Source organism: Micromonospora sp. NPDC004551, from assembly GCF_040609975.1.
Classification (GTDB): Bacteria; Actinomycetota; Actinomycetes; order Mycobacteriales; family Micromonosporaceae; genus Micromonospora.
Window position 1 is genome coordinate 229,827 of the sequence record NZ_JBEXLM010000004.1, and the last position, 57,671, is coordinate 287,497.

The following is a 57,671-nucleotide window of genomic DNA, read 5'->3' on the forward strand; positions in this document are numbered from 1 at the left end:
CCCAGCCCAACACCACCGGGACGGCCTCGTTCTTCAACGGCTCCATCGCCGAAGTGGCGATGTTCAACAACGCCGTGACCACGAGCACCGTGACCGCGATGTGGAACAGCGGCCGCACCGCCGCCCCGTCGCTGTCGAAAATCACCAGCGAGGCCGGCCGCGTGCAGGCGCAGGTCACCTACGACCCGGTCTCCGGCCGGGTCGCCGAGGTCACCGACGAAAACGGCGGCACCTGGAAGATCGGCATGCCGCAGGCCATCTCATCCAGCCAGGGGTACGTCTCCGCGGTTCTCGGCACCCGCCCGCGCGACTACTTCCGGCTCGGTGACATCGACGCCCCGGCCGACGCGGTCAACGAGGTCGTCGGCGGATCCATGCAGTACCACAACGTCACGTTCGACACCACGCAGCCGAATACCACCAGTCCGTTCCCGGACCGGTTCGGCGCGGTGTTCAACGGCACCTCCTCATATCTCAGCGGCACCGATAGGACCGCGGTCGGCACCACTGACAATCCGGCGTCGGTGGAGATGTGGTTCCGGATCCCGGCCGGCACCGCCAAGAGCGGCGTGCTGTACAGCGTCGGAAGCACCCCCACCGGCTCGTCGAACGTGCCCGCGCTGTATGTCGGCTCCGACGGCATCCTGCGTGGCGGCCTGGAGCAGACCGGCGCCGCCATCACGATGACCTCCGGCACCACGAAGGTCAACGACGGCAAATGGCACCACGTCGTGCTGGGCAAGAGCTGGCCCTACGCTCAGGCGCTCTACCTGGACAACAAACTCGTGGCGAGTACGACCCAAACGTCTCAGGGCGGCGCGAAGCCGGCCTACATCGGTGCCGGCTACACCTCGGGGCTGGCCGGGTCGTCCGGCACGACCAGCTACTTCACGGGTGACATCGCCGAGTTCGCGTTCTACGACAAGCTGCTCACCGCCGCCCAGGTCGATGCTCATTACGAGGCGTCGAAGGCGGTGGGGTCGCCGACGGCCGACACCACCGGCCCGACCCTGACACCGGTCTCCAAGGTCACCGTCACCGACCCGGCCGGCAAGGTCTCCACCCGATACTTCGACCTGGTCAACGGCAACCGGCTCATCGCCGACACCGACGTGCTGGGCAACACCACCAGCTACGGCTACGACGTGGGTGGGTTCGCCTCCGTCGAGTACGACCCGCTGGGCCAGCTCACCGAATCCGGCAAGGATGTGCGGGGCAACACCATCCGCTCGACCACCTGCGCCCGTCCGCACAATGACGAGCTCAGCGAGTGCGACACCACGTACTACAGCTACTGGCCGGATGCCACGACGACCCAGCTCACCCCGGATGCGCGCAACGATCAGATCACCGACATTCGGGATCCGCGCTCACGCAATGACAAGGACGAGCGCTACCGCACGCGGTTCACCTACGACACCGCCGGCAACCGCACCTCGATGGTGTCGCCGCCGGTGGCCGACTTCCCGGCCGGCCGCACCGTGTCGATGACCTACACGACGGCGACCACGCCAGCCGTGGGTGGCGGAGTCACCCCACCCGGGCTGCCAGCCACCACCACCTCGGCCGCAGGAGCGGTCCAGCGGACCGAGTACAACTCCGCCGGCGACACGGTGCGGATCACCGACGCAGCCGGGCTGATCACCGAGTTCACCCACGACGGTCTCGGACGCGCCATCAGCCGCAAGGTCATCTCGGACGCCTACCCGGCCGGGCTGGTCACGACATTCCGCTACGACGCCGACGGGCAGGTCACCGAGTCCACCGAGCCACCGGTCACCAACCGCGTCACCGGCGCCGTGCACACGCTGCGCACCGTCGACACCTTCGACGCCGACGGCAACGTTCTTACCCGCACCCAGCAGGACCTGACCGGCGGCGACGCCGACCGCACCGTGACCAACAGCTACGACGAGCACGGCCGGCTCGTGAAGGTGATCGACCCGGTTGGCACCGTCACGCTGCAGGAGTACGACGCCTACGGCAACCAGGTCACCGAGACGACCTGCGACAGCAACCCCGCCCCGGCCGCATCGTGCCCCTCCGGAGATGTGCTGCGTCAGCTCCGCAGCACCTACGACGGCGAGGGCCAGGTCCTCACCGCCACGCTCACCGGTAAGGACGGCAGCACCACCCAGATCATGTCCCGGGCCTACTACGCCAACGGCGACCTAGCGTCCGAGACAGACGCGATGAACTGGACCACGAAGTACGACTACTACAGCGACGGCAAGCTGAAGAAGGTCAGCCGCACCGACGGCGTCACCACCCAGGTGCTGGAGGAGAACACCTACGACGAGGCCGGCAACCTCGCCGTCAAGAAGGAAAACAACGGCGCGACCACCACCAGCTACCTGTACGACCCGGCCAGCCGGCTGGTCGCGTCCACGGTCAGCCCGGGCGGTGCCGACCGGATCAGCACCTACGCCTACGACGGGGACGACCACGTCACCGCCACCCGCACGCTGTCCGGGGCGAAGCGGTCGGTGCTGGCCACCACCCGCACCGGCTACGACCCGATGGGCCGGCCCACGTGGAACAGCGTCGGCAAGAGCGCTGACAACGGCCCGGTCGGCTGGTGGAAGCTCGACGAGACCAGCTACGACGACAACGCCGGCTTCCTCGGCGCGCGCCCGTTCATCAGCTACGACTCCTCACCGTCGCACAACGACATGGAATTCCTCGCCTCGAGCGTGTCCACCAGCGCCGGCGCGGCGACGTTCACCACCGCGGGCAACATGCAGACCCCGAACAAGGTGCTGGACACGACCGCGTCCTACTCGGTGTCGGCCTGGGTGAAGGCCGGCAACCTGACGAGCACGCAAACCGCGCTCGGCCAGGGCGGCGCCAACAACGCGGCGTTCTCCCTGCAGTACAACAGCAGCCTCGCCAAGTGGGCGTTCAGCTCCCCGGCCACGGACTCCGCGTCGCCGTCGACCACCTACTTGGCGACGTCGGCGACCGCGGTCGCCGCGAACACCTGGGTGCACATGGTGGCCGTGTTCGACGCCGCCACCAAGCGGATGTCGCTGTACGTCAACAACGTCGCCGGCACCTCAGTCACCAACCCGACGCCGTTCGCCTCCGCGACGGGCCTGACCATCGGCGGCAACACCTGGAACACCGGCAGCAGCACCTTCGTCGGCTCCGTCGACAACGTGCAGGCCTACCAGCGGGCCCTGTCCGCAGCCGAGGTATCGACCCTCTACAACAGCGGGAACGGCCGTACCACCGCGGCGCTGTGGACCAACGAGATGACGACCGTCAACACGGTAGACAAGCGTGGTCTCACCACCGCCGTGAAGGACCCGCTGAACAACGTCACCAACTACGACTACGACGAAGCCGATCAGCCGGTACAGACCGTCGCCCCAGCGGTCACCACGGAGTCGTACGGCAGCGAAACGGTCAGTGCTCGGCCGGTGAGCCGGATCGGTTATAACGCCTTCGGTGAGCAGGTCGAGGTGCAGGACCCGCTCGGCAACGTCACCCAAAGCCGCGTCGACGCCCTCGGCCGCCCCTCCCAGATGATCATGCCGGATTACACCCCGCCTGGCGGCGGCGCACCGATCCTGGGGGCGCGCACCACCACCACCTACAACAAGCTCGGCCAGGTCTCCGCCAGCACCGACCCGCTGGACAAGACCACCACCTTCGAGTACGACGCCCTCGGCAACACGACAAAGGTGACCGGACCGACCGGCCGATCCGCGACGGCCGTCTATGACAAGGTCGGCGACCTGCTCGAATCGGTAGACGCGACCGGCGCGAAGACCACCACCACCTACGACATGCTCGGCCGCACCCTGACCACCAGCGACGTGGTGCGCCAGCCCACACCGATCACGAACACCACCACCTACGACTACGGCACCGGCGCCTACGGCATCGGACCGTGGCTGCAGAAGGTCACCACCCCCGAAGGCGTAAGCACTTCCTACGGCTACAACTCCGCGGGTGAGACGATCAGCGTCAAGGACGGGGCGAACAACAACACCCTGATGGACTACGACGGCCTCGGCCGGCTGGTCAAGACCACCAACGCGGACTCCACCAAGCAGGTCATCACCTACGACGCGGCGGGCCGGCAGACCCAGGTGCAGCAGCTCGACCCGGCCAACGCGGTGCTGACCACCCAGTCGGCCGGCTACGACGACAACGGCAACCTCACCTCGACCACCGACGCCCGCAACACCACCACCACGTTTACCTACGACGCGATGGGTCGGATGACGGGCGAAACCCAGCCGACCACCGCCACTACTTCGATCCAGACCTCCTTCGGATACGACGCGGCGGGCAACCGGACCCGTTTCACCGACGGTCGCGCCGTCCATTTCTGGACCACCTACAACTCCTGGGGCAAGCCAGAATCACAGATCGAACCCCCAACCTCCGCATACCCAGATCTAGCCGAACGCACTTTCAGCCTCGTCTACGATGCGGCGGGACGGGTGACTGATCAGCTGGCGCCCGGCGGGGTGCGAGTGCACAACGACTACGACGACCTGGGCCAGTTGACCGGGCAGACCGGTACCGGCGCCGAGGTGGCCACCGCGAGCCGCAGCTTCGACTACGACGACGCCGGTCGCATCACCTCGCTGTCCGTACCCTCGGGCACCAACACCATCACCTACGACGACCGGGGCCTTCCCCTGTCCATCAGCGGCCCGCAAGACAACGTCTCCTACGCCTACAACCGCGACGGCAATCTGAGCTCCCGAACCGATGCCGCAGGGGCCACCACCTTCGGCTACGACGTCGCCGGGCGACTTCGGAGCGCCGCGAACACCACGACCGGCATCAACCTGACGGTCGGGTACAACACGATGTCGCAGGTCGCCACGCTGACCTACGGCTCGGGCAACGTGCGGTCCCTCGGCTACGACTACCTGCACCGGCTCAAGACCGACACCCTCAAGAACGCCGCGGGCACCACGACACTGGCCTCTATCGCCTACGGCTACGACAACAACGGCAACGAGACGTCAAAGGTGACCACCGGCTTCGCCGGGTCCAGCTCCAACACCTACACCTACGACCTCGCCGACCGACTCAGCTCCTGGAACAACGGCACCACCACCATCGGCTACGCCTATGACAATGCCGGCAACCGCACCCAGGCCGGGTCGAAGACCTTCACGTACGACGCCCGCAACCAGCTGGCAACCGACAGCGGCGGGATGACATACACCTACACGGCCCGCGGCACTTTGAAGCAGACGTCATCCGCGGCCGGCGCTCTCACCACAATCGCCGACGCATTCGGGCAGGTGCTGTCCCAGCAGGCCAGCAGTGGCACCAGCACCTACACCTACGACGCGCTGGGGCGGGCCATCCAGCCCGGCTTCCGCTACAGCGGACTCGGCAACGACCTGGCTCAGGACAACGGCACCACCTACACCCGCGGGCCAAACGGAGAACTCCTCGGCGAGGGCGCCGGCAACGGCGCGAACTCGGTCTACGCATGGACCGACCAGCACGACGACGTCGTCGGCCAGTTCACCGCCACCGGGACGACGCTCAGCGGCTCGCGAACCTACGACCCACTCGGCACCGTCGTCGCCACCTCCGGGCTGCTCGGCAACCTCGGATACCAGTCCGAATGGACCGACACGACCACCGGCCGAGTCAACATGCTCGCCCGCTGGTACAACCCGGACACTGGTCAGTTTGACACCCGCGACACCGCCTCGAATGACCCGACGCCGGACTCGATCAACGCGAACAGATTCCAGTACGGCGACGGGAACCCGCTGACCACCGCCGATCCGACCGGCCACTGGGGCTGGCCGAAGTGGAACTCTGTCGTGAACGTGGTGACCCACCCGGTGGCAGCGGTCCAGTCAGTCGCGACATACACCTACCAGAAGACCGTCAACACCTACCACGCAGCCGTCAACACCTACCACTACGTCGCCTCAGGCAAGGCATGGAAGGACGTCAAGAAGGGCGCCAAGAAGCTCGGCCACAAGATCAAACGAGCCTCCCGCGTCGCGTACGACACCACCAAACGCTGGGCGAAAAAGAAGGTCCAAAAGGTCGTCGACGCCTACCACGCGACAAAAACATGCCTGAACAAGGGCGCCTCCAAATGTGTGAAGGAGGCCGCCAAGAAGGCAGTCAAGAACGCCGTGAAAAGCGTCAAGTCCACGGTCGCCGCGATCAAGAAGGACCCGTGGAAGTTCGTCGCCACCGCCGCGGTCGGCCTGGCCGCCACGGTCGCGGTCGGCGCGCTCTGCGCCACCGGCGTCGGCTGCCTTATCCTGGCTGGCGCGGTCGCCGGAGCCATGTCCTCCGGCGCCGGATACATGATCGACGTCGCCCGCGGCGACGAGAAGTTCTCCTGGAGCGGCCTGGCCGGCACCATGATCGAGGGCGGCCTTGACGGCGGCCTGTCCGCCGGCATGAGCAAGTTCACTGGCGGCGCCAACAAGCTGCTCGGCGGCGCAGCCAGCCGTGCACCGGGCATCGGCTCCAAGCTGCCGTCCCTCGGACGCGGCAAGAACCTACACGGCGGGGACGAACCAAACCCGGCCGCCCGGCCGCGCTCCCGAGGCGAGGAACAGGACTCGTCGTCCGGCGGAGCCGGCGGAACTTGTCAGAGGCGACACAGCTTCGATCCGGACACCCGAGTGCTGATGGCCGACGGCTCCAGCAAGGCAATAAAGGACGTCGCCCTCGGTGACAAGGTCGCCGCGACCGACCCCCAGGCCAGACGAACCGTGGCCGAGCCGGTCACCGCCCTACACCACAACCAGGACCGCGACCTCACCAACGTCACCGTAAAGAACGAGGCCTCGGGCAAGACGACGGTACTGAAGACCACCCAGCACCACCCGGTCTGGGACGCCACCGACGGCAGCTGGGTCGACGCCGCCAAGCTGCCCGTGGGTCACCAGCTCCTCGTTCACGACGAGAAGCAGCTTGAAGGCGACGGCACCGGCGCCGGCATGGGAGGCGGTGGACCAGGAGAGCGCATCACCGTCATCGCGGTCGAGAACTTCACCGGCGATGAAGAGATGCGCGACCTGACGGTCGCCGACGTCCACACGTACTACGTAATCGCCGGCAACGAACCGGTGCTCGTACACAACAACAACCCGGTGTATGACCACTGTGAACCGATCGGCCCAGTTGAGCCCAACGGGATGCGGCCTGCCTGGCACGATCGGCCTGAGGGTCCGGCTCCCAAGTACGCCCGTCGAATGCAATACAGCAACATGTCCGAGACGGACCGTAGGGATGCACTGGCGACCAATCCGGTGTGCGCCTATTGCGGCGTGTCGCTTAGCAAGCAGGCGGATCACATCTGGCCAGTGAAGGAACATCACCAGAATGGTGGATGGGTCGACGACAAGGCGGAGAGGTCGAGCGACATCAACCAGCGCGGTAACCTGGTTGGGGCGTGTCAGCCTTGCAACGGAAGCAGCGGCAAGAGCGGCAAGGTTTTGGGTGACGGTCCTGGGCAGTGGTGGCCACCTGCCTGGCCGCAGGGATCCTGGTGGCCATTCGGAGGGGGGCCATACAATGCAGGTTAGGGATCTAGTTCGGAGCTATTACGAATCGAAGTGGGGGATGCCAAGCCGCGAAGCGCGGTTCAACGTCCTTGGCAACTCCATGGAAGTCTACAAGTGGCCAGAGGAGGCGACCGGCGAGGGCGTGGCAGTCTACGCGACCAACGGGGCTAGTGTGACGAAATCGGCCTCGTCAGGCGGGCGTCGGGTTGAGTTCTTCGTTGGCTTCAGTCCGGAGTTCGATGACATTGCGCCGTCCATGTCGCTTCTTGGAAGTTACCCCCAGCATGGGGGCGACGTTTGGCCCGAGGAAACGGTGACCCTGGGGGAGCCCCTGTGGCCTGGTGCGGCAGTTTCCACTTTCCTGGTTATTCCTCAAATAGAAGAACTTCTGCCTCCCCTCGTTCTTCCGGATTCCTCGCATGTGCACTTCTGTCAGGTTCTTCCTATCTCGGAGTCGGAGCTACAGTTGAAGCGTCTGAATGGCGCTGTTTGGCTGCTCGGCGAGTTGAACGACAAAGGCATTCCGACGTGGCGGAGTGGGCGGAGATATTTGTAGCCAGCTTCGGCGGCGTGAATGAGGCGGAGCGATAAGCGGCCGCCGCCAGCCATAACGGATTCAGGCAGTGTATAGGTCCCACTCAGGAATAGGTCGACCAAGCGAATGTGCGGCAAGAGGGTCGAGTATGTCGTTATGGGTAAGCGTGGCGGAATTGCCGAATTCCGCGAGGCGGATGTCGGTTCTGAGGTTCGTAAGACGGATGCCGCGACTCTGGCGTATCAGCTCGGAGTTGAGCAGTTGAGTCTTGTTGGGCGTCGTTTCAGTTGTTGGGTAGAGCCTGCGGGTACGGCGTTATCCGAAGCGACTTCAAGCTTATCGACAATTAGAGGGGCGTCATCCGGCAAGGTTGATCCACTTCAGGAAGTGTCGACTGAAGGTTGGCCGCGATCGTGACCGCGCTTCTAATCGAAGCCCTTAAGGCCGGTGGTCGGCTGTCAAGCTCGCGGCTCAGCCTGCATGAATAGAAAGTGGCTCAACTGCGCGTCCTTCTGACGATCGAACCGCGTCCAACCTAGAGACGCCCAAAAACCCTCGGCCTCGTCGCTGGACGCGACGAGCCGTCGTTCCGGGTACCTTGTCGCCAAGGCATGCAAGACCTTGGTTCCTATGCCTCGACGTCTCTGCGAAGCCGCTACTTCGATGAGCTGAATCTCAAGTGCTGTCCCGTCAAGGTGCGGGGTTCCCAAGTAGTGGTCGAACGTGACCTCGGTGTCAAGCTCGATCCGCGCTACCTCCAGCCCGTCACTACGTACCTCTAGCAAACTGTAACGGCTCTCGCCGTACAGCGACCGGTGGCTCCACCACGTCGGGTTGAAGTCGTCATTGTCTGCGAACGGGAACCAGAACCACTCGGCTTCCGGCCCGCGCCGCTTCTCAATGAAGTCGAAGGTCACGCCTGCATCTTATGGCGTCTTGAAACCAGATGCCTCCGCCCGCCGCCATGCCTGTTGGCTAGATTTTCCGCGCCGCCACCGACGCCCGTCCAACGGCCGTACCTGAGCGGTAACAGGTGCCTGCCGTTGCCGCAGCCGATACTGTCGCCAACGAGATCAACAGGCGGTTCATAGGTGTAACGACCGCGCCTGTACTCCTCGTTCCACACCTCCACAGCGCGACTCGTGGCGCTCACCGCATCACTCTGGCGCACCCGGGCGTCGCACGCGGCCCTGCAACCTGGCCGCAGGCGGGTGGGACCTCACAGACGGAGCTGCCGCTCAATGGTTCGCCGGGTGCCATGCGACGCCGTCAGCCAGAGGTGGGGGATGGGCCATCAGGAGATTTCGAGCCAGGTCGGGGCGAGTACAGCAGGTGACAAATGCCGCGTACTGCCAGGCGCCTGGCCTTACGCCTCGGTCTACGACCTGCCGCTACTGCTCGGTGAGGGGCGACGACCTGTTCGGGATACCGGCCGGCTGACCGGCGCGAACCGGCGGAGGTAGTACCGAGTGCCGCGCACGCTGTGGACCTCGGCTCTGCGTCGTGTGGGAGGCGCCAGAAGATTGTAAGCAGTTCAACTGCAGCGGCTACCATCCGGGCAACGAGGCGGCGAACAAAAAGGCCAAGGAGAAGGCTAAGAAACAAGCTGGGAACGGCAAATCGTGCTGGCCGGCGAAGTCGTGCACGGATTACCTGAAAAAGAAGCCGGCGAAGCCGAAGCCGAAGCCGCAGACGGCCGCTGGCGCTGGTGTCGGTCGACCGGGTGACCTTCCAAAGGGTGGAGATCGCCCTTATGAACCGCCAAAAAAGTCTTACGGCGAGCCGAAGAAGCTTCCTGGTAACCAGGGATACGAAGATCGGCACGGAAATCGCTGGGGTTGGGACAAGCTGCACAAAGATCATTGGGACGTGCAGCACAAGGACGGGACTCATACCAATGTGTTCCCTGACGGAAGAGTGCGCGGCGAAGACAATTTTCCCAACAAGAAAAAGTCGACGGACGAGGAAGGTGGCGGTAGTGCGAACAGAGATGCAGTTATCGCCGGAGTCGTGGTAGTTGGTGTGGTAGTGATTGTCGGGGCATGTGTCTTGGCCACCGCCGGGGTATGCGGGGCGGCGGCTGGAGGTCTAGTGGTGGGTGGCGCCGTGGCATCGAGCGGCTGACCACTGGCCACCGTATCGCACAAGATCGGCTAGCATGCTTCTTGCGACAATCTGGACGCTCTACGAGAGCTTCCACTTAAGATCAGGTGACCAATCGTGATAAATCTTGACTTGACGCCGGCGGATGTGGTCAACGCTCTAGAGCGGGAAACCCCCGATCGCCGTGCTGTCGTTGACGAGCTTCGACGTCAGGCTCCCGTTCGTGTCCTTGCTGCGGCGCTCAAAGCTTCCGAACGTCCTCTGACTCGCCAGCTGCTATGCGATCTGATTGGTTTCCGTGCCGCGCGATCGGCCCTGCCGGAACTGCTGGAAGCTCTTGATGATCACCATCGCGGCGTCCGCGCATCCGCAGCTGACGCGATTGCCAAGGCCCTCGCCTACGGTGGTGCGCAGCCCCCTTCATCGTCACTTACTCGACGCGTCCTCCCGACGCTCCTGGCTCACTGGGAAAAGGAGTCCACCCCTCAAGTGCGCAGTATTCTCGCCACCGCGCTTGCTTCCGTTGGTGACACGTCGGTCCAGCCCTTGCTTCAAGCTGCGCTTGGCGATCCTCACGAGCAGGTCCGGCTTGCTGCAGAATGGTCTCTTGGGCGATTAGGTGAAGCGTCTTCGAAGGCAAGTCTGCTCAATAAGCGAGGTTGAACTAGCAGTAACTGCGAATAGTCATAATCGGTTGGTGAATTTTAAGCCGGATAATCGCTACTGAAGAGGTTGGGCCTTCAACGCGGGGCCGTGCGGCAAAGGGGCGACAGCTTTGACCTGCGGCTATGCGGTTGAGCGGTGCGGCGCGACCTTGCAAAGAAGACCGAAGTGGTAAGCGTCGGCCGCTCCGAGCCTGGCTGCCGCGGATTGTCGTCCTGGGTCCGCTGACGCCAGTCACTGAGGCCGTCTTCCATCGAAGTGCGGCTTCCGATCCGCTATGGCGGAGTCGGTCAGGGTTCCGGCAGCTGAGACTCGAACCCCACCGACAGCCCTCAGGCTAGGGCTTCCGGGGCGGTGCCCCCTTTCGGGGCCTGGAAGAGCTGACCGAGCAGGAAATGATTGTCCCTACCGGATTTGGCGTGGTTATACGTGTTCGGCGCTGGACGCCTAATTCCCCGAATCTGCGGGTGACGAGAGCTGAAACGCTGGAGCTCGCGGGGCTGGGCAAGTCGATCCGAGACGTCATCCGAGGGATTGGACTGCGGTATCGGACAACCGAGAGGTGCCGCATCTGCCACCGCGTGCCCCCGCTGAGTCTGCCCGACCGACGTTCGGACCCACGGCAGCGTCCCGCCCATCGAGCGGTGCCAACGCTTCCGGAACCGTCGGCTAAAAGCGTCGCCGGCGGGGGGACTGACCGACATCGGGAGCCGTCAGATGGCTCATTGCGACAGGTCGCCACGCGCCTGGTACAGCCATCGTTGATCGGTGACTGGCTGAGAGTTGCCCTGGGGGAGCGGCTTGGGAGCTGCGGGATGCGGTGGCGCCGACGCAGCGACCGCGTCGCGGCGGAGGGTCTGACGCCGCACGTCCGGCGATCACAGGGGTACCGGACTGCGTGGTAGCAGAACGTCTCCGCCGGTCATCTGCCGGCGGTTTCGTGCCGAGATCGGGGGAGCAGGTTGGGAGCAGGCGGATGTACTGAACGGCGTTGAACAACGTCCAACGGCCCTCAACGGCATCCAACTGCACCCACCACGACGTGCGGCTTTTCGTTTTAGCAGGTCAGAGCCGGTGCAGCGTCCTGCTTCTTCGGCGTAGTGGTCGCGGTGCCGGCCAGGACGGCTCGGGCGGCGGCTTCGGCGTCGATCGGGTCGGACTCGCCGCGTTGGCGGCGCATCTTGCGGTTGGGTCGATCGACCTCGACGAGATGCACGCCTTGGGCGCGTAGGTAGCGGGCCAAGCCGACGCCGTAGCTGCCGGTGCCCTCGATCCCGACCGACCGCAGGGGCCCGTGTTCGCTCATCCAGGCCAGCAGGGCCCGGTAGCCGGCCACCGTGGTGGGGAACTGGCGGTGGCCGAGCATCCGGCCGATCTCGTCAATGACAACGGCGGTGTGGGTATCGGCGTGGGTGTCGACACCGCCGATGACGTCGTACTGGTGCTCTGTCATGGTGGGGGTGCTGTCCTTCCAGGTGGCCAACCGGGGCAGCACGCACCGTCGAACGGACGGACAGCACGGTGATGGGACCTCTTGCACAGGCTCCTGTCAGGTCACACCCGTCCGTCCGCGCGTGCACCCGGCGCGGCCGACAAATCAGACCGAAGGGCAGCCGAGGCGCCAGGTTGAAAGCGAGTCAGACCAGCGCCGGGGACATGACGATCATGGCCGACCGGGCGGGACGAAGCATCTCACCGTGGAAAACGCCCTGATCATGGCCGGATGTGCTAGCACCTCCGCGACCAGCGGTTGCGTCGACGGCTTCCTGTCTGGGCGCCGCATGGCTCCCACGTCCCGGTCCGCCCGACCGGCCGTGGCAGCTAGCGGAATGGACGGGCCAGTCTGGCGAGGTGCCGGTTACGCGGGAGAGATCTTCTTCGCTGGGCCACCACCGACCCGGCTGTGCAATGCGTCGGTCGTTCGTTGTCGCGGATCTCCACCCCTGCCGGCCCTCGTCTCTTCGATCATGACGTGAAGGGGGCGGAGGATGAGTGGCACATGCGGCCGGCGGAGTGGGGACGGGCGGGTGATGCCAGCCCGCCTAGGGGGAGTGCAGGTGGGGGCCGGTGCTGCGTCGGCCGGTCGCGCCGATGCTCGCGGCGCCGGTGGATGTGGTGCCTGAGGGGCCGGGCCTGTTACACGAGCCGAAGTGGGATGGTTCTCCGGAGATTTCGAGGTGTCTCAGGGGAGAGATGTCGCCGCGCAGTCAACCTGGCCATGCCGACCCACAAGGCTTGATCGAGACCACGGTGAGTTGCTACCGGCGGCTCTGCGATTTGGCTTGCCGTAGCTTCGGAGCCCTGGGTCGTTCACGTCAACATCAGCGCCGATGCCGTCGCCGGCGTCCTTACCCGGCAGGACCCGTCCGCCGTCACCGATCACGCTGAAGCGCCGCGCTGCGACATCTTCCTGCCTAGTCCGGCGGCATCGGTGTGGGTTCCACGCGCTGGAGTTTGGTCCAGCCGGTCCAGCCGCGCTTTTTCATCAGCTCAATCAGCCGACGGGCCGGCGGCAGAGTGTCAAACGCCAGTGTGTCCATCAGCTTGACCAGCGGCGGCTCGATGTCGGTGTCGTCGACATAGTCCTCGCCTTGTTCGTCGGCCAACTGCGTGATGTAGGCGGCTAGTTTGTCGGCCAGTTCGACCAGCCGTGTGTCGTCGGCGGTCTGGTCCATCGCGTGGCCCAGGGTGCGATAGAAGTCGATGAGTCGTCGGTCGGCGATCTGCTCCCGCTTGCGTGCCATCCACTCCGGCACTCGCTCGGGTGAGTGTGTGGCCAGCATGATCCAGCCGTCGCGTTCTGCCTGGACGATCCGTTCGTCGACCCCGAGCGTCCGCAGTTGGTCGAGATACTCGACCACCTCGGGGGGCAGTGCCATGTGGTCCCCGGAGGCGAGCCGGGCGATCTGCATCCGCTGCCGCTGCCGCTGCCGGATCTCCGCCCGCAGCCGCTTGTCGATGTCTGCGATCGCCGCGGCGAACTCCTCTTCGTCGGCCCGTAGCAGCTCCGCCACCCGCGCCAGAGGGACACCGGCCTCGGCGAGGGTGCGGATCTTGATCAGCTCGACCACGGCGCTGGCGTCGTACCTGCGGTAGCCGGAGTGGTCCCGCTCCGGTTCTGGCAGCAACCCCTTGGCGTGATAGTGCCTCACCGCACGCACGGTCACCCCGGCACACGACGCCAGCCCACCGATAGTCAGCATCAGACCAGTCTCTACAGGGTGTTCAAGGAGTCGGCCAGGCCGGCTGTGCTTTGTGCGCCGCGGATGATTCGGGCGATCTCCGCGGTGTGGGTGAATACCAACTGGTGGTCGGCGTCGAGCCAGAACATGGCGATGTGCGGCTGCTCGCGGAGAAGCCGCTCGACGCCGACACGCCAGTTCTGGTTGAACCGCAGCGCATGTTCCTCGCCGCTGTGGCCGGCCATCGAGGTCGACATGATCATGCTGATGGGACGGTCGATCGTCTTGTATCGGTCTAGGACCCGGGACCGAACCACATCGATCTCAACGTTCAGGTCGAGAATCTCTCGGGCGGTAAGCAACACCTGACGCGCGGTACCCCGCATGGCCTCCTGCTGCGCCGCCAGCTCCTCCCACATTGCGAGAAACGCCGGCACGTCGGCCTCGGTGATGAACGGTTCGGGCACCGGGTTCGCCCCGTCGATGAGAATAAGCTCGGCGACGGTGCCAGGATGCTCGGAGGCATAGTGCACGACCAGATCCGCACCCAGCGAGTAGCCCACAAGCACGGGCGCAGAGGGCAGGTCAACGCGTTCCAGCTCGGCCATCACGGCGGCGAGATCGCTGAGGAACGCCTCGAAGGAGTACCGGTCGGCGGCCGAGGCGAGGCCATGGCCCCGCAGGTCGAAGGTCACCACGTCGTGGTCGTGCCGCAGCAGCTCGGTCAGCTCCTGCAGGTCTGCCTGCGTCGAGTTCAGCCCGGGGCACAGAACGAGCGGCCGTCCCCGGCCGCCGCGAGACACCGGAATCGTGACACCGTCGTGGTGGATAGTGAAGTGCCGCGCCGCCCTGTCGCCACTCTCCGCCGGCTTCCCATCGTCACCGTGATGGCCACCCGACTTGCGCAGTCCGGCGACCTCCGTCGCACTGGTTTCTTTCGTGGTCATGCCACCCATGCTGAGAGATTGACCCTGCGTCAAGGTCAACTGCCTCGGCACAAGATCTTCCCACCAGCAACCGCCAGCCTTTCCCCCGCACCGATCGCGGCCGGCTGTCGAATGAGCCGGGGCGACTACCTGTTCCACAGGCCACCCGTGCCACGGGAAAGTCACCGGGGTCGGCCAGCGACGGGACAGACGAGGGAGGGTCACCCTGCGCTTGGGCAAGAACGGCCAGCTGGACCGGCCCGATCCCTGGCCGTATGTGCAGGTGGACCCAGTTGTGGTGGCCGAGATCGACGCCGACGTCGCGTTCGAGCACCAGCGGTGGCGCCACCGGGTCCGCGACGCGCGGGCCCGAAGGGACACGTCGGTCTATGACGTGCCGCTACTTCTCGGTGAGGGCGACGACCCCTTCGGCATAGCGGTCGGCTGACCGGCATGAGCCGGCGGAGGTCGTAACCGAGTGCCGCGCAGGTGCCTGCGGAACTCCGATCCGCGTCGCGGGGAGGGGCATCGCTCCGGCAAGGTGCTACAGGCCGGTGAAGCGAGCGACGATCGGGGCGTGATCCGGCACGATGACCGCTTCCCGGGTGCGGGTGGAGGCGCCGATGGAGGTGATGTCGTCGACGAGGGAGTCGATGCTTGCCAGCCGTAGTTGGAGGTCGCGGGTGGCTAGGATGTGGTCGATGAGTTCGCCGCGGCCTTGGTAGATGTGGGAGTAGGCGCGGGCGGGGGGGCAGGCGTCGTCCGAGGTTGTAGAGCCGGACCGCGTCGCCCTTGTCCGGGCGGTGAACGTCGCCGTCCGCGGGGCCCTCGAGCAGCACGGTGGTGACGGCGTCCGGTCCGTCGTTGAGGTCGCCGCACAGGATCGTCGGCATGTCCGGCCGCCCGTCGACGGCGGCCGCGGCAAGAACGTCGTTGAGGTGCACGCGCAGCGCGACGGCCTCGGCGGTGCGGCGCAGCAGCGCGTAGCCGGCGCCGCGGGCGCGTTCGTCTTCGCTCAGGGGGTAGCGGCGCCCGCCGGGGTAGGTGAGCAGCTTGCTTTTGAGGTGGGCGGTGAGCAGCCGTAACCCGGGGCCGCCGCAGTCGACGTGCGCCTGGACTGCCCCGCGACCCAGGTGCGTGAGGGTTGCGCCGTCAACGTCGGGGACCGCAGGCAGCCCGGCCTGTGGCAGCGCGACGATCTGCGCTTCCTCGGTCAGGGTGTGGCGGGCGAGGACAGCCACGCGGATGCCACGGCTGTCCGGGTGGGAGGACACCACCGCCTGCCAGGGCTCGCCGAGGGCTGCCCGGAGGTCCTCAGCCGCTGTCGGGGAGCCGATCTCCTGGAGGGCGACCAGGTCCGCGCCGGTGCCGGAGACGAGTCCGGCGAGCTAGGCGAGCTTCGCGGTGTACGTATCTGCCGCCGACGTGTCGCCAGCCTCGGGTCGGAACAGGTTCTCCACGTTCCACGTCATGACGATCAGGTCGTTGGCCACCGTCGCTCCCAGCGTGTGCTACCAGCCTGAAGTCGCACTCTAAGACGCCGCTGCAGCCGTGATCCCGCTGCGTCGCCATGTCGACACGCACCAACCCGCCAGCAGCAACAGCCACGCCTACCCGGCCACGGGGGCGGGGCAGGAAGGCTGGTGCGGGTCAGTATTCGCAGAAGCCTCTTTCCCTCTTCACAAAGGCGACCTTCGATGGACATGATCGGCGGAGATGGTCGCTGTTCATCGCGCTGCCGAGGAGGCCCTTCATGTCAGTCACCCGACAGTCCCCCCGAACCTCACTACGGCGACGAGCCCTCACCGCCATAGCCACCGTGGCCCTGACCGGCGCCTACCTTCTCGCCGTCGACGCTGCGCCAGCGCTCGCGACGCCTCCCGGCATCCCGTCCAAGGCAACCGCCCAATCCCAGCTCAACGCCCTCACCGTCAAAACCGAGGGCTCGACGAGCGGATACTCCCGGGACCTGTTCCCCCACTGGATCACCATCAGCGGCGCCTGCAACACCCGCGAGACCGTCCTCAAACGCGACGGCACCTCCGTTGTCACCGACAGCAGCTGCGCCGCCGTGTCGGGCCGCTGGTACAGCCCGTACGACGGGGCGACCTGGACGGCTGCCTCCGACGTCGACATCGACCACGTCGTGCCCCTGGCCGAGGCGTGGCGGTCCGGTGCCAGCAGCTGGGCCACCAGCCGCCGGCAGAGCTTCGCTAACGACCTCAGCCACCCGCAGTTGATCGCTGTCACCGACAACGTCAACCAGGCCAAGGGCGACCAGGACCCGTCCACCTGGCAGCCGCCCCTGTCGTCCTACCGGTGCACCTACAGCAAAATGTGGATCACCGTGAAGTACACCTGGGGTCTGAGCCTGCAGTCGACGGAGAAGTCCGCCCTGCAGAGCATGCTCAACACCTGCGCCTCCTGACCCTGCCCCACGGCTGATCCAGCAGCGGTGCGTGACGTGGCGCGGGCGGCCCGGCCCGTGGCGAGAGCCTGGCTGCCCCGTCGTCCCCGCATGTCCCCGGTCAGTTGCGAATCAAGGCGCGAGCGGCTCGCCCGTCTGTGACGGCTGGTCACGGTGGCGGAAGGACGTTGCCGTCGCGGGCCCACGTCTGGCTGCCGTCGAGCCAGACGACCGCCGGCTCGCCCTCGCCGTGCAACTGGCCCTGCCCATTCACCCGCAGGGACGTGGGGCGTTCGCTGATGACCGCGACGTCGGCGAATGGCCACCATGGCCCTGCGGCCAGCGCCACCTCCCTGCATCCTTCCCAGGCGGGATCGGGAGTGGTCTTGAGTAGCTGCTGGTAGGTGTCGATGGCGGCGAGGAGGAGCCAGTCGGGGTAAAAGTTCCAAGCTGGTTCGAAGAACCAGTCCCGCGGGTTCAGGCAGTAGCGGACGACGGCATGTCCCTCGTCGTCCTGGTCCACGATGCTGCTCCCGGTGTCCCAGAACCTGGCGGGCACCAGGGTGTAGCTGGCGGTGATGCTGCGGTCGATGCTCGCCCAGATCGGCGAGTGCACAAGGTCGTACACCTGCCGCACCGCGTGCAGCACCGGTGCGAGAGTAGCGCCTTCGGCTTTGGTGACGGGGTTGCAGCTGTAGGGGTGCTCCATGAGGTCGTAGCGGGCGTCGACGCCGTCGTAGCGCTGTTCGCCGTAGTAGCCCGTCCACTCCATGAACTGGTGGAAGTCCCCGTGGGCGGTGAACCGGTCGAGCTCGCTGGTCTGCTCCCAGATCGGCGCCCGCGCGGCGGCAAGGGAGCGGTTGAGGTTGTCGCGCCGCACCGACGTGACGAGCGAGGTGTGCCCGTCGCCGATGACACGGTGCAGCTGTTCCATGGCGGCGGGGGGAGAGGGGCACCAGAGGAATCGGGAGGGTTCGGGGTGCCCTGCCGCCTGGTATGCCAGACGGACGGCGGCTTCGGCACGCGCGTGGTCGGCGGGTTCGCAGGACAGCGCCGCCTGTGTCCACCTGTCGACGACGGCTTGTGCTTGTGCGGACATCGGGCTGGTGGGTGGCTTCATGATTTCCTCCGACGAGGATCGTGTGGACAGGTTGATATCGACGGTGGGCTATCGGGTCAAGTCGTGGGCGGTCCCGCATTGTTCGGGTCAGGCTCGGCTAGCTGCTGTGTACCTACGCTGACGGCTTCCGGCGGTCCGCCCCTGAGCCCTCGGTTTGATGGCTGTGAGTAGTTCGCGGGTGACGTGAATGTGATCGTCATGTTTGACTGAGGTCTATGGGTACGGGGGAGGCGCGGCTGGCGATCGACTGCGGTAGCGCCAGCACAGCCGCGGTGCTGGCGTGGCCGGACGGCACCTGGCTGCCGCTGATGTTCGACGGCGAACCAGCCCTGCCGAGTGCCGTGCTGGTCGGCGGGGACGGCGACGTGCTGACCGGCCACCAGGCATGGCAGGCCGCCGCTGCGGATCCGCAGCGGTTCATCCCCGCCCCACGGCGCTCCCCCGAGCAGCAGCTCGCCGTTGCCGGCGCGGATGTCGACACCTTGGACCTGGTCGCCGCGACGCTACGTCGGGTCGCCGCCGAGGCGCAGCGGGCCGTCGGGTCGGTGGTGGAGGACGTGCGGCTGGTGGTGCCGGCCGGATGGGGGCCGCGGCGGCGGACGTGGATGCGCCACGCCGCGCACCGGGCGGGCCTGCCTCAACCCCGCCTGATCGAAGCCCCCGTGGCCGTCGCCGGACACTTGCTGGCCACCGGGGTCCAGCTGCCGGTGGGGTCGTACATCGTGGTGTGCGACGTCGGCGCCGGCGCCGAGGTCAGCGTCCTGCGGCGCGGGCCGGCCGGGTTCGAGGTCCTCGCTACCCTCGCCGATGCCAGCGCGGGTGGGACAGCGATCGACGAAACCCTCACCGCCATGCTCGCCGACACCAGCCCGGCAGGTGGCGACGGGCAGCGGTGGGCCCTGCTGGCCTGCGTCGGCGCCGCGAAGCATGCCCTGGCCGACCGTGTCGCGGTGACGGTGCCGCTGCCCCAGGGCCAGGCCGCGGTGCTCAACACCGACCTCCTCGAGCAAGCCGCCCATCCCGTCCTGCAGCGCGTCGCTCAGCTGACGACAGAGGCGATCGCCGCCGCCGAGATCGCGGTCAACGACCTCGCCGGTGTCTACTGCGTCGGCGGTGTCGCCCGGATGCACCTGCTGGAAAAGGTCCTCACCGAGACCATCGGTGTCACCCCGACCGTGGTGGCGGACCCCGCCACGGCGGCCGTCCGGGGAGCCGCCGACGCAGGCGCCGCCGACGCCACAGCAGCCGCAGCGCTGCCGGCGGAGGACCCAGTGCCACCCCTGCGACGGGCCGCCGCGATCGCGGTACCCGGCTTCATGTCGCTCGGCCTGATCTCCCAGTTCCTGCTGACTCCCGAATGGAACGGAAGCTACCTCTACAGGTCGGCGCTGCTGAACTGGGGTGAACTGGCCGTGGCCGCCGTGTTCGCGGTGATCGCCAGCCTCGGCGCCGGTACCGTCCTCGCCTCCACGATCGCCGCCCGCACCAAGCCGGCGGTGAGCCCTGGCTCCCAGACCGGCACGGGCATCCTGGCATCGGCGTCCCTCGGCGTCGCGGTCAGCGGCATGTACGCCGTCGTCGGCAGCCTCTACATCGGCGACCCCGCCGGCGGATTCCTGCGCTGGGCGCTGCTGCCGATCGCCCCGATCGTCGCCGCGGCCGCGGTGATGGCCCTCGTCGCCGCCCGGCAGTGGCGCATCCCCCAAGGTGGCTGGTCGCAGCTACTCGCGTTCCCGACCGGCTCCGTGGTCACCGCCGGGCTGGGGATGATGCTCATCCAGTACTCCCTGACCGCGGACCGCTGGCCCAGCATGGTCCTGTGGATCGACCTCGCCAGTCGCCTGGGCGGGTTGCTCCTCGGTGTCGGAACCGTCATGGCCGTCGTCTCCCAGCCCATCCTGCGGCTGATCCTCGGCGCACCCCTCGCCGTCATCACCGCCGCGCTGGTCGGCTGGCCTGCCTCCGGAATCCTCGGGGCGATCTACGCGATCGCCGTGGCCGTGTGGTGGCTGCGCCAGCTGTGGACCCGCCTCCTTCGCCCCGCAGCGCCCCAAGTTCGATGAGCGGCGGGCCGAGGCGCGGACATCCGCGCCCAGCAGAGGTCAGCTCCTGCAGGGGGTGGGTGAGGTGAGGTGGCCGCGAAGGGTCACATCCCTCGCCTTCGCTCTGCTCCTTCTGGGTATGCCACCGTGGCTGCTGGCGAGGTTCGTCGGCCCGCCACTGCACAGCTGGCCAACCCTGCAGCAGGTCCGCCTCTGGGTCGCGCAACCCCTCACCACCCAGACGCTGACCGCCGGACTGACGGTCCTCGCATGGCTGCTCTGGCTGCTCGTGGCATACGCGGTCATCGTCACCGCCGCACGGCGTCTGCGCACCGGCGCCCGCTGGCTGCGGCGCCTGCCGCTGCCGACACCCCTGCAAGCCACCGCCACCGGCATGGCCGGCGCCGCCGCCCTGACCGCCGCGGCCAACACCACCGCGACAGCCCCGCCCGTCCAGCCCATCGCTGTCTCCGCCGGCACACTCCACCACGACGCCGTCGACGCGCACCCCGCACCCGAGGTTGCGGGGGAGGGCGTCACCATCCCGGGCGGCTGGCTGCCTCAGAAGACGGCCGACCAGGTGGCCGCCGCGGCCACACTTGTGTGGCTGAGGCGCCGACGCAGCTACCAGCCCGGCCTGCGGGAGTCTCCGGACCAGGACGACCCGGACCTGGCACCGCTGCCGGCGGCCGTCACCGCCGTCCAGGCAGCCGTCTGCGTCCCCGACCAGGACTCCAGCGGACGGTCGCCCGACGAGCAAACCCGGGCTACCGCGCCGCCGTCGATCGCCGCGTTACCTGCGACGGGCGTCGTCTTCGCCGGCGGCGGCGCGGCCGACGCCGCCAGGGGAGTGCTGGTCACCTCGCTTCTTGCGGCGTTGCGCGATCCGCCCGACGCCATCCGCGTGGTCATCACCCGGTCCGCCCTGACCACGCTGCTGCCGCCGGCCGCCACCGCAGTCTGCGACAGCATCCCCGCCCTCCGGGTCACCGAGACCGCGGCCCACGCCGTTGAGCTGATCGACTCCCTCGCATCGCGCACACCTGACACGGCTGGCCCGCCGCCGACGCACGAGGAGGCTCCGCGGCTGGTGCTGATCACCGAGCCGCCGCCGGGGCCTGCGGCCGACCGGTTGGCGGCCCTGCTCGGCGCCGGCCGAGCAACCGCGGTCGTCCTCGGCGCATGGCCGCTTGGCGCCGCGTGGAGCGTCGACCAGCACGGGCGGACCGTGGATGCGCGGCTGCCGGGGCAGGTAGGGCCCCGGCTGTGCGTCCTGGACCGGGTTGCCGCGATGGACCTGCTCACCGTCATCGCCCCGCCCACACCAAGCCACGCACCGCAGGCAGGCACCGCCCCCCGCACCGCCGTTCCCGAACAGCGACGGCAGCCGCCCGAGGTCCGGATTCCCCACCAAGCCGGCGAGGACCGCACGCCCCAGCCCACCCCGCCCGTTGCCGCGCAGCCGCCGGTCGAGCTGCGGGTCCTCGGCCAGCCCACGCTGCTCATCGACGGCCGGGCCGTGACCATCCGCCGCAGCGCCGCCGTGCAGATCCTGACCTTCCTCGCCGTCCACCGCCACGGCGCCACCACCGCACAACTCGTGCAGGCAATCTGGCCCGGCCTGGCCGCCCACACCGTCACCAACCGCCTCTACACCACCCTCAGCGTGCTACGCGCCGCCATCCGCGCCGCCTCGGATCTCCCGATCATCGACCACACCGACGACCGCTATCGCCTGCGCAGTGAGCACCTTGAGGTCGACCTGTGGCGGCTGCACACCGCCGCCCACCACGCCGCCACCACCCTCACCGACCCCACCCGCGCGTGGCAGGCCGTGATCGACGCCTACACCGGCGACCTCGCCGCCGGCCACACCTGGCCCTGGATCGACCCGCCCCGGGAAGGCACCCGCCGGCTCGTCCTGGACGCCTACGCCGCCGCCGCGTCGACCCAACACGATCCCCGCCGCGCCGTGAAGCTCCTGCAGGCCGGGATCCGCGTCGACCCCTACAACGAGAACCTCCACCAGCGGGCCATCGACATCCTCACCACGCTGGGAGACCACGCCGCCGCACAACGGCTGCGCGACGCCCACCGTCACCAGCTCAGCATCGCCGGGCTGCACCCCAGCGACACCCCCGGCCAGCCCCGCGAACACAGCAACGCCTCCGCCGGCGACTAGCGAACCCCCCCCAGACATCGAAGCGCAGCAGCGCGAGCCACCCCGTTGCGGAAGCGACCGATCGCAGGGGCCGTAACTCGTTGAGCTGCGGTTGTAAGGGCGCGTGAGGTTTTGTAAGGCGCTGTAAGCCGTCGCCCCGCCCCGCCGCCATCGCCACGGCCATAGCGTCAGATCATTCCCAGCCCACCGCCATCCGCAGCCCTCGTTCGCGGCGCGCTCGCCGCTGCATCCGGCCTAGCGGCGGCGTGGCAGCCAGCGACGCAAGGAGGTCAGGTGAGGTCCAGAGCAGCGAACGCCGCGGCCGCCGCCACGTCCATCATGTCCACCCTTGTCGTTGCCGCGATCCTCGTCGCAAGCGGCGTGTGGCATCCTCGGCTACCGTCGCCGGCGGCGCTCCGGCAGTGGATTCACCAACCGTTGACGACCGACTTCGTCATCCTCCTGGCCGAAGCAGGCGCCGTGATGCTGTGGCTGCTCCTGGCAACCACCGTCCTGACCCGCGCCTACACGACGCTGGCTCGCCGCCTGCGCTGGCTGCCCGCACTACATCTACCCGGCCCCGTCCAAGGCCTCACCGCCGCACTGCTCGGCGCCACCGCCGTCACCACCGCCACCGCGGGCACCCCCGCCCACCCCGCCCCCGCCACCGGAACCACGCACGACAGCGACGCGCAGACTCCCGAAGCTTCGACCACCGCCCCAGCGACCCGCCAGGTGAGCAGCCGCCTACAGCTGATTCTGATGGCCGCCGACCGTGCCTACACCCACACTGTCAGGCGAGGGGACACCCTCTCCAAGATCGCCGCTGAGCGGCTCGGCGACCCCGACCGCTGGCCCGAAATCTTCGCCCTCAACCGCGGCACCCACTTCACCCACACCGGCGGAACCCTGCGCAACCCGAACGTCATCTACCCCGGCTGGACCCTCACCCTGCCCGACGATGCCATTCCACCGACCGAACACCGACCCCGCCCCGAATCGCCACCGTCGGCCCCGGATGAGCCGGACCTCGCCACCCCGGCCCCCGCACCGACAACCGCCCCGCCGCCCTCGACACCGCACCCGGCCCCACCCACTACAACGACTCCCACAATCGAGCCGAGCCACGCGCCGACACCCACCATCGCCGGCACCTGCGCCAGCACAGACAACACGACGAGCACGCCGACCTCCGGACCGACCGCGGACCGTGGACCCCGCCCCAGCAGCCCCGACCGGGGCGTGGTGCTGTCCAGCGGCAGCTGGATAAGCCTGGGCCTCGCCCTGGCCATCACCACCGCCGCCGCCCTCGTCTGGGCGCACCGGCAGCGCCGCTACACCGCGGGCAAGCCCTCCACCACGCCGCGCTGGGAAACGCAGACTCTCGCCCCCTTGCCCCGGCTGATTGGGCAGATCCGCCGCGCGCTGCGCCATCCCGCCGCCATCGCGGGCGAAACGGGCCAACACAACGAGCCAGCGGACACTGCAGTCGGCGATCCCGACGGCGCCAGCACCCTCAGCAACACCAACTCGAGCAGTCAACGCGCGACGTCACACGATCCTTCGGCCACTGCCTCACCCGACACCACCGCGCTCACCAGCAGCCACGGCTTCGACCCGATCATGCCGGCGCCTGCGCCGCTGACGGTATGGCCGCCCGCCGGACTGGGCCTGACCGGACCCGGCGCAGACGCCGCCGCCCGAGGCTTCCTCACCGCCGCCCTCGCCACCGACGCCGACGAACATCCCCACGCGCGCACCCACGTCGTGATACCGGCAGCGACTGCGGCGACCCTGCTCGGCGCCACCACAGGCACCCTGCCCCGCACACCCCGGCTGAGGATCACCCCCACCCTCGACGACGCGCTGGACCTCCTCGAAGCCCTGGCGCTGCGCCGCACCCGACTGCTCGACCAGCACGAGACCGCCACCGTCGCCGACCTACGCGCCGACCCCTACGAAGAGCCCCTCCCACCGGTCATGCTCCTCACCCACCCCCCAGACCGGCGCGAGCGCCCCCGCGTCGCCGCCCTCCTCACCCAAGGGCAACGCCTGGACATCCACGGCGTGCTCCTCGGCCCCTGGTCCGACGGCACCACCGTCACCGTCAACAAAGACGGCACCACCACACCCGCCGACACCGACCACGCCTCCCACCGCGCCGACATCGGCCGGCTCACCGTCCTCGAACCCACCGAGACCCTCGATCTGCTCGCCGTGCTGGCCGAGGCCTACACCGGCGAGGCCCCCTCCCCAGCCCCCACCGAGCCCACGCCCACCGCACAACGCACAGGCACACAACCCGACCCGCGAACACCGCTGACGCGCCAACATCAGCGAGCAACGATGCCGGCCGACACACCCCTACACTGCGCTGACCACGAGATCCAGGCGCTCGACACGAGCCACGCCGACGCCCTCGACCAACCCATCGCCACCAGCACGCCGGCGACCAACTCCACCCCACCCGCCCCCGAAACCGGCACCCTCACCACGGTCGCGGTCACCGTGCTCGGTGCTCCCGCCCTCGCCCACGCGGACCCGCAGCGCAGCCTGCGCGCCAAATCCCTCGAACTGCTCGTATACCTGGCCGCACGCGACGGCACCGCCACCACCGAGGCGATCCTCGACGACCTGCTGCCCGACGCACCCGCAAGCAAAGCCACCCACCGGCTGCACACCTACGTCTCCGACCTCCGCAGCGTCCTGCGCCACCACGGCGGACCCGGCACCTACCTCACCCACCCCCGCCACCGCTACGAGCTCAACCCCGACCGCCTTGACGTGGACCTGTGGCGGATGCGCGCCGCCCTCCGCGCCGCCAACACCGCCACCAGCAAAGCCGAACGGGTCGCGGCGCTGCGCCGCGCCGTCGACACCTACCGCGCACCACTCGCCGACGGCTGCGACTACGAGTGGATCGAGGCCCACCGGGAAGCTGTGCGGCAACAAGCCCTCGACGCGGCCGTCGCCCTCACCGAGGAACTCGACGGCCAACCGGCCGAGCAGCTAGCCGTCGTCGACGCCGCCATCGGCCAGCACCCCTACGCCGAGCAGCTGTACCAGGTGGCCATGCGCGCCCGCGCGCACCTCGGCGACATCGACGGCGTGCGGGCCCTACGCCGGACCGTGACACGGCAGCTCGCCGAAATCGACGCCGAGCCCAGCGACGACACGCTCACACTCGCCGACCAGCTCATCACCAAGCTGCGCTCCGCCAGCCGAGAAGGTCGGGCCGCAGCGCAGGGAGCACGATCGTGAGCCCGCTGACCAGCCCCACCACCCGTACCGCGGACAACTCGACAAGCGAGGCTGCGACTGATGTGGCTGTGGTGCACCTGAAGCGGCTGCGATGGGCAGTACGGGCAACCCTCACCCTCGGGGTCGCCGCATCGGTCGCCGCGAACGTGCTGCACGCCCGACCGAACGCGATCAGCCAGATCATCGCCGCATGGCCGCCGCTGGCGCTGCTGCTCACCGTCGAGCTGATCTCCCGCGTCCCGCACCACCGCCGCTCCCTCGGCATCATCCGCATCGCCGCCACCAGCGTTATCGCCGCCATCGCCACCTGGGTCTCGTACTGGCACCTCGTCGGGGTCGCCGCCCGCTACGGCGAGGCCGGCGCAGGGGCCGCCTACCTGCTGCCCATCTCCGTTGACGGCCTGGTCATCGTCGCCAGCGTCAGCCTCGTCGAGCTCACCGCCCGGATCCGCGCGGGACAACCCGAACAGCACCCCCAGCCTCCTGTGGCCGCCACACCCAGCCCTGCGTCCACCACACGCATGCCGCACGCCGCATCAGCGGGCCGCCCAGACGAGGGCACTGCAGACCCGTCATCCGGCGCGAGGGCATCAGCCGATCCGGTCCCGTGCCCTGACCCGCCGCAGCGTCGCCCACAACATGACGCCGGCGACGGTGAGCGCCGGCCAAGGCGCCACCTGGTCGACGTGGCCAACGCGCGGGCGCAGCAACCCCCCGCCGCCAGCGCCACGAACGGCGCGCCGGCGGTGAACGGCGACGAGCTGGTGCCGTCGGAGACGGCCGCCGCCGTTGCCTACTGGCACCGGCGGGAGCCCCACCTGCATCCGGCCGAGATCGCGGCGCGTATTGGACGCTCGGAACGCACCGTGCGCCGGTACTGGCCGCCCCGTCCGCAGACACCACCGGCAGCCAACGCGAACCACGCCGGTGATCTCACCGAAAGGGCCCGCGCCTAGCGAGCACGACCGCTCCTACGCCCCACGGAATTCCCGGGGAAGAGACGCCCCGAAGACAAAAAGGACCGATCTTCTTCCTCGCGGTGTGATCTAGGACGACCCGGCATCGGAGGCAAGCCAGCGCTCATGCATGTCGTCGACTCGTTGGGCGCGGCCGAGGACCGTGGCCAGGTGCTCCCCGAAGAGCCGCTGCATCTGTGGCGGCTGATGCTGCTGGAAGACCAGGGCGACCATGGACAACTGGATCGCGGCTGCTAGCAGCGCCTGCGGACGCTGGCCCATGGGCCGAAATTCCGGTTCGAACCCGCCGTCGACCTGCTTCAAATGACTGCGAATCAGATCGAACCAGCCGCCGTGCAGCGTGTCGGACCCGACCCGGTACGACGGATATGCCGTTGCCCCGAATGCCTGTTCGATCCGGTCCTGCGCGCTTGGCCAACCGATCTGGCGTCGGCCGGGGATGGTGTCCAGGTCGATCCCGGCGGCCCCGGCTGTGTCCTCGATCGAGCTCCGCAGGCGTCCTTCGATCGGCAATTCGGTGCCGTCGCCACTGGCGCGGCGGCGTTCGATCACTTTCAGGAACTCGCGCTCGGAGATGAGGCTGTCGTACAGGTAGGCGCGGTGCCGGGTGCCTTGTTCGTCGTCGCGGCAGAGGTAGGCGACGTTCGCCAGCGTCTCGGTGAGCTGTCGGAGGAGTCCGATCTGCTGGCGTCCTTGGCCGTTGCAGACGTCGGCGAGCAGATCCAGGCAGAGCTTGCCAGCGCGCACCATCAGCCCGCAGCGTATGGCCGCGTTGATTGGTAGGGGTCCTTCCCGCGGGGCGTCGGCGAGTCCGCGGGCCAGCACGACGGCGGATTTGAGCAGTTCAACGCCCGCGTAGATGAAGGGGTTCTCGTCCGTGGCATCCTGCAGCTCGGCCCAGCGGGGTTCGAACACGTCCCCCAAAGGTCCGGCGATGGACAGGTACGTTTCGGGCACGCCGCTCAGGATATTGCCGAGCTGTCCACCTGCCCAAGGCAATAACGCCGGCAGAAAACCGCGCCCGTGTTCGTCCCTATGTCTGCCAGCTGCGCATGGCCTGGTACGAATTGGTGCCACCTCAACCCAGCGGACGCTCAGGCACGGCGCGCCCGCCGAATTCCCGACACCGATGTCGTCCCAGGACCGTCACGGCGCCGACGATTGGGGCGGCATTCATTTGCCGCCGTTGGTGCCCTGCCGGGTGGTGCAGGTCAGGCGCCGAAGCCTGCGTAGTGGCCTCCGTAGTAGCGTGCGAGGGCGGTCAGCTGCGCCACCCGGGCATGATGGGCCGGGTCGGGCGGCAGGTCGGGGAATGCTGCGGCGATGTGTCGCCGACTCGAAGGGACAGGTCGCTCGAGCGATTGCTCGCTGGCCTGGCCGCCGAGGTCGGTCAAGCTCGCGATGCATGCGGCCACGGTTTCGGGCTCGTTGGGGAGGTCAAGGTAGTACGTGGTTCGCCGCGGCGACGGCTCGGGATAGTCGCCGTACTCTTCCGACATCGCCCAATGCAGGCGTTGGCACAGATCGGCCAGCAAGGCATTCATCTCGCCGGCCGAGGCGCCGTCAGGCAACGGGCCATGGTCGGTGAGGCGGCTGAGCAGACGGCGTACCAGGTCCGGCGGGAGCTCGTCGGCCATGAGGTGACCGTGGACGGTCACCAACACGCCGAACAGGGCCTGCAGATCCGACATGGGCAGTGCTCGAGTGGGCGACTCCATGCACGCCACGGTAGTGACCTCGGCTCACCTCATTGCTCGCCCACGTCAGCCGTCACCCGAGATTGAATGCACTGTCATTCCGCGACGCGCGCGTTCGGCAAAGGCTCTCGGAATTCCGACTCTGCCGATGTGAGCCCGTTATCCCGGCCATTTCCCGTAGCAATAGTGGTCAGTTCACGCGGACAGGCCGGGGTCTCCGCCGAGAATTTCCAGGGCCTCCGCCAAGGCCAAATCTACGATCGGCGGAAAGGACAAGGGAGTGGGCGACCGGGCTTCGTTTGCTCGAACCGTAATGTTAGGCTTCCTGATGCTGGCCCGTTGCCGCGGGAGAACGAGATATGCCGGCCACGGCATCATAGGCGGACGCAAAATCATGTCCCAGCAATTGCGCACCATCGCTTGGTTCACAAGGGCGGTTTGCTCAATGGTCAAGTTAGTCGGTGTGGCGACCAGCGGCTGAATGGGGGTGATTGTGAGCAACCGCGAGGGCGTGATCGGCACGTGCACCTCGTGTAGGTCCGGGAGGAGTACCGGGCTAGAGAAGTCGAGTTCACCGGTTGCGCTGACCGTGACCACGGGAGCGTCACCTGTAACCAGCACCGGATCCGGCGAGGAGGTCAGCAGCCAGTGCATATCGAGCAGGAGGCGCTTGATCCTGTCTGCTTCCCGAACCATGGTCCGCAGCATCGACGGAGTGTCAGTCCTGCGCATGACCTCCGGGGTGCGCCTGGCAATGTCGTGATACATGGCCGTGAGGTTCCCCCTCGCCTTCACCGCGGGATCCATCTCGATGGCACGTTGAAGCACCATGCTCGCGAAGATTAGCGGGCCCACGTGGGAGTTCACCTCCTGCATAGTGCGGCGGACAGCCACCGTGCGGACCATCTGCGTCGCGACGAAAGTGGCAAGTGTGGCCCGGCCTGGGCCCGGAGGCGGAAGGGCTCCGTCTCGAAGTGCGTACATGACCTCCCCGACCGGATTCTCGATCGAGTGCGAGAACCATTCCTCAAGGGAATCATCCGGTTGGCCGAGTTCCCCGACATCGTAAAAATCCACTTCGACGGTTGCCTTTTTGATAGGCATACGCTCTTCCGTGCCATTGCGATGCCGCGCCAGCAGGATGTCTTTGTCGAGCTTCTTTCTTCCGCAAAAGCCACGCAGATATAGCTTCGGCACGGTGTGATGGTCGCGGCTAACCTGCTCAGACATTCCCCAATTATGGCAGACCCCTTCGAATCACGGCGACTTGCCGCGTCTGCGGGCGAACGAGTCCGCAAGCGGTGCTCCCATGCCGCACACAACGCTCGCCCGACCCTCTGCGGCACGTCAAGATACTGTCGGCCGTGTAATCGACCAGATCCTCCTGCACCCGCCAGCCGACTGCGTCTGTCGGCCTGCTCGAGCTGCGGATCTTCGAGACGTGCGGCGCTGACATCGCCGATCTTGGTGAGGAACACGGCCATCGCGTGCTGCGGTTCTGTGGCGAGGTCGTGCTCCTGCCGCTGCTTCCCACGTGCCTCGGTGATCAGGTGGCACTTGAGACCTAACGAGGCGCCGGGCAGAACCTTCCGCACGGCCGACCGGCGAGGGCGCAGGCGACCCGCCGGTGAATACTGATGTGGTGAGGGATTCTGAGTTGGCGAGCGTGAGGTCCGTGTCGTTGCCGCGCGATGTTCAGGACAGGCTACGGGCAAAAGGGCCGGAATTCGGCCGAGACGCCCTGATCTTGCCTGTTCAGACGAGGAACGGCTCGACCTACTACCTGGCCGACGATGTCGAGGCGATGCGAGCCGCGCGAGCAGCCGGTCTCGATGCCGAGTACCTGCTAGCCCAGGAGGAGCGCCGCTACCTCAACGAGTTCGCGACCGGCTGGGAACTTGAGATGGCGCTCGCGGTTGCCCAGAACCTCGCCGCGAATGGCATCGGTACCGTGATCGGGTATGTCTGGGCACGGGTCCGGCTTGCGATCCAGAGGGGACGTCACCCGGGTCCGGAGACGGAAGTCCCAGTTCGACTCAGGATTGCCCAGCTTGAGTACGCCGAGCAGGGCAGCGTCAAGATCAAGGGTCTTGAGATCGACGGATCAGCCGAAGATGCCACGGCGCTTCTGGGCACCATTCTCGCCGGCCCTGTGACGGCGAGAATGGGACTACGCAGCAGTTCCGTGGAGCAACGGGCGGATGACCAGGGCGGGGAGACGACCGCGCCGTGACGGAGTCGCGCGGCTTACGGATAGCAGGCCGGGTCGCACGGTACAACGTGCCACTCCCGCCTCCCGCTGGACCGGCGAGGACCGAATTCTGCATCATCGAGGGGGTGCGGGCGCTCAACGCCGGCCGCCGCAAGTACGGGCAGGCGTTAATCGGCGTTGGTGCGCACTGTTCCCGGGGCCTTGCTGATCTACCACCGCAGTACGCTCTTCATGAGCAGCACTCCGAGCCACAGTCCCGGCGGCTCGGACGCGGCCGTGTGCGAGCCTGGTTCAGAGTCCGCAATCTGCTAGATGATCGCGACGACGCCGCACGGACTCTCGGAACCCGCCACCTCGGACGCGCCTGGACGGGAGCCGAGGGTGCGGCACGCTCCGCATTGGACGCTGCCGTGGCGGCCTTCAACTGGCTTGATGACGTCGCGCAAGACCTTGACGAAACGATTCCGATCGACGTAGATAGCTTCTCATACGCGACCAGTATTCGCGGGTGGGGTCTAGTAACAACTGGCGAACTGCTAGATCAAGCTCACCAGCTGGCGCACCTTGCTGGCGAGCTTGTGGGAGGTCTTTTTGGCTGCCGCCTCGTCCATGACGGCGAGGAATGGACCAAGCGATGCCCCCTTTCGTTGATGCACATCCGCCTCGGTAATAGTCCTGGAATGACAGTCCGATACTCTTGCTGGATCTGCGGCCAGGACCCAGCGGAGTGTGACCACGAACTTGGTAAGACGTACGGTGTTGTCGCCGCACGTTCTAACGGGGAGTGCAACATCTGTCGGTTCTCGGATGGTGATAGCTGCGAGCACATCGTGGGGCAGGTCTACCAGGCACGCGCCGGACGATCGATTGTGGAGGCCGACCTCCACGAAGTCTCCCTTGTGTCGCGCCCACGCGATCCTCTCGCACGCATCGAGAGCATCAGCTGCGATGACGACCGGATGCGCAGGCGTTTCGGCTTCGTCCCGTCACCCGACAGCATGCTGTTGTGCCATGACTGTATGTATCCGTGCATGGGCTTCAGTGGCAGAGATCTAACCGCCTGAGATGGGGAGTGAGTGGGCGTAAACCCGCTCGCGGGTCACCTGGCTAGGCGCGGACACATGACAGCCGGGTCGAGCCGATCACGACGTCGATCATCAGCCAGGAACCGACATCCAGCAACCTGACACCGCCCTCATGCCGCCGACCGGGCGCTACGGACCCGTGACCGTCTACCCGGTGTGCTGCAACGAACGGTACGGCGAGTGACCACGTCATGGTGGAATGCTTGGTGATCGCCATCACATACCGATCACAGTTCGGTGTCAATGCGTTGCTAGAGCCATCGACTCCGCTCATCCCGCACTGCGTGCGGAATCCCGCCAAAGCGCTGCGGTACTCACGCGCCTTTCCCTTCGCCAGTCCCGCGATTTTTAAGGAGGGCCTTGGTCAACCCCGTCGGCTTAACCTCGACGCCACCCACTTGGAGAACGACCGACGCGGTGGCGCGGCCCTCTCCGGTGCAGTCGCCACAGGTGTGGTTGACGATGTGCGGGTGGACTGTTTCAGGCACTATCGTTTCGCCGGTGTCGTCCGCTAGCAGCATCGCCCCAAGGATGATGTGTTTGTTCACAAGCTTGGCGATCTGTGCCGCGATCTCGTCGCCGGCCTCGCGCAGGTCCAGCAGCCTCTCTGTGAGCGCCTGCACTGTCTCGTCGCTGCGATCGATGTACTTCCCGGTCCGCGGATGCTGGAATAAAGTGGCCGTCCCGCACCTATCGCAGCGATCCAATGCGACTGCATGCGTCAGCTCATTGCGCTCGTCGGCGGCCGTGAGCACTTCGAGCAACCATCCGCTGGCGCGGTCGGGCACAAGGTGCGGGTACTTCTCCTGAAACTTGAGTACCTGTTTGGCCGCTTGCTTCGTGGTGAGCCCAGAGTCCGGTGGCTTCGGCACCGACGATAGGTGGCCGTAATCGAGCATTCGGAGCATGTCGATCAGCAACTCGCTCAGCGCCGTATCCGCGAGCAGAAGGTGGCCGAGGTCGCCCACCCAGTCGCCTACTTTCGCCATGCTGGCACGATATAGCGCAGGTAGGACATCCGTCGGCATGTGTCCCGAGGGCTCGGGCAACGTACTGATCTGCCGCGCTCCGGGTGCCAGCTCACGTCCACCGATTACTCATCGTGAGTAGCGGACGTGGGTCGTCCGGCCGACCGCCGACGCAGCGTCCCGAATGCTTCGAGCCCCGACCTCGCACGTCTGGCGTACCCGACTCTGCACCGGAACCCGTACGCCGACACTCCGCCAACAAAGGACGTCGCGGCGAGGGGCCGGACGCGACATCGCATCCGGCCCCACGGCGGCGGCCGAGGTCTACGGCCGGGCGATCAGCGGCTGCACGGCGGAGGGAAACGCGTAGGCGGTGTCCCAGGGGAAGCGGCCGTGCCGGTCAGGCCAGACAACCTGCTGCAGGCGGACGCGGTCGCCGCTGTAGCGGCCGATCGCGCCGCCGGGGTGCAGCTGCTCGGTCGGGTCGCCGTCGATGATGACCGCGTCGTATCCGGCGATGAGGTCGCCGATGCGCTGACCGTGACGGAATTTCTCGGCCTTGTCGTAGACCCTGCTCGCGAGGTCGTTGAGCAGCGATTGCGAGGTAGCCGGGTCCAGTCCGGCGATGATCAGCTCCGGGTAGTGGTGTGTGGTGAGCCCGACGGTGTAGGCGAAGGGTGCGGTGTCGTCGGGGTCGTCGTCGCTGGGGACGACGAGAGTTACCGCCCAGCCCACCCTGTCAATGATTTCGCCTTGGCGGTGAAGGAAGTCGTCTATGCCGGTCACGAGGAACGCTCCTTCAGGGATGCGGGCAGCGGTGGCCAGCCACGCGGCTCGTACCGCACCCGCTGGGGGCATTCGTTGGTGTGGTTGTTCAGGTAGAGGTGCTGAAGTCGGATGGATCCTGCTGGGGCGGGTCGACCTCGACGAAACCGAAGAGCCGTGCGATGAGTTGCAACGCCTGCGTGTCGTAGCGGTCGGCGAAGCCGCGGCAGATCGCCGGTTTGACCTCGGGATGCTTGTAATGCGGAAGCGTCGAGTGGCAGATGATGAAGGACTGCCTGGCTCGGGCTTCGGCGACAAGGTCGTGTAGCCGGCCCGGGGTGAGACGCATCTTGTTGCCTGGCACGAACACGCAGGTGTCACACTGCCGCGATAGCAGCCGTGACTTGCCCAGCTGAGGGTCGCCGACGCTGAGATCGCCGCCATCGGCGTCGTCCGGGTCAATCGCGGGTGCCAGGGTTTCTCCTCTCCTTGTGAAGCACTGGGGCGCTGTTCGAGCGGCTCGGGTCTGTGGGGCGAGGGTTTGCTGGCGGTCCGGACCTGCACCGCAGGTGCGCGGGGGCGCGACCAGCGCGTTAGGCGCGGGCGAGCCGGATGGGGCTCTGGCAGCCTGCAGCCGACGCCGTTGCCCGTGGTTGCGGCATACGCGTCCGAAGCCCCGGTAGCCCGCGGTGGTAGGGCGCAGGGCATGAGGCGCCGAAGCGCGGACAGCGACGGGACTTGGCGAGGCGTCAGTCGCCGGTAGGACAGAAGGACCGACTGCGGCGCCGGGTGGGGAGTCAGCGCGAGTTGTTAGGCGGCGCGCGGCGCCGGCATCGGCCGCTGCGGCGGTGGGACCGGCCGGGTGGGCCGGAACCAGCCGGCGAACCGTGCCGCCGCGCCGGCTGGAGCAGCGACCTTCGCTCGCCCTCGGGCGAGCACTTCGCCTCGGGTGGCCGCGTGGCAGGCGCGGCGGGCGTCGCGCGCCGGCGGGCACGGGTAGGCCTCGCCGGTGCAGCGCAGGTTGGCGCAGCGGTCCGGCCGGTGGGGATCAGGGAGGTGGGCAGACGCGACGTCGGCGGCGAGCAGCCACAGCAGGACGTCGGTGACGTCGCGGGGAATGCAGCGGCGGTGCGGCTGCGTCATCGGCGTTGCCTCTCGCGGATTGTCGGCTCGGGTGGCCGCCACCCCGGCCAGCGGTGTGGGCCGCTGCCGGGTCCGCCGGGGTGGCGGCAGCCACGAGTGACGCTCGACTTTCCCGATAGATCAAGTCGTCGTCGAGGAGGTGAGCCTGGCCTTCAGCGAGGAGGGAGCGGCCGCAGGGGGCAGGAAGCATTCCAGCGCCCAGCGCGCCGCCGGCTCGTCAACGCCCTGTCCCGGGAGGCTGGGCGGCCTGCGGCCGCCCGACGAGCAGACCCACCGCAACATGCGTGGCCCGCAGCAGTCTCCGGCCTGGAGGTCGGCTGGTAGCGGCGGAACACGCCGGGACCTGCTGTGTGTGGGATTTCCGCACTTTTCTCGGGAGCCGCGCGGTGATCGCCTCACCCCGACTGTGGTGAGCAGGGACGGCCTCGGCGGGTCAGAGGAGACCGCTTTCCCCGGGTAGCCGGGATGCGCTGGTCACCGCGGGCAGCCGGGCCACGGGTCGGTGGGGTCAAGGTCGCCCGGGTCGGCGTTGTCGCGTTCGTTGCCGTTCCACTCGATGCGTGCCTCGATTTCGGCGCCGGCGAGGGCGGTTTCGATTGCGGCTTCGGCGGCGTCGAAGGCGTCATCGCTCGTGCCGGCCGTGAGCTCGGCGAGGACGGTCAGGGTGAGGCGGACCTGCCAGCGGCGGGGCAGCAGCGGCAGGTCGACGACCTCCATGACCCGGTTGGCCGCATCTATGTCGATGTCGTGCTCGCTGACCGCCTCGCGCAGCGCCTGCCACATCTGTCTGCGGAGCTGCGTCAACGATTCGGGGATTGCGGGCGGCGGCTGCAGGTCGCTGTGGTGCTCACGCAGGTAGGCCTGGATTTGGGTGGTGGTGTGAGTGAGCCATCCCAGCGGCGCTGGCTGGCCGGGGTGGAAGGCGTCCCAAGCATGGCGCAGGACGGATTCGAGGCTCGGGGGTGCGGCAGGGGCCGCCGTCGGTTCGGTCATCAGGTCCTCCGTTGCGTTGCTGACCGGCGCACCCGCCGCCCGTTCGGGGCGATGGGTGCGGGTGTGTTTGGGTCAGGGCGTCGAGTCGGTGGCGTCACGCGGCGACTCGGCGGGGTTGACGCACTCGGGAATCGAGAGCACGGCGAGGTCGGTGCGGATCAGGGCGCCGCAGGTGTGTCGTAGGGCGGCGGTGGCCTTGTCGTGCTGGGCGAGAGCGGCGGTGAGGGCGTCAGCGACCCGGTCGAGCCGCTGTCGTAGCGACAGAACGGTGTCGGCGTCGCTGCTGGCATGGACGTCGCAGAGCAGGTTCGCGGCGTCGGTCAGGACCGTGATCTGGGCGCTGGTGGCGGCGATGGTGCCAGCCGCGGCAAGCAGCGCGCACAGCTGCTCTGGGTGGTGTGCGCAGGCCTCGGCGAGCTGATCCGGGTCGAGGGCGTAGCCCTGGTCGTGCAACAGCCGCTGGACGTCGAGGTGCGGTGCGGACATGGATGTCTCCAGACGGGACGGACGCGGGTCAGGCGATGGTGGGCTGGCCGGGGTGGGGCCAGCCGTCGAGCACGGACGGGGTGAGCCCGGCCCGCAGCGCCTGGTCGAGCAGCTGCGCGAGGGTGTAGGCGGGGTTGGCGCCCAGCGCGCGGTCGACGGCGATGGAGGCGAGCGCGCCGTCGCCGCGGCGCCACGCGGCGAAGGCGAGCAGACTCGCCGGTGGGGCCACGAGCGGCGGGTGCGCGCGGCGGGTGATGTCGGTCCACATGGCGACGTGCCAGGGCTGGGCGTCGGTGGCCTGCCAGGCGACGTCGCGGATCGCGGGGACGGGCAGCAGGACGGTGAGCCAGGCCAACTCGTCATCGGTGAGGGTCTGCTCGTCGGCGTAGCGGGCGAGCATGTCCCGCACCGCCTGTTCGCCGGCGCGGATTAGGCCGTCGCGTCCGGCCTCGCTGATGAGGGTGCGCCGGCGGGCTCGGGCGTGGGCGGTGGCGCGGGTGACGGCGACGCGGGCGTCCCCGGTGGTGGGGGCGATGCTGGCCACGAGCGCGGCCCGGTCGGGTAGGGCGTGACAGCCGGCGACGATGGCGTGCATGGTGATGTCGCTGCGCTGGGGGTCGAAGGGCACGCCGTCGGTGGGGCAGCAGGCGGGGTCCTGGCAGAGGTAGGAGAAGTAGCGGCCGTCGGTGACCCGCAGCGCGTCGAAGACGTCGATGTCGGTGGCGGCCAGCCGCGGGATCACGGTGTCGATGGCCGGGGTGACGGTGGCGGCGGGGCCGTAGCCGACGGCGATGGCGCGGGTGGCCGCAGCGTTCCGCAGCATGCGGATCTGCGACAGGATGTAGTCGTCGGCCCAGGCGGCGACCTGGCCGGGCTGGGGGAGGTCGGCGCGGCTGGCGACGGCGATCCGGGTGCCGGTGAGGCCGACGATCACGAGGCTGTCGGTGGGGTGGAAGCCGAGCAGGTACGGCACGGCGGTGAGCAGGTCCGCGGGCGAGGTGATCGGCAGGCGCGGGTTGTTCGGGCTGTTCACGGTTTCTCCTGTTCTGTTGGGATGGGTTCGGGCACGGCTGAGCGGCCGTGCTCGGCGTTGGAAGTGCGCGGGGTGGCCGAGCAACGGCCAGTGGGAGCGCGATGAGTGATGTCGACCGGTGGTTGTCGGCGTGACGCCGGAGTTCGGTGGACCGCCAGCCGACACCTCGGCCAGGGAAGAGCCCGGCCGAGAGACGAGGTCAGGCGTGCTCGAGGGCAGTGACCGCGGCGTCGGCGATGTGGCCGATGGCCTGCACGGGATCCGCCACCAGGATCGTGGTGGTGTCGGCGAAGGTGTGCCCGTCCAGGTCGGCGGGACGCAGCCACAGCACGGCGCAGCCCGCCTGGTGCAGGGTGCTGATGAGGCGTTGCGCGGGCTCTCGGTCGGGCAGGTCGCCGTCGGAGACGACAGTGAGCATCCGTAGCCGTCCGGGTTGGCGCAGCTGCAGTAGTTGGTCGGCGAGTTTCACCGCGTCGGTGAACGCGGTGCTGCCGCCCACCGCGGACAGTTCCAGCACGTGGGTGGGATGCTGGCGCGCTCCGACGAGCAGGGTGACGTCGCTGCCGAAGGCGATGGTGGCGGTGACGGCCTGGTTGTGGTGGGCGGCGTGGGCGAGGATCCACCCGGCCGAGGACATGGGCGCCGCCCAGGGGTGCATGGAGAAGGAGGCGTCGACGATGACGCCTAGCTGCAGGGTCGGTATCGGCGGGGGCAGCTGCGTGCGCTGCTGCCAGGGGGTGGCGGTGGGCATGGAGCCGGAGGCGATCTGCGCTTGGGCGGTGATCGCGTGCCGGGTTCGCAGCCTGCCTGGCGGCACCAGGCTGGGCCGGATGTCTGGTTCCCGGTGGTTGGTACGGGCGCGGCGCAGCCGTGCGGCGAGGTGACGGGCGGCGGCGCGTTCGGCGTCGGTCGGTTCCCGGCGGGTCCACGTCGCCGGTGCGGAGAAACGGGCGTGGATCTGCTGATCTCGATACTGGGCGGGGGTGAGGCCAGTGGTGTGGGCGAGGTAGTCGGTGAGCGCCTGGGCGAGCAGCCCGGCGAACACCCCCGCGTCCGCGGTGGGCGCCTGAGGCTGCCGGTGTGGGTCGATGTCGAGCAGCCGGCACCACCGCCACGCCAGGTCGATCATCGTGTCGGCGTCGCTGTCGTCGACGCTGTGGGCTTGACGCCACAGCTGGCGGAGCTGCAGCAACCGCTTGCGGCCGAGGACGGTGGTGACGGCGGCACGGATCCCTCGGGTGTCCTTAGCGGTGAGGATGCGGGCATCGACCCGCGCCAGGAGCAGTCCAGCGAGGTGCGCGGCGTGCCACGGGTCGTCGACGGCGGCGTCGTCGGGGCTGATCAGGGTGGTGACCGTGTGGCGTAGCCACCGCCGGTCGCCGCGCCGACGGGTGCGCTGCCGGTACTCGATGCGGGACTCCTCCAGCAGCTCGGCGACGGCGGCGACGACGGCAGGGGTACCGGGCGGGGTGCGCCACAGGCTGTGCGCGGCGTGCGCGGCCTCGTGCACGAGCAGCCCGTAGGCGGTCGGGACGAGGCGTTTGTGCCCGGCGCGGCGAGGGTTAGCGATGTCGGGGGCGCCGATGTAGGTGGCGTCGACCTCGATGCGGCCGGCGTCGGGGTAGCAGCAGGCAGGTGCGCCGCCACCGGCGCCGGGGGCGACGGTGACGCTCAGGTCGCTGCGGCCGGCCAGGGTCGGGATGTGCCGGGTCCAGGCGTCGCTCCACACCTGCCAGTCCGGATCACCGGCCGCGGGTGCGGTGGGGCCGGGCTGCAGATGTGGGGATGGATGAGGCATCAGAGTTCTCCTTGAGGGGTCAGCGCTGCTTGCCGAGGGTCAGGGCGGTGATCTCGGTGCCGAACTGCTGGCGCAGCGCGGCGAGGACCTGCTCGCGGTCGTCGGCGGGGGCGCGACCGGCCAGGTTGGAGATGGCGGCCGGCAGGCCGAGGGTTTTGCGGACGCGAGCGAAGCCGAGCAGCTCCCGCAGCTGCGGCGCCCAGGTCACGCGCCCGGCGGCGAGGTCGGCGTTGAGGGCGATGGCGGCCTGCACGGCGGGGGTGGGGACGCCGAGGTGGCGGGCGAGGTCCCAGTCGGTGGTGACCTCGATGTGCACGTCGAACCGCGAGGCGAGCGCTTCGGTGAGGATCGCCCCGTGGACGCCGGGGTTGTGGCCGGCGATGACGTAGAAGCCGTCGCTCGCTTCGACGCGTTCGTTGCGGTAGCCGGGGATGGTGATGACCCGCCGTCCGTCCATGGCCGGGTAGAGCACGGCGAGGACTTTCGGGGGGATGAGGGTGGCGTCGTCGACGAGTAGTGCCCGCCCGTCGCGCATGGCGGTGACGAGGGGTCCGTAGACGAACTCGAAGCCGCCGTCCGGGAGGGGGATGAAGTTGCCGAGGAAGTCCTCCACGACCGTGTCCCCGGTGCCGGCGACGGTGAGCAGGTCCGGGAATGCGGCCTCGACGAGGGCGGTCTTGCCGGTGCCGGGCGGACCGTAGAGCAGCACGGGGATACGCTTCTCCCGCAGCCTGCGCAGCACGTCCACGTCGGTGGCGCCCGCGAGCTTGCGGGGGAAGTACAGGTCACCGTTGGGGCGCTCGACGGGCTGCCGCCGACCCGCCCCGTGACGTCCTTGGCGGGGTGTACGCGGGGCGGGCGGTGGCATGGTCCCGGCGGCGTCGACACCGGCCTGGGTGATCTGGAAGCGGTGCGGGCCCGTCTGATGGGTGGCGTAGCCGGCGGCGGCCATCTTCTTCAGTGCTTCGAACACCGCGCCGGTGGACGGGGCGGCGATCGCCGTGGTCAGCTCCCCGACCTTGAACACCCGGTCGGGGTGCGCGGCCAGGTGAGCGGCGACCTGCCGGTAGAGGTAGCCGGGCCGGCGGCCGTCACCGGGGTCTGGCGTCGGGGACGCGTCGCCGGTGGTTGGGGTTGGGGTTGGGGTTGCAGGGTCCATGCAGGCCTCCTGTGATCTGGGGTGGGGCCCGCGCACCCCCGTCTCCGGGGTGCGCGGGCAAGGTGGTGCGGTGTCCGCGCGGTGGAGACGGGGCGGTTGACGGGCCGGGCCCCCGTTGGCAGGACGGCCGGCAAGCTCCGTGAGGTGCTCAGCAGGCAGCCCGAGAGGGCTGCGGATCGGTGGGGTCGCCGCCATCGGGTAGTGGGCGACGACAAGGAACGCACCCGCGCCGGCATTGATCAAGTCGATCCGGCAACGGGTGCCCCGGTAGGCGTTATCTGCGGCGGAGGGTGACCTCGCCGCGGGGGCGGCGGGAGATCTGCACGGTCAGCCCGAACACGCTGCCGTCGGACAGCTCCAGCCACACCCCGCGGTCCAGGGTCAGGACCCCCGCGTCCCGGTACGTGCGCGCTGACGTGATCGTCACTGGCAGTCCGTCGTCGTGGGTGACCTGCGGCAGGTCGGCGTCGTCGCACAGCTCGTCCAGGTCGGCGCTGGTCAGCAGGCTCAGGACGAGGGCTTGCAGGAGTTCCTCGGGGGCGTACTCGCCGAACTCGTCAGCCAGGTCGTCGTCAGGCATCAGGTGCTCCCTTCGCTGACGTGGATGGGGTGCTGGCGGCGGTGGGCGGGTCGGGGATGTCGCCTGCGATGCGGTCGCAGTCGTACGGGTGCACCGGCAGCCACGTCCAGGCGCGCCCCATCACGACGTACCGGCCGTCCGAGTCGGGGCTGATCCGTTCGATGGCGTCCGGGTCGCCGTGCACGCGGGTTTCGTCGGCGACGATGACGTCGCCGTCGAACCACAGCCGCGCCATGGACTCGTCGACCATCCGGTCCTGCCGCTGCCCGCTGACGCCCTCGGCGGCGAGCTGTTGCCGGTAGCGGTCGCGGGCGGCCTGCTGGTCGGCGACGATCGCCTCGGCTACCTGCCGGGTGCAGGTGAACACCGCCCACCCGTTCCACGTGTCCACCAGGATGCCGACGAACCCGACCGGGATCCGCATCTGTCCGTCGGCGTGCGGCGTCCACGCCCAGTCCCCGGCGAAGACGCCCGGCCCGCCGAGGCGCACCCGGTCGGGAGCCAGGTGGCTCATGTCCCGGTCGTCGCCGTGCGGGTACAGCACGATCCGGCACTGCCGGGCCACCTCGGCTTCGGCGGCGTCGTCGAACCCGTCGCACCACGCCCACCGCGTCTGGTCGCGCTGCCGGCCGGTTAGCGCCTCCCACGCCGGAGCCCCCTGCGGGGCGTGCTCGGCATACCGGTCGCGGTCCTCGGCGAGGACGTACCGGTCGGCGGTGGGCAGCCCGTCAATGACGGGCGGGTCCACGTCGTCGATGCCCGCCAGGACCTGCCGCGCGACCTCGCGGACGTCGCCGGTGGCCTTGCCCCCGATGACGTTCTGCGCCCACCACACGGCTGCGTCCCGGCCAGCCGCCGCGCCAGCGACCCGCACCGAGTCGAGCACCTGCTCCCAGTCGGCGTCGCCGATAGGGGTGGGGAGCCGGCGGACGCGGTCACCGGCGTCGAGAAGCATTGACAGGCAGGAGCCGCTGTCCCAGTTCACCTCGAGGACCTGCTGGTCCGGGTGGTAGTGGCGCACCGTGCCCTCGTCACCCGGACGCAGCAGCTGTGCGGGTCGCTGGTGTGCTCCAGCACGACCCGCTCGCCAGGCTGGTAGGTCATCGGGTCCCCTCCCGCGCCGTCAGGACGGCGTGGCAGCGGGCGGCGACACCGTCGCGGACGGCGTCGGTGAACCCGTCCCGCACCGCGTCGATGACCAGCGCCTGATCGTGATCGGGCAGCTCCGACCAGCCGGGGGCGCGGACCGGCGCGTGGGCCTGGTAGCGGTCGGCGTCGTAGCCGGCGACGTCGAAGCGGGGCAACGCCGCCAGGACCGCGTCGTCGCTGCTGTCGATTCCGTCCAGGACCGTCTGGGCGGTCTGCTCCTGCTCCGGTGCGGTGCGTCCCTCGAGGGCGTGCTGCTGCCACCAGCCCACGGCGAGCTGTCCCTCACGCTCACCCGCGTTCCGCACCGCCAGGAGCACGTCCGAGCCGACTGGCGACACGGCCGCCTGCTGGGGGCTACTGGATGCGGCGCTGGCCGGGGAGCCGGCGTGCGGGGCCGCGGAGGTGGCGGGGTCGAGCCAGTCGGCGGCGAGCAGCACCCCCTCACGGCGGTAGCGGGACGGCACGGTCTGCTCATTGGTGACCCGGCGCAGCCACCCGGCCAGCTCGGCGCGGATCGTGCGGGAGGCGGTGGCGTAGCGGGCGCGGGCCTCACGGGCCCGCCGGTTCGCCTCCTGCGCGTTACGCCGGTCCACCTGGGTGTGCAGGTCGAGCAGCCACTGGTGCTCCGCGATGCTGATCCAGCCGCAGCCGGGGTCGGTCAGCAGCCGGCGCAGCGCCTCGGCGTAGTAGTCGTCGCCGTAGCGCGGGGTGCTCTCGTGGTGGACCAGGGTGTTCTGGGTGTTCTGCAGCCGGCGGCCCAGCGCGACCCAGTCCGTGTGGTCCTCGGGCCGGGTCCCCGGCTGTCTCCTGCTGCTGGTGTGGTCCGTGTCAGTCACGGTGATGTCCTCTCCGAAGGGATGGGGATCCGCAGCCGTCGGCGCCTATGAGGCAGCCCCGGCTGACGGGATCCGTGAGTGGTGTTGGGGTGCGGTGGTTCAGCCGATGACGCGGCGCGCGGCGGCGAGCTGCTCAGCCCACGCGGACAGGCGGCTGATCTTGACGACGTCGCCGCTGTGCGGGGCCTGCACGATCAGCCCCTGGCCGAGGTAGAGGCCCACGTGCCCGGGCTTGGCGGTGGTGCCGCGGCTGCCGGGAATGAACAGCAGGTCCCCCGGCCGTAGGTCCCGGTAGTCGGTGACCGGCCGGCCCGCATGGATCTGGTCGCTGGTGGTGCGGGGCAGGGTGATGCCGGCGGCCCGGTAGGCCTGTTGCATCAGCGAGGAGCAGTCGCATTGGCGGGCGGGGATACCGGAGTGTGGTGCGGTGCAGTCCCCGCCGAAGGTGTACGGGCTGCCGAGCTGCGCCATGGCCCAGCCGACCGCCGTGACGACCGGCCCCGGCGTGCCCGCCGGCAGCGCGAACCCCGCCGGCAGCGGCACCTGCTCGCCGCCGGGCTGGCCGTCACCTGCGTCGAACAGGCACAGCGGGTTGCTCATCGCCTGCTCCAGATCCCCTCCGACAGGCCCGGCGGGGGTGCCGCCGGCCAAGACGCGGATCAGGGCGATCGCGTCGTCCTCCCACTTCGCGTAGGCGCCGGGGTGGGCGGAGCGCTGCACCGCCTGGGCGGCCTCGGTCAACGCCATGGCCTGCCAACCGTCGACGGCCAGCAACGCCCGGTAGAACTGGCCGGCCGCGTAGCGCGGGTCCTGGAGTTGGGCGGGTGTGCCCCAGCCTTGGGACGGGCGCTGCTGGAACAGCCCCACCGAGTCGCGGTCCCCGCCGGGCAGGTTGCGCAGGGTGGACTCCTGCATGGCGGTGGCCAGGGCGATGACCCAGCCTCGGGGCGGGACCGTCAGCTCGATGCCGACGGACACGATCACCGCCGCGTTGGTGACCTGCTCACCGGTCCAGCCCCCGACGCCGGCGGCGGGCGGGGACACGGTGACGGCGGGCAGCAACGGCTGCCGGCCTGAGCCGACAGTGCCGGTGCACGCGGCCGAGGCGGTGCCACCGCCGGTGAACAGCATCCCCACTCCGCCCGCGCACATCATCAGCACAGCGAGCACCCCGGCGGTGATTGCGGCGAGAGCGCGCCCGCTCACCGCCGGACCGCCACTGGCTGCGGGGCGTGGCGGGCTGCGGGGGAGCGGCTCGCGGGGGTGCGGGTGGCATGCGGTGACGGGGGCAGGCAGCCGGCGAGCCGGTAGCGGGCCAGGTGCTGCCCGTCGTCGGTGTGCACGGCGACCGTGGCGGTGAGCGGGTCGATCAGGTAGATCCATTCCGCGTCGAGGTGCCGGGCGTGCGACAGCGGGAACACGGTGACCGGTTCCGGCGCGTCGATGGCACCGTCGGTGGTGCTGGCGAGGGTCATGCCGACGCCGGGCACCGGGCGCTGCCCGGCGAACCCGGACCGGGTGGCGGCGGTGATGGCCGGGTCGAGGTACTCCCAGTCGGAGGCGAGGATCGCGGTGCTCAGCGCGTGGGCGTCGCGGCGGGCGTGGCCGGCCCAGATCGCGGCGAGGGCCGGCACGACGACGGTCGGCTGGCCGTCGAGGAGCACGAACCGGGCGTGCACGAGGTGCGGGTTCGCGGAATCGGTGGTGCCGACGAAGCAGTGGGTGCTCACGGGGCAGGTCTCCTTCGCAGCAGATGCGGGAATGGGAGGGCATGAGGCGCGCGGACCGGTGGCACTGGACGGGACGTCACGGCTCGTCCTGTTGCTGCGGTGCCGGCCAAGGGGCGGGCTTGGCGCGCCAGCCGAAGACCGGGTCGCTGGTCTCGACGGATCCGCAGCGGCTGCAGCGGATATAGGTGTCTTCGCCGTAGCCGGCCATGGACGGCACCTCGTCCTGGACGAACTCGTCGACGGCCCCGCACACCTGGCAGCGCAATGACGCCCCGTCGGGCCCCCACGTGATGAAGATCGGCTCCTCCTCGGTGGCGTCAGGTCGCCGTCGCGGGCCGGTCCTGCCGTGCGCCCCGGGGTCGCCGCTGGTGGTCGGCTGGGCGGTGGCGGTGAGCAGGGCGGTCAGTCCGGGGTAGGTGGCGGGGACGTCGCCCGGGTCGGGGGCGTCGTGGATGTGCAGCAGCGGTTGGTCATCGCCGCGCGGGTGGGTGAGCTGGTAGAGGCGGCCGTCGGTGTCGACGGCGTCGATGCGGCGGGCCTGCCGTGACGCGTGGTTGATCATGTGGGTGTCGTCGTAGCAGGTGGCCCAGGCCAGTAGCCGCGCATCGGGTTCGGTCGCCCGGATCAGGCGGACGATCGTGTCGAGGGTGGCCCGGTAGGGCGTTGCCGCGTCGGGCTGGCGCACGCCTGCGGCGAGGCGGTGCAGCAGGGCGGGCAGGCCAGCGGGGTCGGTGAGCAGGTCGTCGCGGCGCAGCGGGAATTCCACGCTGCGCACAGCGTGTGCGGGCGAGGCCGTGTGGAGGGGTCGGGTGTGGATGAGCAGCAGCGTCGGCGGCTGGCCCCAGCCCAGATGCTCGGCGTCGACGTCGGTTGCCAGGAGGCAACCGGCCAGGGCGTGGACAGCGGTGAAGGACAGCACAGGGGTCTCCGTTGTCAGGGCGGCAAAAGGGGGAGGGCCCCGCAACCGGGTGGTTGCGGGGCCCTCGAGGCGTCAGATCTGTCAGTGGTGGTGGCGGTCGCGGCTGCGTCCCACTGGGGCGGCCAAGGGATGGTGGCCGTGCACACCGGCACCGGAACGCTTCGCGTGGTACATCGCCGCGTCCGCCTCGGCCAGCAGCTGACGCGGGTTCGCGGACAGGTAGGCGGGGCTGTGGGTGTAGCCGACGGAGCCGCTGACACTGACCTCGCCGCTGTTGAGGCGGAAGGGGGCGACGCCGATGGCCTGCCATGCGGCGCGGGCGGCAGCGGCCACGTCCTCGTGGTCGCCGCGCACCAGAAGGGCGAACTCGTCGCCGGACAACCTTGCGGCGATCTCCACGGGCGCGTCGAGGGCGGCGAGGAGCCGGCCGACGTGGGCGAGCAGCAAGTTGCCGGTGTCGTGGCCGAGGCTGTCGTTGACGGTCTTGAACCCGTCGAGGTCGAGCAGCACCACCCCGACCGCCGCCCGGTCGGCGAGGGCGGCACGCAGTCGGGCGAGGAACAGCCGCCGGTTGGGCAGCCCGGTGATCTCGTCGTGGCTGGCCTGGTAGCGGGCCGCGTCGAGGGCTTGCTGTTGACGCCACAGGAGGGCGCCGGCGAGGGCGAGGCCGGCGAGGATCCCGCCGACGGTGGTGACGATTCCTTGCAGGATGGGAGACACTCGGAACGCTCCTTGTCTACGAAGGAGCACCGGGGGCGGGCGTGAGGCCGCAAACTTCGACGCCCGCCCTCGGGCTGCCTGACGAGTGGGCTACTGGCCGCCATCGCTAGGGGCGAGTTGGAAGGTGGCCGGGCGTTCGACGGTCTGCACGAGCGTGCCGGCGGCAACCAGCTTGATCGCCGCGTTGAACACCGCGCCCTGGCTGGCTTTCCTCGCGCCGCTACCGGCGTTCGCGGCGTCGATGAGCTTGCACAACTCACTGGTCTTGTACTGCCGGTCGGGGTGGGCTTCGAGGATGTCCAGTACGGCACCCCGCAGGGAGCCCTTCACCCGGCGGTTGTTCCCCGTTGCGGTTGCCTGCCCGTTCGACCCGCCCTCGGCCTCGGCGTCGTCGGGCGCGGCCTCGGCGTCGTCGGGCGCGGCGTCGGACTGTTGGCGGTCGTGGCCTGCCTCCTCCGAGGGCGGCCGCTGCTCGTCGCCGCCACTGGAAGACGTGACGGTGTCCAGCGGAGCAGGTGCGCCGCCGGTGGAAGCCAGGGCCGGGGGCGCCTCGTCCGTGTCCTGGTCTGCCGGTACGGGGGGTTCGCCGTCCCGTTCGGGCGCGCCAGGGGCGTCGAGGGGATCGGTCGTGGTGGCGGTGTCCGAGGTGGCGGCCGCGGTCCCGTCGGGTGGTGTGTCAGCCGCCTCCTGGGTGGAGGGTGGCGTGGCGGTGGTGGTGCGGCCGGTGTCGGTCAACCGCCACATGGCGCGGTTGTCGTCGCTGCGGAACCGCTCGGCCTGCCCGGTCTTCTCCCAGGCGCGCAGCTTCGCCGTCGCCGTGGAATAGCCGAGCCCGGCGTGCTCGGCCACGGCCGTGGCAGTGGCCTCGCCGAGCTCGCTGAGCGCGGCGAGGACCGTGAACATCGTGTGCGCCGGCACGGGCTGCGTTGCATCCGTCATGGGCACGTCCTTCCTGGTGTGGAGGTCAGCAGTGATCCACGCTTCGACCGCGTCGCTGATCAAGTGCGACGACCGGATCTCGGGACATCCCGAGATCCGCGCTGCGGTCGTCGCCAGCCAGGGGCGTGGCGGGCGCGCGTGGGAAGGAATGACTGATCGGCCGGCGGGCGCCGGCCGGGTGCGGTGAGAACGAGGACTCGACGCCGGCGGGAGATGCCAGCCAGATGCGGCTCGCTGCGCTCGCTCGCGACGACGTGCGTCCCGGCGAGGCGGTGGGCCCGGCAGGCCATGGCGTGCTGCGCCAGGGCAACCCGCCGTCGATGCGGACGCCGTGGGAGGAACGTCCTGCCGATGGGGCTGGAAGAGGAATACGGCGGCCTGTTTCAGGCCGGGCGGGAGCGGGTGCCCCTGGCCCGGGGCGCCCGGCCTGTAGAGCATTCACCGCCGCTGTGTGAGGCGGTGCGGCAGCTGGCCGTTGAGACAGCTGCGGTGCGTCGTTGGCAGCAGAGGAAAGCTGGCCCTGCGGGTTGACACGGCATGGACCGATCGCTGGGGGAATCCAGCTGGGATGGGCCCGCAGCGGTTTTCCGGTGCCCTCGACCGCGGGCTTGGGGTGGGGTTTAGAGGGCGACGGCGAGTAGCCGCTGATCGGGGTGGAGGGTGTCGATGTGGGCCAGGGCCTGCTCGAGGTAGGTGATGCGGTGGGCGAGGGCGTCGCTGGCCGGGGCGAGCTTGCGGCCGTCGGCGGTGAGCATCGCGTCGCCGGCGACGGTGCTTGCGGCGCGGTAGTGCTGGTAGGCCATCTGGCCCGCCTGGTACATCTCCAGCTCTCCGACACTGGGCTGGCCAGGGCCGGGAGCGGCGGCGGCGTGCAGGCGCATGGCGTGGACGCGAGGCTGGGTATGGAAGTCCGCGATCGCCGTGTCGAGGGGGTAGCGGTCGGGGTCGGTGAGGTGGCGGGTTTCGAACAGCGGCCACGGGGTGGCGGCTCGGGTGCCGTGCACGACCTGCTGCCAGATCTGGTAGCGGATCCCGGCCCCGACCGCGGCGGCGTGGCGCATCCCCTGCAGATCGAGCAGGCGCACCGGTCCGCCCGCGCACGGCGCGGGTCGACCCTTACGCAGCCCGATCAGCTGCTGGCGCTGCCACACACGCAGCTGCGCGACCGCCCAAAACTGGAGCGCGAGAGTGCCGGTGACACCGAAATAGGTGTCGAGCTCGTGGCTCGTGAGCGCCTGCGCGGGAAGCGCGTCGGGCAGGCAGATGATCATCGTGGCGATGGTCGGGGCCGGCGTGACGGTTGGCCGGGCGGTCGTGGCGGCCCGAGCAGGGCACGGACGGGGCGCGGGCGGCGGGGCCGTCTTCACTGGGGCCGGTGGCGTCGGGATGGCTGGCACACGGCTGCCGTGGCGGGTCAGCGGGGTGCCGTTGACAGTGGACATAAGGCTGTCCTCCTTCGATGGGGTGGGCGCGGGCGCGCAGGGATGACCGGCCCATTGGGTACGTGGGTCGGATCAAGGGAAGAGTTGGTGTGGGTGGCTGGTGTGACCTCGAGGGGTCGCCGCGCGGACGCGTGCCGACCGGCCGAAGCGGGTGGGCCTCGCGTATCGCTGGGGTGCGGCGGGGGATCCCTGAGGTGGGACGAGCCGGGGGTGGAGCGGTATCTGGGTGGTGTTGCCGGAAAGGTAGCGGCTGCCACTCACAGCACGTTGCGGCGCGAGAGCGGCAGGAAGGGCCTTTGGCCTGCACCGTGAGAGATCAACACCCGCTGTGGGGTGGATGAGGTGTGTCGCGCTGTGAGAGGTCGATCCACTCACAGTCGATCTTGCGGTGTGACAGTCATACACCGCGCTGAAGGGGGTGGTTGGGCCGCGACCTGCGGTGTGAGCGGCTGTGAGCGGGGCCAGCGTGTCAGAGGTCGCCGTCGGGGTCGGTGTAGCGGTGGGGGTTCGTGGCGGGGTTGTCGGGGCCGTGGTCGCTGGGCAGCTCGTGCAGCCAGCGGCGCAGCCCGGGCTCGGTGGTCAGTGTCCAGGCTGGTCCGGCGGGATGTTCGTCGTGGATGCCGGTGGCGACGGGCATGGCGGTGGGCACGCCGGCGAGGGCGCGTAGGAGGTTGGCCTCGCGGCGTCGGCTGCGTACGCGTAGCAGGACGGGGTAGCGGGGCCCGAACTGAGTGAGGCGTTCGTAGCCGCGTAGCTTGCGCAGCACGACGGCGAGCGGCTCGGTGCCGTTGTCGTGCTCCAGGAAGAACCCCACCTGCTGGTCTCCAACGCACCACACGCCGTGCCCGTCGGGCCGGATGCCGGCGACGGCGTAGGCGGCGGTGGCGTGCTGCTCGGACCACCACCTCGCCAGCCGCACGTTCTGATGGCTGCGCGCGTGAGCGAGGAGGTCGACGAACAGTTGGTTGGTGCCGAGCAGGTGGGCGAGCCGGCGGCTGCCGACGATGCGTTCGGTGCGCTCGATGCTGCTGCGCGGCGGTCGGGCGTCGGGCCGGTCCGGGTCGTTGTAGGCGGTGGGGTGCACGAGCATGCCGAGGGGGCCGAGGGCGTAGAGGTACTGCCCGTCGCCGGTGGTGATGTCGACGAAGCGGCTGACGGCCTCGATGCCGTGCAGGGTGGCCAGCCGTAGCCGGGCGGAGCGGCGGGAGGTGAACGCCGCCTCGGTGATCTGGTCGGCGGAGAGCACATAGTGCTCGGCGAGCCAGGCGAGGAGCTGACGGTCGCGCAGCGTGAGCCGACGCAGGTGCTCCAGACGGGAGCGGCGGCTGGTGTTGCTGCGCGAGGCGACGAGCCGGGGGTTGGATGACCGAGGATGGAAGACAGGTCGATCGGTAGACACGAGCGGACATCCCTTCAGGGAGGAAATGGATCCCCTCCGTGGGAGGGGTGTCTGAAATCAGTGGTGGTGGTGACCGTGCCGCTGCGCCGCCGTGTGCTGCACTGACAGGCCTACCCGCGCTGATCGGTCACCGGCAGTCAGCCCTTGGTGGTGAAGGGCGGAAGAAGCGTCTGCGGAAGGAGTAACGGAAACCCCGCCAGGCGCCTGACAGACACCGAAGGGACCTCCGTCAGCCCAGCCACCTGGTCACACCGGGCGAGCCCTCTGCGGTCAACCGGGCCTCAAGGCCTGGCCTTGTCGCCCTCTGCACGGGGCGCGCGGGTTTGCTGGGGCGGCCTTGAGTAGCGGTCGACCAGAGCGTCGATCGCGCCGGTGTCCTGCGCCGGGACGGCGCGCGCGGCGGCCTGCCGGATCGCGGTCGCCTCGCCGATCAGCGGCTTGGGTGGGCGGGTCCTCATGGTGAACGCCGACGTCTGCCGGCCGCCCACGACCAGGCGGGTGGCGGCGGTGTAGGCGTCGAGGTGGGTCAGGTCGTGCTCGTCGAGTTCCGGCAGGGTGTGCCGAGCCAGGACCCGCGCGTCCTCCGGCGCGCACGAGAAGTAGATCTTGTTGCGGGCGTTCGCCGACGCGGCGGCGAGGAGGTCCTTGGGGAACTGGGCGAGATCCTGGTGCGACAGCACCAGCGACAGCCGGTATTTGCGGGCCTCGGCGAGCATCGTGTCCAGGCTGTTGGCGAGGGTGAGGAAGTTCTGCGCCTCGTCGATGATGAGCGTGGCGTCGCGCCGCTTGTCGGGGGCGATCTTCGCCCGGGCGGTGGCGGCCTGCCACACCTGCGCCAGCACCAGGGAGCCGAGCAGTTTGCTGGTGTCCTCACCCAACTGGCCCTTGGGGATGCGCACGAGCAGCGCTCCGCCGTCGAGGATCTCACCCATGTCGAAGCTCGAGCGCGGGTAGCGCATGGTGCGTTTGACGAAGTCGCGCAGGAGGAACGCGCGGAGGCGGGCGAGGACGGGGCCGATGACCTGCGAGCGCAGGGCGGGGTTGAGCTCGTCGTACCACTGCCAGAACCCGGACAGGCCGGCCGGGTCGTCCAAGTCGACGGTCATCGCCGAGCGGAACTGGGCGCTGTTGAGCAGGGGCGGGATGTGTTGCAGGGTGACGTTCGCGTGCCGTAGCAGGGTCAGGCACGCCACTCGCATCACATCGTCCATGCGGGGGCCCCACGCTTTGGCGAAGATGTTGCCGAAGATCGACACGAGGTTGTCCACGACCAGGTCGGGGTCGTCCCCGGCGAGAGGGTTGATGGTCGGCGGATTCGGCTGGTCCGGGTCGAAGATGACGAGGCGGTCGGCGACAGAGGCGGGAAGCCGGTCGAGGATGTCGAGGACCATGTCGCCGTGCGGGTCGATTACGACAGTGCCGCGGCCGGCGGTGATGTCGTCGACGGCCATGTTGACCAGCAGCGTCGTCTTCCCACTGCCGGTGGATCCGATCACGTGCAGGTGATACCGCGCATCCGGCACGGCCAGGGCCACGCCGTGGCCGCCGACCTCCGCGGTGCCGAGGATCTTGGTGCCGCGTCCGCCGGTCGCGACGGCGACCGGTGCGGGCATGGACTTCGCCCGCGCGCGGTCCAGGCCAGGGACGGCCAGATCTTGGGGCAGCGCGGCGAGCGCGGCCAGTTCGGGCGTGGAGGTGAGGAATCCGGCGCCGAGGCGCCGCCGCGCGAGGACCGCGGCCGGGGCGGGCATGCGGGCCCGGTGGGTGAGGCGGTTACGGCCGGAGTACACGGCGAAGGAGGAGGCGATGGTGTCGGCGATGCCCCGTAGCCGTGGCCGCTGGTCGGTGCCGGCGCGTCGACTGTCCTTGCCGACGGCGTATCGGATGGCGGTCTCCCACAGAGTGTGGGAAGCCTTGTCGAGGATGGCTCGGACGTCGCGTTCCACTGCGGGGTCGCGGCGGCCCGTCTGCCTGGCGGGGCTGGGGGTGCGGCCGGGTAGGAATGCCTCGACGAGCCACAGCAGCGGCGCGGCCGGGTTGATGGCGGGCAGGGCGGTCTTGCCGTCGCGCAACCTGCCGGCGGTGCGGCGGGCGCGCAGGGCGCGGTGGGGTGCGGCGGGGCGGGCGAGGATCTGCACGCAGGCGTGCTCGTCGGCCCGCAGTTGGGAGCCGGCGGAGATCAGCGCGCGCAGCGGGTCGTTGTCGTGGTCGATGCGCAGGGGCAGCCATTCGGCGGTGGTGGGCAGCAGGTGTCCGCCCACCACCGTGGGCACGTCCAGCGGGATCGGTGGGGCGGGGGTGTCGTCGGTAGTGCAGGCGGCGCCGGGCCAGGCGGCGCGGACGGCGGCTTCGACGGCGCCGGGTGGGACGGTGCCGGGTACCCAGATGGAGATGAGCAATCGTCGGCCCGTCCACGTGTACTGCCAGGCGATGTGAGGGCTGCCGTACAGCCAGCGGCGGCGCCGGGACGGGGTGAGGGTGCCGGCGAGGTTGGCCCACAGCGCGGACGCGCAGTGCGGGTCGACCTCGGGTGGTGGGGCGATCGTTACGAGCCTTGCGCTCTCGCTGTGCCGGCGGTGCCGCCACGCTGCGAGGAGATTGCGGCCGGCGACGTGCGCCACGAGTAAGCCGGCGGCGACGGCGAGCAGCCACGGCCTCTGCCCCACCCACGCGGCGGCCTTGAGCAGCCAGCGGGTGGCGCCGGTGGGCGGCACGACGACGTCGGCGCCTGGGCCGGTCGGATGGTGGGTGAAGGTCAGGATGGCCGCGAGGTATGCGGCGGGTGGGGTCACAGGTCGTCTCCCTCGTCGAGGTCGGCGAGTTCGCTCGGGCGTGTCGTACACAGCTGGTGCTCCGCCTGCGAGGCGATGGCTTCGAAGCTGGTCCGGTTGGTGCCGGAGATCAGCAGGCCGGTGCCGACCCGCGCGGCGAGGAGCAGCCGCCGTTCGCCGGCGGTGAGCCCGAACGCGTCGCCGATGGCGTCGATGGCTTGCGGGGCCTGCTTGAGCAGGATCTGGGTGGCGGCGTTGGCGACGGCGGCTTGACCGAGGTCGGTGCCGAGCAGGTCGGCGACGTCCTGGGTGATGACGGTCAGGCCGGCGTGGCGTTTGCGGGCGGCCTTGGACATGCGGAACAGGAACCGGGCGCCTTCACCGTCGCGCAGGAGCAGCCACGCCTCGTCCACGACGACGAGCCGCCGTGCGGCCTGCCAGCTGGGTGCGTCGACCTGCCGCCAGATCGCGTCCAGGGCGAGGAGGGTGCCGACGGTGCGCAGTTCGTCGGGTAGGTGCCGTAGCGACCACACCACGAGGTGGCCGTCGGGGCGGGTGGTGGTGGGCCCGTCGAACAGGTGCGAGAAGGAACCCTCAACCCAGGGGGTGAGGCGGGCGGCGAGCTGGCCGGCGGCGGGGTCGGTGTCGGCGTGCAGACGGTCGGCGAGGTCACGAAGCAGTGGGGCGGGCCGGTGGTGGGTGGCCGGGTCCGGGGTGATGCCCGCCTGCCGGTAGACGGCCAGGATCGCCCGGTCCAGGGCCGCGCGTTCCGCCGGTGGCGGCTGCTGCCCGAGCAGCACGCTGATGAGGGTGTGCAGGAACAGGCCGCGTCGGGTGAGCACGTCAGGGCGGGAGTCACCTGCCGGCAGGTCGAGAGGGTTGACCTTCACCCCGGACGCGCCGAGGCGGACCACGGCTCCACCGACCGCGTCGGCCAACCGCAGGTACTCGTCCTCGGGGTCGATGACGGCGACCTGCACCTGCTGGTAGAGGTTGCGCAGGATCTCCAGCTTCACAAAGTACGACTTGCCGGCGCCGGAGCGGGCGAGGACGACGCTGTTGTGGTTCTCCTGTGCCCAGCGGTCCCACCACACGATGCCGCTGGAGTCGGGGTTGACGCCGTAGAGCACCCCGCCGTCGGCGGGCGGGTCGCCGGGCAGCGGCGCGGGCAGGTCTGCGCTGGCGAGGGGGAACGCGGCGGCGAGAGCGGCGGTGTCCATGGTGCGGCGCATCTGCAGGCTGTCGGTGGCAAGCGGCAGGGTGGTGGTCCACCCGGCCAGGTGCCGCCAGGTCGCCGGTTGCACCTCGATCAGGGTGGACGCGGCGGCGGCCTTGACCTGGGCACACGCTTCGAGGAGTTCGTCTTCGGTGCGGGCGTGCACGGTCAGGTAGAGGCCGACGCGGAACAGTTTCGCCGCGCCACGGGCGAGCCGCTGGGCGAGGTCCGCGGCGTCGTCGGCCGCGGCTTCCACGGACGGGTCGGGCAGCTTGCCGCGGTCCGCGTCCGCCCGCCGGGACGATTCGAAGCGGGCCCGCTGGTTGCGCAGCCGGGCGGCGGCGACTGGGGCGGGCAGCGGGTCGATGTGCAACGCGAGGTCGAGCCGGCCCGGCCACGACAACAGAGGTTCGAGCCAGGCCGGGCCAACCTCGGCCGGGTAGCCGGTCACCACGAGGGTGGCGGCGTAGCCGTCCCCGACGCGCAGGAACCGCGGGGTGACCTCGACGGCGGCGGGGGCGACGGCGGCCGCCAGCCCGTCCGGCTGGCAGCCACCGTCGGCAGGCTGGGATCTGTGGCGCAGCTTCATGTCGGTCGGCTCCTTCCGTGCCGGTGACCCTGATGGGGTGTGGGTGAGGTGATGACGGTGTCGGGGGCCGCGAGGCCGCCGGGCCGTGGCGGCCGGTAGGGGTCGGCGGCCGCGGCGAGCGCCGCGGTGACCGCCGGCCCGTCGAGGGCGCGGGTGGTGACGCCGAGACCGGACAGGGCGCGGACCGTGTCATCGGCGCGCCGTCGAGCCATGTGCTCGCCACGGTCACCGGCGCTCGTGCCGGTGATGATGAGGACCTGCCGGCGCAGCGGATCCTTGCGCGCTGCGAGGTCGTCGAGGAAGCGGGCGTGGTCGCCGGCCGCTTCGGTCAGCGCCGGGTGCGGCAGCTGCATGGCTGCGTGGGCGAGGCTGCGGGCGGCCGACTGCAGGTCCACCGGCTGCGCCGACACCACGATCTGCGTGGGGGTCGACAGGCTGTTGAGCCAGCGGCCGAAGGTGTCGACCAGGGCCGCCTGCTCATCGGCGGTGCGTAGCGCGAGGTTGACGTTCGTCGTGGCGACCATCACCGCTCGCGCGGCGCCGAGTCGGATCTCCCCTCCGTCGTCGATGGCGTCGGCGGGCAGCTTCAGCGGCGCCGGCAGCATCACCCTCGTCGTCGGCGCCTGCACCCAGTCCGGTGTCTTCGACGTCGTGTCAGTTGTCGACAGGGCGCGCGGCGTCCGCGCGTGCCGTACGGCGGCGAGCAGCCACACGTCCAATGGCAGGCCGTCGCGACGGCCGACAGCGACACCGAAAACCAGGCCGCCGACGACGACGGCGGCGCCGACGAGCACCGGCGCGGGCACGACCTGACGCAGGGTCCGCCAGACGCCGTAGAAGGCGAGGGCGGCGACGGCGAGGATCGCCAGCTGCCGGAACGTCAGCGCATACAGCACCTTGTCGGGAGCGTCGACGTCAGCGGGCATCCGCGTACGGCCCGGATCGGTGCGGTCGTCGTGGCGGCTCATCTGCCGACCGCCTTCAGCCCGCGGCCGAGGCCGGGCACCGTACGGGTGGCCTGCTGCACGACGATGACCCGTACCGCGGCGCCGAGCATGTTCACCCCGCGGCCGCTGTTGCCCGTGGCCACGTAGCGGCGCATGAGGGACGGCACGCGCAGCGTCGTCCAGAGCATGACCATGACCACGAACAGGTTGATCGCCCCACCCGGATCTACCGGCAGTCCGAGCGCGGGCAGCAGGTGCTCGGGGTCGGTGAGCATCCACTGCCCGGCGTAGAGGGTGAAGCCCTGCACCACGGGCACGGCGAGGATGCCGGTGTAGGACCGCCACCACATGCGGGCGACCGGTTCGGTGTGCGGCATCGCGTGACAAGCGAGGGCCAGTGGCGCGAAGGCGGTCAGGACGATGAGGACGGCGAAGCGGACGATCACGCTGAACGCGGTGCCGGCGAGGAGCACGGCGATGATCGCTACGCAGATCACGAACAGCAGCACCGCGGTGGTGTCCCGTCCGGCGAGGATGTGCGTTTTCATGGCGCGCAGCGCGCCGTCGCTGTCGCCCTCGGGTGTGGTGAGCGCGCCGGTCAGGGCGTTGGCCAGGTCGATGAGCATGCCGCACCACAGTTGCGAGAAGTGCGCGGCGACGAACCCGACGATCAGCCTCGGAACGAGGTCCTTGGCGGTGTAGCGGGTGGTTTCACTGCCGCCGGCGGTCATGGTGAGCACCCCGGCGGCGACGAAGGCGAGGACGAAGACGGTGTCGACGACGAGCACCGAACGGCCCGTGAGGGCCTGCACCTGCGGCAGGGCGGTGACCTTCGGGGTGATCAGCAGCGCGCTGCTGATCACCGCGAACAGCGCGTCCAGGCTCGCGAGGATCGCTGCGGCCAGCCAGTCCAGGATCTGGTCGAGTAGCCAGCTCATGGTTCAGCCTCCGACGATGCCTTGGACGACCTGCAGCAGGACAGGGGCGAGGACGGCCAGGCCGTAGCCGACGAGGGCGTTTTTCAGTGCGCCCTTGGCCCGCTCGACCTGTGCCGGGTCGCCGCCTGCGGTGGCCCAGTAGACGCCGGCCAGGACGAGGAACAGGGTGGCCAGCGCGGCGAGGATGCCGATCAGCCAGGCCCGCAGGTTGGCGATGACAACTGGCAGCGAGTTCACCGCCACGATCGCCGGCGCGCCAGGATCGGCGTGCGCGGCGGTGGGCGCCGACAGCAACACCATCACCAACGCGGTGACGGCGAGACGGTAGGCGGTACGGGAGCGGGTGAGGACACGAAGACGTGCCGAAATGCGGGACATGACTTTTCACCTCCGGTCCCGCCGACGTCCGGGGACGCGGCGGGGTGCTAGCGGATGGTCATGGGAGACCGCCGCCGGGCCCGCGGACGGCACGCGCGGCGAACCAGACCGTCCCCGGGAGGAGCCCTTCCTCCCTTGTCGGGTAGCGGGTGTTCGATGAGGTGTCAGCGCACCAAGCACTGCGCGGCACCCGAGGCGGCCGGCACGGCGGGCGGCCCGACTAGATGCGGACCCGGCGGCGGGCGGAATCCTCGCCACCACGGTGGGCGACGAGAAGTCCCGCACCCCCAAACCGCCGGTTGTGTGCTCTGGCGAACGCCCCCGGTTATCACCGCCACTCACAGCGGCACACAGCAACTCCATCTCGCGCCGATTGGGCTCCGCCTCGATGTGATGGCGGATGTCGGCCAGGCGCGACCGACGCGCGACACCCGGTCGAGTCGTGGCGATGTCAGGCACGGCTGTCAGACACAAAGCACCACTGAAGGCCGCCCAAGTCAGAGACAGGCGCCGATGACACGGCGCGGACGACACCTCCTGTGACCATCGCCGCCGATGTCACCGATGCTTTGCCATGCTGCCGCTGACATGACCTCAGGTCTCGGTGTCAGACCGGCCTTGTGACGTCCTGGTGGCACTGACGTCGACGCCGCGTCGCGTCAGACGCGGCACCGGTGACATCGTCGCGGTCGCCCGATGTCACAGGTGCCGGGATGTGAGTCGTTGTGAGCGGCGGTGAGTGTCACCTCCGGCCGGCGACAACCCCGTCGCGCTCCATCCGGTTGCCGACGGCTCTGCCCTCGACGGCCGGTTGCATCAGCGCCTGGCCTGTGTCACAGCCCAGCTCAACGGCACTGACAAATCCAATGCCAACGACATCGG

General features: G+C 69.4%; 43 protein-coding genes and 1 pseudogene (1 of these 44 only partly in view). 11 read left to right on the top strand and 33 right to left on the bottom strand.

Annotated features, from left to right (window positions below):
* A protein-coding gene (locus ABZW14_RS07780) for a LamG-like jellyroll fold domain-containing protein (protein WP_355341455.1) crosses the window boundary here: on the top strand, positions 1–7,541 show its 3' portion. It extends 2,902 nt beyond the left edge of the window; 7,541 of the gene's 10,443 nt are visible here — the last part of the coding sequence; its start codon lies beyond the left edge, outside the window; the stop codon is at positions 7,539–7,541.
* 79 nt (positions 7,542–7,620) lie between these two features.
* Positions 7,621–8,076, top strand: a complete 456-nt coding sequence (locus ABZW14_RS07785) for a suppressor of fused domain protein (protein ID WP_355341458.1) — start codon at positions 7,621–7,623, stop codon at positions 8,074–8,076.
* 437 nt (positions 8,077–8,513) lie between these two features.
* Here the strand turns inward: ABZW14_RS07785 and ABZW14_RS07790 are convergent, their stop codons facing one another.
* On the bottom strand, positions 8,514–8,972 hold the full coding sequence (locus tag ABZW14_RS07790) for a GNAT family N-acetyltransferase (protein ID WP_355341461.1): 459 nt from the start codon (positions 8,970–8,972) through the stop codon (positions 8,514–8,516).
* A gap of 586 nt (positions 8,973–9,558) precedes the next feature.
* On the opposite strand from ABZW14_RS07790, the gene ABZW14_RS07795 reads away from it, so the two are divergent.
* On the top strand, positions 9,559–10,179 hold the full coding sequence (locus ABZW14_RS07795) for a hypothetical protein (RefSeq protein WP_355341464.1): 621 nt from the start codon (positions 9,559–9,561) through the stop codon (positions 10,177–10,179).
* A gap of 96 nt (positions 10,180–10,275) precedes the next feature.
* Positions 10,276–10,821, top strand: a complete 546-nt coding sequence (locus ABZW14_RS07800) for a HEAT repeat domain-containing protein (protein WP_355341467.1) — start codon at positions 10,276–10,278, stop codon at positions 10,819–10,821.
* A 1,057-nt stretch (positions 10,822–11,878) separates the two neighbouring features.
* Here the strand turns inward: ABZW14_RS07800 and ABZW14_RS07805 are convergent.
* The 3 genes from ABZW14_RS07805 to ABZW14_RS07815 form a co-directional block, all read right to left on the bottom strand.
* Positions 11,879–12,304, bottom strand: a complete 426-nt coding sequence (locus ABZW14_RS07805) for a transposase (RefSeq protein WP_355341470.1) — start codon at positions 12,302–12,304, stop codon at positions 11,879–11,881.
* Positions 12,305–13,235: 931 nt separating this feature from the next.
* A complete protein-coding gene (locus ABZW14_RS07810; protein ID WP_355341473.1) occupies positions 13,236–14,024 on the bottom strand; it encodes a MerR family transcriptional regulator in 789 nt (262 codons plus the stop codon).
* Between the two features lie 11 nt (positions 14,025–14,035).
* Complete coding sequence (locus ABZW14_RS07815) at positions 14,036–14,950, bottom strand: alpha/beta hydrolase (protein ID WP_355341476.1); 915 nt, start codon at positions 14,948–14,950, stop codon at positions 14,036–14,038.
* 211 nt (positions 14,951–15,161) lie between these two features.
* Between ABZW14_RS07815 and ABZW14_RS07820 the strand changes: the two genes are divergently transcribed.
* Entirely contained in the window at positions 15,162–15,377 is a 216-nt protein-coding gene (locus ABZW14_RS07820) for a hypothetical protein (protein WP_355341479.1), read from the top strand.
* A gap of 340 nt (positions 15,378–15,717) precedes the next feature.
* Here ABZW14_RS07820 and ABZW14_RS07825 read toward each other — a convergent pair.
* A pseudogene (locus tag ABZW14_RS07825) lies at positions 15,718–16,284 on the bottom strand (endonuclease/exonuclease/phosphatase family protein); the annotation flags it as partial.
* Between the two features lie 398 nt (positions 16,285–16,682).
* On the opposite strand from ABZW14_RS07825, the gene ABZW14_RS07830 reads away from it, so the two are divergent.
* Positions 16,683–17,357 carry a DUF1524 domain-containing protein gene (locus ABZW14_RS07830; RefSeq protein WP_355341482.1) on the top strand — a complete coding sequence of 225 codons (675 nt, stop codon included), beginning with the start codon at positions 16,683–16,685 and terminating at the stop codon, positions 17,355–17,357.
* A 148-nt stretch (positions 17,358–17,505) separates the two neighbouring features.
* Here the strand turns inward: ABZW14_RS07830 and ABZW14_RS07835 are convergent, their stop codons facing one another.
* A complete protein-coding gene (locus tag ABZW14_RS07835) occupies positions 17,506–18,456 on the bottom strand; it encodes a DUF6745 domain-containing protein (RefSeq protein ID WP_355341485.1) in 951 nt (316 codons plus the stop codon).
* 215 nt (positions 18,457–18,671) lie between these two features.
* Between ABZW14_RS07835 and ABZW14_RS07840 the strand changes: the two genes are divergently transcribed.
* The 4 genes from ABZW14_RS07840 to ABZW14_RS07855 all read left to right on the top strand — a co-directional run bounded on the left by ABZW14_RS07840 (position 18,672) and on the right by ABZW14_RS07855 (position 26,876).
* Positions 18,672–20,519: an Hsp70 family protein gene (locus tag ABZW14_RS07840; RefSeq protein WP_355341488.1), complete on the top strand. Its 1,848-nt coding sequence runs from the start codon at positions 18,672–18,674 to the stop codon at positions 20,517–20,519.
* A gap of 118 nt (positions 20,520–20,637) precedes the next feature.
* Positions 20,638–22,680: a hypothetical protein gene (locus tag ABZW14_RS07845; protein WP_355341491.1), complete on the top strand. Its 2,043-nt coding sequence runs from the start codon at positions 20,638–20,640 to the stop codon at positions 22,678–22,680.
* A 417-nt stretch (positions 22,681–23,097) separates the two neighbouring features.
* A complete protein-coding gene (locus ABZW14_RS07850) occupies positions 23,098–25,920 on the top strand; it encodes a BTAD domain-containing putative transcriptional regulator (RefSeq protein WP_355341494.1) in 2,823 nt (940 codons plus the stop codon).
* A 62-nt stretch (positions 25,921–25,982) separates the two neighbouring features.
* Positions 25,983–26,876 (top strand): DUF2637 domain-containing protein, encoded by an 894-nt coding sequence (locus tag ABZW14_RS07855; RefSeq protein ID WP_355341613.1) that lies wholly within the window; start codon positions 25,983–25,985, stop codon positions 26,874–26,876.
* 90 nt (positions 26,877–26,966) lie between these two features.
* Here ABZW14_RS07855 and ABZW14_RS07860 read toward each other — a convergent pair whose 3' ends face one another.
* From ABZW14_RS07860 to ABZW14_RS07870, 3 genes are all read right to left on the bottom strand, one after another.
* Positions 26,967–27,854, bottom strand: coding sequence for a DUF5677 domain-containing protein (locus tag ABZW14_RS07860; RefSeq protein WP_355341497.1), 888 nt, complete (start codon positions 27,852–27,854; stop codon positions 26,967–26,969).
* Positions 27,855–28,108: 254 nt separating this feature from the next.
* Entirely contained in the window at positions 28,109–28,615 is a 507-nt protein-coding gene (locus tag ABZW14_RS07865; RefSeq protein WP_355341500.1) for a hypothetical protein, read from the bottom strand.
* 174 nt (positions 28,616–28,789) lie between these two features.
* Positions 28,790–29,824: a DUF4238 domain-containing protein gene (locus tag ABZW14_RS07870; RefSeq protein WP_355341503.1), complete on the bottom strand. Its 1,035-nt coding sequence runs from the start codon at positions 29,822–29,824 to the stop codon at positions 28,790–28,792.
* A gap of 445 nt (positions 29,825–30,269) precedes the next feature.
* Between ABZW14_RS07870 and ABZW14_RS07875 the strand changes: the two genes are divergently transcribed.
* On the top strand, positions 30,270–30,827 hold the full coding sequence (locus ABZW14_RS07875; protein ID WP_355341506.1) for a hypothetical protein: 558 nt from the start codon (positions 30,270–30,272) through the stop codon (positions 30,825–30,827).
* Positions 30,828–32,205: 1,378 nt separating this feature from the next.
* Here the strand turns inward: ABZW14_RS07875 and ABZW14_RS07880 are convergent.
* The 24 genes from ABZW14_RS07880 to ABZW14_RS07995 all read right to left on the bottom strand — a co-directional run bounded on the left by ABZW14_RS07880 (position 32,206) and on the right by ABZW14_RS07995 (position 56,789).
* A complete protein-coding gene (locus ABZW14_RS07880) occupies positions 32,206–32,880 on the bottom strand; it encodes a hypothetical protein (protein WP_355341508.1) in 675 nt (224 codons plus the stop codon).
* 303 nt (positions 32,881–33,183) lie between these two features.
* Positions 33,184–33,645, bottom strand: a complete 462-nt coding sequence (locus ABZW14_RS07885; protein ID WP_355341511.1) for a DUF4262 domain-containing protein — start codon at positions 33,643–33,645, stop codon at positions 33,184–33,186.
* A gap of 88 nt (positions 33,646–33,733) precedes the next feature.
* Complete coding sequence (locus tag ABZW14_RS07890; RefSeq protein WP_355341514.1) at positions 33,734–33,994, bottom strand: hypothetical protein; 261 nt, start codon at positions 33,992–33,994, stop codon at positions 33,734–33,736.
* Between the two features lie 440 nt (positions 33,995–34,434).
* A complete protein-coding gene (locus tag ABZW14_RS07895; RefSeq protein WP_091269789.1) occupies positions 34,435–34,767 on the bottom strand; it encodes a hypothetical protein in 333 nt (110 codons plus the stop codon).
* A 474-nt stretch (positions 34,768–35,241) separates the two neighbouring features.
* On the bottom strand, positions 35,242–35,760 hold the full coding sequence (locus ABZW14_RS07900; protein WP_355341517.1) for a hypothetical protein: 519 nt from the start codon (positions 35,758–35,760) through the stop codon (positions 35,242–35,244).
* 72 nt (positions 35,761–35,832) lie between these two features.
* The gene (locus tag ABZW14_RS07905; RefSeq protein ID WP_355341520.1) at positions 35,833–36,246 is read right to left on the bottom strand and encodes a hypothetical protein; all 414 of its coding nucleotides are present in this window, start codon (positions 36,244–36,246) and stop codon (positions 35,833–35,835) included.
* A 28-nt stretch (positions 36,247–36,274) separates the two neighbouring features.
* Positions 36,275–37,279, bottom strand: coding sequence for a DUF4192 domain-containing protein (locus ABZW14_RS07910; protein WP_355341523.1), 1,005 nt, complete (start codon positions 37,277–37,279; stop codon positions 36,275–36,277).
* Positions 37,280–37,478: 199 nt separating this feature from the next.
* The gene (locus tag ABZW14_RS07915; RefSeq protein WP_355341526.1) at positions 37,479–39,077 is read right to left on the bottom strand and encodes a VWA domain-containing protein; all 1,599 of its coding nucleotides are present in this window, start codon (positions 39,075–39,077) and stop codon (positions 37,479–37,481) included.
* Between the two features lie 19 nt (positions 39,078–39,096).
* A complete protein-coding gene (locus ABZW14_RS07920) occupies positions 39,097–40,236 on the bottom strand; it encodes an AAA family ATPase (RefSeq protein WP_355341529.1) in 1,140 nt (379 codons plus the stop codon).
* Positions 40,237–40,510: 274 nt separating this feature from the next.
* Positions 40,511–40,816 (bottom strand): hypothetical protein, encoded by a 306-nt coding sequence (locus tag ABZW14_RS07925; protein WP_355341531.1) that lies wholly within the window; start codon positions 40,814–40,816, stop codon positions 40,511–40,513.
* A complete protein-coding gene (locus ABZW14_RS07930) occupies positions 40,809–41,837 on the bottom strand; it encodes a DUF4314 domain-containing protein (RefSeq protein WP_355341534.1) in 1,029 nt (342 codons plus the stop codon). Before ABZW14_RS07930 ends, ABZW14_RS07925 begins: the two co-directional genes overlap by 8 nt.
* A gap of 79 nt (positions 41,838–41,916) precedes the next feature.
* Positions 41,917–42,801 carry a hypothetical protein gene (locus ABZW14_RS07935; RefSeq protein ID WP_355341537.1) on the bottom strand — a complete coding sequence of 295 codons (885 nt, stop codon included), beginning with the start codon at positions 42,799–42,801 and terminating at the stop codon, positions 41,917–41,919.
* Positions 42,802–42,900: 99 nt separating this feature from the next.
* The gene (locus ABZW14_RS07940; protein ID WP_355341540.1) at positions 42,901–44,007 is read right to left on the bottom strand and encodes a C40 family peptidase; all 1,107 of its coding nucleotides are present in this window, start codon (positions 44,005–44,007) and stop codon (positions 42,901–42,903) included.
* A complete protein-coding gene (locus ABZW14_RS07945; protein ID WP_355341543.1) occupies positions 44,004–44,531 on the bottom strand; it encodes a hypothetical protein in 528 nt (175 codons plus the stop codon). Before ABZW14_RS07945 ends, ABZW14_RS07940 begins: the two co-directional genes overlap by 4 nt.
* A 76-nt stretch (positions 44,532–44,607) precedes the next feature.
* Positions 44,608–45,450 (bottom strand): hypothetical protein, encoded by an 843-nt coding sequence (locus ABZW14_RS07950; protein WP_355341546.1) that lies wholly within the window; start codon positions 45,448–45,450, stop codon positions 44,608–44,610.
* Between the two features lie 81 nt (positions 45,451–45,531).
* Positions 45,532–46,170 (bottom strand): GGDEF domain-containing protein, encoded by a 639-nt coding sequence (locus ABZW14_RS07955; RefSeq protein WP_355341549.1) that lies wholly within the window; start codon positions 46,168–46,170, stop codon positions 45,532–45,534.
* Positions 46,171–46,260: 90 nt separating this feature from the next.
* The gene (locus ABZW14_RS07960) at positions 46,261–47,172 is read right to left on the bottom strand and encodes a MarR family winged helix-turn-helix transcriptional regulator (protein WP_355341552.1); all 912 of its coding nucleotides are present in this window, start codon (positions 47,170–47,172) and stop codon (positions 46,261–46,263) included.
* A gap of 557 nt (positions 47,173–47,729) precedes the next feature.
* On the bottom strand, positions 47,730–48,380 hold the full coding sequence (locus ABZW14_RS07965) for a hypothetical protein (RefSeq protein ID WP_355341555.1): 651 nt from the start codon (positions 48,378–48,380) through the stop codon (positions 47,730–47,732).
* A gap of 640 nt (positions 48,381–49,020) precedes the next feature.
* Positions 49,021–49,863 carry a replication-relaxation family protein gene (locus ABZW14_RS07970; protein ID WP_355341616.1) on the bottom strand — a complete coding sequence of 281 codons (843 nt, stop codon included), beginning with the start codon at positions 49,861–49,863 and terminating at the stop codon, positions 49,021–49,023.
* Positions 49,864–50,231: 368 nt separating this feature from the next.
* Positions 50,232–52,637 (bottom strand): DUF87 domain-containing protein, encoded by a 2,406-nt coding sequence (locus ABZW14_RS07975; protein WP_355341619.1) that lies wholly within the window; start codon positions 52,635–52,637, stop codon positions 50,232–50,234.
* A 101-nt stretch (positions 52,638–52,738) separates the two neighbouring features.
* Positions 52,739–54,526 (bottom strand): DUF87 domain-containing protein, encoded by a 1,788-nt coding sequence (locus tag ABZW14_RS07980; protein ID WP_355341558.1) that lies wholly within the window; start codon positions 54,524–54,526, stop codon positions 52,739–52,741.
* Positions 54,523–55,494, bottom strand: a complete 972-nt coding sequence (locus tag ABZW14_RS07985; protein ID WP_355341561.1) for a PrgI family protein — start codon at positions 55,492–55,494, stop codon at positions 54,523–54,525. The genes ABZW14_RS07980 and ABZW14_RS07985 overlap by 4 nt, the downstream gene beginning before the upstream one ends.
* Complete coding sequence (locus ABZW14_RS07990) at positions 55,491–56,411, bottom strand: hypothetical protein (RefSeq protein WP_355341564.1); 921 nt, start codon at positions 56,409–56,411, stop codon at positions 55,491–55,493. Before ABZW14_RS07990 ends, ABZW14_RS07985 begins: the two co-directional genes overlap by 4 nt.
* 3 nt (positions 56,412–56,414) lie before the next feature.
* Positions 56,415–56,789 (bottom strand): pilin, encoded by a 375-nt coding sequence (locus tag ABZW14_RS07995; protein WP_355341567.1) that lies wholly within the window; start codon positions 56,787–56,789, stop codon positions 56,415–56,417.
* Positions 56,790–57,671: the final 882 nt, after the last annotated feature.

What these genes read in the sequence shown, in the direction of transcription:
- ABZW14_RS07785 (WP_355341458.1), top strand. Translation starts at nt 7,621, where the DNA reads ATGGAAGTCTACAAGTGGCCAGAGGAGGCGACCGGCGAGGGCGTGGCA.
- ABZW14_RS07810 (WP_355341473.1), bottom strand. Translation starts at nt 14,024, where the DNA reads ATGCTGACTATCGGTGGGCTGGCGTCGTGTGCCGGGGTGACCGTGCGT.
- ABZW14_RS07815 (WP_355341476.1), bottom strand. Translation starts at nt 14,950, where the DNA reads ATGACCACGAAAGAAACCAGTGCGACGGAGGTCGCCGGACTGCGCAAG.
- ABZW14_RS07830 (WP_355341482.1), top strand. Translation starts at nt 16,683, where the DNA reads ATGTCAGTCACCCGACAGTCCCCCCGAACCTCACTACGGCGACGAGCC.
- ABZW14_RS07835 (WP_355341485.1), bottom strand. Translation starts at nt 18,456, where the DNA reads ATGAAGCCACCCACCAGCCCGATGTCCGCACAAGCACAAGCCGTCGTC.
- ABZW14_RS07840 (WP_355341488.1), top strand. Translation starts at nt 18,672, where the DNA reads ATGGGTACGGGGGAGGCGCGGCTGGCGATCGACTGCGGTAGCGCCAGC.
- ABZW14_RS07845 (WP_355341491.1), top strand. Translation starts at nt 20,638, where the DNA reads ATGCCACCGTGGCTGCTGGCGAGGTTCGTCGGCCCGCCACTGCACAGC.
- ABZW14_RS07865 (WP_355341500.1), bottom strand. Translation starts at nt 28,615, where the DNA reads ATGGAGTCGCCCACTCGAGCACTGCCCATGTCGGATCTGCAGGCCCTG.
- ABZW14_RS07870 (WP_355341503.1), bottom strand. Translation starts at nt 29,824, where the DNA reads ATGTCTGAGCAGGTTAGCCGCGACCATCACACCGTGCCGAAGCTATAT.
- ABZW14_RS07880 (WP_355341508.1), bottom strand. Translation starts at nt 32,880, where the DNA reads ATGGCGAAAGTAGGCGACTGGGTGGGCGACCTCGGCCACCTTCTGCTC.
- ABZW14_RS07895 (WP_091269789.1), bottom strand. Translation starts at nt 34,767, where the DNA reads ATGACGCAGCCGCACCGCCGCTGCATTCCCCGCGACGTCACCGACGTC.
- ABZW14_RS07900 (WP_355341517.1), bottom strand. Translation starts at nt 35,760, where the DNA reads ATGACCGAACCGACGGCGGCCCCTGCCGCACCCCCGAGCCTCGAATCC.
- ABZW14_RS07905 (WP_355341520.1), bottom strand. Translation starts at nt 36,246, where the DNA reads ATGTCCGCACCGCACCTCGACGTCCAGCGGCTGTTGCACGACCAGGGC.
- ABZW14_RS07915 (WP_355341526.1), bottom strand. Translation starts at nt 39,077, where the DNA reads ATGCCTCATCCATCCCCACATCTGCAGCCCGGCCCCACCGCACCCGCG.
- ABZW14_RS07920 (WP_355341529.1), bottom strand. Translation starts at nt 40,236, where the DNA reads ATGGACCCTGCAACCCCAACCCCAACCCCAACCACCGGCGACGCGTCC.
- ABZW14_RS07925 (WP_355341531.1), bottom strand. Translation starts at nt 40,816, where the DNA reads ATGCCTGACGACGACCTGGCTGACGAGTTCGGCGAGTACGCCCCCGAG.
- ABZW14_RS07965 (WP_355341555.1), bottom strand. Translation starts at nt 48,380, where the DNA reads ATGATCATCTGCCTGCCCGACGCGCTTCCCGCGCAGGCGCTCACGAGC.
- ABZW14_RS07980 (WP_355341558.1), bottom strand. Translation starts at nt 54,526, where the DNA reads ATGAAGCTGCGCCACAGATCCCAGCCTGCCGACGGTGGCTGCCAGCCG.
- ABZW14_RS07985 (WP_355341561.1), bottom strand. Translation starts at nt 55,494, where the DNA reads ATGAGCCGCCACGACGACCGCACCGATCCGGGCCGTACGCGGATGCCC.
- ABZW14_RS07990 (WP_355341564.1), bottom strand. Translation starts at nt 56,411, where the DNA reads ATGAGCTGGCTACTCGACCAGATCCTGGACTGGCTGGCCGCAGCGATC.
- ABZW14_RS07995 (WP_355341567.1), bottom strand. Translation starts at nt 56,789, where the DNA reads ATGTCCCGCATTTCGGCACGTCTTCGTGTCCTCACCCGCTCCCGTACC.